Origin of the sequence: Microbispora siamensis, assembly GCF_016863095.1 — a bacterium.
GTDB classification, from domain to species: domain Bacteria; phylum Actinomycetota; class Actinomycetes; order Streptosporangiales; family Streptosporangiaceae; genus Microbispora; species Microbispora siamensis.
Genome location: NZ_BOOF01000012.1, coordinates 55,975 through 112,267 on the forward strand (window position 1 = coordinate 55,975; position 56,293 = coordinate 112,267).

General features: G+C 71.9%; 53 protein-coding genes (2 of these 53 running past the window's edge). 22 read left to right on the forward strand and 31 right to left on the reverse strand.

From position 1 onward, the window contains the following. From shc to Msi02_RS12700, 5 genes are all read right to left on the reverse strand, one after another. Positions 1-74: the 5' portion of a squalene--hopene cyclase gene (gene shc, locus Msi02_RS12680; protein ID WP_239108362.1), read on the reverse strand. 1,798 nt of this gene lie to the left of the window's left edge; 74 of the gene's 1,872 nt are visible here — the first part of the coding sequence; its start codon is at positions 72-74; the stop codon falls past the left edge of the window. Continuing rightward, a complete protein-coding gene (hpnE, locus tag Msi02_RS12685) occupies positions 71-1,480 on the reverse strand; it encodes a hydroxysqualene dehydroxylase HpnE (protein ID WP_204048531.1) in 1,410 nt (469 codons plus the stop codon). Before hpnE ends, shc begins: the two co-directional genes overlap by 4 nt. Then, entirely contained in the window at positions 1,477-2,499 is a 1,023-nt protein-coding gene (locus Msi02_RS12690) for a phytoene/squalene synthase family protein (RefSeq protein ID WP_239108363.1), read from the reverse strand. Before Msi02_RS12690 ends, hpnE begins: the two co-directional genes overlap by 4 nt. Beyond that, positions 2,474-3,325 (reverse strand): squalene synthase HpnC, encoded by an 852-nt coding sequence (hpnC, locus tag Msi02_RS12695; RefSeq protein WP_204048532.1) that lies wholly within the window; start codon positions 3,323-3,325, stop codon positions 2,474-2,476. The genes Msi02_RS12690 and hpnC overlap by 26 nt, the downstream gene beginning before the upstream one ends. Before the next feature lie 172 nt (positions 3,326-3,497). Continuing rightward, positions 3,498-4,280, reverse strand: a complete 783-nt coding sequence (locus Msi02_RS12700; RefSeq protein WP_204048533.1) for a polysaccharide deacetylase family protein — start codon at positions 4,278-4,280, stop codon at positions 3,498-3,500. Positions 4,281-4,327: 47 nt separating this feature from the next. Here Msi02_RS12700 and Msi02_RS12705 point away from each other — a divergent pair, with 47 nt between their 5' ends. Further along, on the forward strand, positions 4,328-5,467 hold the full coding sequence (locus Msi02_RS12705) for an MGDG synthase family glycosyltransferase (RefSeq protein ID WP_204048534.1): 1,140 nt from the start codon (positions 4,328-4,330) through the stop codon (positions 5,465-5,467). Here the strand turns inward: Msi02_RS12705 and Msi02_RS12710 are convergent. Continuing rightward, entirely contained in the window at positions 5,379-6,296 is a 918-nt protein-coding gene (locus Msi02_RS12710; protein ID WP_204048535.1) for a DMT family transporter, read from the reverse strand. The genes Msi02_RS12705 and Msi02_RS12710 overlap by 89 nt on opposite strands. Before the next feature lie 227 nt (positions 6,297-6,523). Between Msi02_RS12710 and Msi02_RS12715 the strand changes: the two genes are divergently transcribed. Beyond that, a complete protein-coding gene (locus Msi02_RS12715; protein WP_204048536.1) occupies positions 6,524-6,991 on the forward strand; it encodes an SPW repeat protein in 468 nt (155 codons plus the stop codon). Between the two features lie 45 nt (positions 6,992-7,036). Here Msi02_RS12715 and Msi02_RS12720 read toward each other — a convergent pair whose 3' ends face one another. Together Msi02_RS12720 and Msi02_RS12725 are read right to left on the reverse strand one after the other, a co-directional pair. Next, positions 7,037-8,239, reverse strand: a complete 1,203-nt coding sequence (locus Msi02_RS12720; protein WP_204048537.1) for an NAD(P)/FAD-dependent oxidoreductase — start codon at positions 8,237-8,239, stop codon at positions 7,037-7,039. Positions 8,240-8,353: 114 nt separating this feature from the next. Further along, positions 8,354-9,265, reverse strand: coding sequence for a LysR family transcriptional regulator (locus Msi02_RS12725; RefSeq protein WP_204048538.1), 912 nt, complete (start codon positions 9,263-9,265; stop codon positions 8,354-8,356). A 174-nt stretch (positions 9,266-9,439) separates the two neighbouring features. Here Msi02_RS12725 and Msi02_RS12730 point away from each other — a divergent pair, with 174 nt between their 5' ends. Continuing rightward, positions 9,440-10,987, forward strand: a complete 1,548-nt coding sequence (locus tag Msi02_RS12730; protein WP_204048539.1) for an amino acid permease — start codon at positions 9,440-9,442, stop codon at positions 10,985-10,987. Here Msi02_RS12730 and Msi02_RS12735 read toward each other — a convergent pair. Further along, a complete protein-coding gene (locus Msi02_RS12735; protein ID WP_204048540.1) occupies positions 10,919-11,581 on the reverse strand; it encodes a TetR/AcrR family transcriptional regulator in 663 nt (220 codons plus the stop codon). The genes Msi02_RS12730 and Msi02_RS12735 overlap by 69 nt on opposite strands. Positions 11,582-11,780: 199 nt before the next feature. Between Msi02_RS12735 and Msi02_RS12740 the strand changes: the two genes are divergently transcribed. The 4 genes from Msi02_RS12740 to atzF are packed head-to-tail and all read left to right on the forward strand — an operon-like array spanning position 11,781 to position 18,364. Further along, the gene (locus Msi02_RS12740) at positions 11,781-12,596 is read left to right on the forward strand and encodes an urea amidolyase associated protein UAAP1 (RefSeq protein ID WP_204048541.1); all 816 of its coding nucleotides are present in this window, start codon (positions 11,781-11,783) and stop codon (positions 12,594-12,596) included. After that, a complete protein-coding gene (locus Msi02_RS12745; RefSeq protein ID WP_204048542.1) occupies positions 12,593-13,189 on the forward strand; it encodes an urea amidolyase associated protein UAAP2 in 597 nt (198 codons plus the stop codon). Before Msi02_RS12740 ends, Msi02_RS12745 begins: the two co-directional genes overlap by 4 nt. Then, positions 13,186-16,704, forward strand: coding sequence for a 5-oxoprolinase/urea amidolyase family protein (locus tag Msi02_RS12750; protein ID WP_204048543.1), 3,519 nt, complete (start codon positions 13,186-13,188; stop codon positions 16,702-16,704). The genes Msi02_RS12745 and Msi02_RS12750 overlap by 4 nt, the downstream gene beginning before the upstream one ends. Beyond that, complete coding sequence (atzF, locus tag Msi02_RS12755) at positions 16,697-18,364, forward strand: allophanate hydrolase (protein ID WP_239108364.1); 1,668 nt, start codon at positions 16,697-16,699, stop codon at positions 18,362-18,364. Before Msi02_RS12750 ends, atzF begins: the two co-directional genes overlap by 8 nt. On the opposite strand, the gene Msi02_RS12760 is transcribed toward atzF, so the two are convergent. The 6 genes from Msi02_RS12760 to Msi02_RS12785 all read right to left on the reverse strand — a co-directional run bounded on the left by Msi02_RS12760 (position 18,334) and on the right by Msi02_RS12785 (position 25,132). Then, a complete protein-coding gene (locus Msi02_RS12760; protein ID WP_204048545.1) occupies positions 18,334-19,182 on the reverse strand; it encodes a serine hydrolase in 849 nt (282 codons plus the stop codon). The genes atzF and Msi02_RS12760 overlap by 31 nt on opposite strands. A 49-nt stretch (positions 19,183-19,231) precedes the next feature. Then, positions 19,232-20,839 (reverse strand): N-acyl-D-amino-acid deacylase family protein, encoded by a 1,608-nt coding sequence (locus Msi02_RS12765; RefSeq protein WP_204048546.1) that lies wholly within the window; start codon positions 20,837-20,839, stop codon positions 19,232-19,234. Then, positions 20,836-21,588 (reverse strand): amino acid ABC transporter ATP-binding protein, encoded by a 753-nt coding sequence (locus Msi02_RS12770; protein ID WP_204048704.1) that lies wholly within the window; start codon positions 21,586-21,588, stop codon positions 20,836-20,838. Before Msi02_RS12770 ends, Msi02_RS12765 begins: the two co-directional genes overlap by 4 nt. Before the next feature lie 14 nt (positions 21,589-21,602). Next, positions 21,603-22,556, reverse strand: a complete 954-nt coding sequence (locus Msi02_RS12775) for an amino acid ABC transporter permease (protein ID WP_239108365.1) — start codon at positions 22,554-22,556, stop codon at positions 21,603-21,605. Next, a complete protein-coding gene (locus Msi02_RS12780; RefSeq protein ID WP_204048547.1) occupies positions 22,547-23,431 on the reverse strand; it encodes an ABC transporter substrate-binding protein in 885 nt (294 codons plus the stop codon). The genes Msi02_RS12775 and Msi02_RS12780 overlap by 10 nt, the downstream gene beginning before the upstream one ends. A 156-nt stretch (positions 23,432-23,587) precedes the next feature. Further along, on the reverse strand, positions 23,588-25,132 hold the full coding sequence (locus Msi02_RS12785) for a pentapeptide repeat-containing protein (protein ID WP_204048548.1): 1,545 nt from the start codon (positions 25,130-25,132) through the stop codon (positions 23,588-23,590). Between the two features lie 135 nt (positions 25,133-25,267). Here Msi02_RS12785 and Msi02_RS12790 point away from each other — a divergent pair, with 135 nt between their 5' ends. Beyond that, positions 25,268-26,131, forward strand: a complete 864-nt coding sequence (locus Msi02_RS12790; RefSeq protein WP_204048549.1) for an SDR family oxidoreductase — start codon at positions 25,268-25,270, stop codon at positions 26,129-26,131. Between the two features lie 116 nt (positions 26,132-26,247). On the opposite strand, the gene Msi02_RS12795 is transcribed toward Msi02_RS12790, so the two are convergent. Then, positions 26,248-26,448 carry a DUF3072 domain-containing protein gene (locus tag Msi02_RS12795; protein ID WP_079318106.1) on the reverse strand — a complete coding sequence of 67 codons (201 nt, stop codon included), beginning with the start codon at positions 26,446-26,448 and terminating at the stop codon, positions 26,248-26,250. A 60-nt stretch (positions 26,449-26,508) separates the two neighbouring features. Next, positions 26,509-27,048, reverse strand: a complete 540-nt coding sequence (locus tag Msi02_RS12800; RefSeq protein ID WP_204048550.1) for a hypothetical protein — start codon at positions 27,046-27,048, stop codon at positions 26,509-26,511. A gap of 459 nt (positions 27,049-27,507) precedes the next feature. Between Msi02_RS12800 and Msi02_RS12805 the strand changes: the two genes are divergently transcribed. From Msi02_RS12805 to Msi02_RS12815, 3 genes are read left to right on the forward strand one after another with little or no spacing between them, the layout of a single operon-like run. Next, on the forward strand, positions 27,508-28,149 hold the full coding sequence (locus Msi02_RS12805) for a GOLPH3/VPS74 family protein (protein WP_204048551.1): 642 nt from the start codon (positions 27,508-27,510) through the stop codon (positions 28,147-28,149). Between the two features lie 29 nt (positions 28,150-28,178). After that, positions 28,179-29,651, forward strand: a complete 1,473-nt coding sequence (locus Msi02_RS12810; protein ID WP_143737621.1) for an APC family permease — start codon at positions 28,179-28,181, stop codon at positions 29,649-29,651. Next, positions 29,648-30,247, forward strand: coding sequence for a GNAT family N-acetyltransferase (locus tag Msi02_RS12815; RefSeq protein WP_079318110.1), 600 nt, complete (start codon positions 29,648-29,650; stop codon positions 30,245-30,247). Before Msi02_RS12810 ends, Msi02_RS12815 begins: the two co-directional genes overlap by 4 nt. Before the next feature lie 36 nt (positions 30,248-30,283). Here the strand turns inward: Msi02_RS12815 and Msi02_RS12820 are convergent, their stop codons facing one another. The 3 genes from Msi02_RS12820 to Msi02_RS12830 form a co-directional block, all read right to left on the reverse strand. Further along, positions 30,284-30,544 carry a winged helix-turn-helix domain-containing protein gene (locus tag Msi02_RS12820; protein WP_204048552.1) on the reverse strand — a complete coding sequence of 87 codons (261 nt, stop codon included), beginning with the start codon at positions 30,542-30,544 and terminating at the stop codon, positions 30,284-30,286. A 50-nt stretch (positions 30,545-30,594) separates the two neighbouring features. Then, positions 30,595-31,815 (reverse strand): MFS transporter, encoded by a 1,221-nt coding sequence (locus Msi02_RS12825; protein WP_204048553.1) that lies wholly within the window; start codon positions 31,813-31,815, stop codon positions 30,595-30,597. A 377-nt stretch (positions 31,816-32,192) separates the two neighbouring features. Then, the gene (locus Msi02_RS12830; RefSeq protein ID WP_193206215.1) at positions 32,193-32,972 is read right to left on the reverse strand and encodes a DeoR/GlpR family DNA-binding transcription regulator; all 780 of its coding nucleotides are present in this window, start codon (positions 32,970-32,972) and stop codon (positions 32,193-32,195) included. Positions 32,973-33,042: 70 nt separating this feature from the next. Here Msi02_RS12830 and Msi02_RS12835 point away from each other — a divergent pair, with 70 nt between their 5' ends. The 3 genes from Msi02_RS12835 to Msi02_RS12845 all read left to right on the forward strand — a co-directional run bounded on the left by Msi02_RS12835 (position 33,043) and on the right by Msi02_RS12845 (position 35,195). Continuing rightward, positions 33,043-34,041, forward strand: coding sequence for a helix-turn-helix transcriptional regulator (locus Msi02_RS12835; protein WP_204048554.1), 999 nt, complete (start codon positions 33,043-33,045; stop codon positions 34,039-34,041). A gap of 444 nt (positions 34,042-34,485) precedes the next feature. Next, positions 34,486-34,896, forward strand: coding sequence for a (R)-mandelonitrile lyase (locus Msi02_RS12840; RefSeq protein ID WP_204048555.1), 411 nt, complete (start codon positions 34,486-34,488; stop codon positions 34,894-34,896). Further along, positions 34,893-35,195, forward strand: a complete 303-nt coding sequence (locus Msi02_RS12845; protein ID WP_204048556.1) for a cyclophilin-like fold protein — start codon at positions 34,893-34,895, stop codon at positions 35,193-35,195. Before Msi02_RS12840 ends, Msi02_RS12845 begins: the two co-directional genes overlap by 4 nt. A gap of 141 nt (positions 35,196-35,336) precedes the next feature. Here the strand turns inward: Msi02_RS12845 and Msi02_RS12850 are convergent, their stop codons facing one another. Continuing rightward, entirely contained in the window at positions 35,337-36,278 is a 942-nt protein-coding gene (locus tag Msi02_RS12850; RefSeq protein WP_373308266.1) for an RNA polymerase sigma-70 factor, read from the reverse strand. A gap of 196 nt (positions 36,279-36,474) precedes the next feature. Here Msi02_RS12850 and Msi02_RS12855 point away from each other — a divergent pair, with 196 nt between their 5' ends. Beyond that, complete coding sequence (locus tag Msi02_RS12855) at positions 36,475-37,218, forward strand: SDR family oxidoreductase (protein WP_239108366.1); 744 nt, start codon at positions 36,475-36,477, stop codon at positions 37,216-37,218. Between the two features lie 33 nt (positions 37,219-37,251). Here the strand turns inward: Msi02_RS12855 and helR are convergent, their stop codons facing one another. Continuing rightward, complete coding sequence (gene helR / locus Msi02_RS12860; RefSeq protein WP_204048557.1) at positions 37,252-39,399, reverse strand: RNA polymerase recycling motor ATPase HelR; 2,148 nt, start codon at positions 39,397-39,399, stop codon at positions 37,252-37,254. A gap of 532 nt (positions 39,400-39,931) precedes the next feature. Between helR and Msi02_RS12865 the strand changes: the two genes are divergently transcribed. Together Msi02_RS12865 and Msi02_RS12870 are read left to right on the forward strand one after the other, a co-directional pair. Continuing rightward, complete coding sequence (locus Msi02_RS12865) at positions 39,932-40,519, forward strand: hypothetical protein (protein ID WP_204048558.1); 588 nt, start codon at positions 39,932-39,934, stop codon at positions 40,517-40,519. A 69-nt stretch (positions 40,520-40,588) separates the two neighbouring features. Then, positions 40,589-41,416: a MarR family winged helix-turn-helix transcriptional regulator gene (locus tag Msi02_RS12870; protein WP_204048559.1), complete on the forward strand. Its 828-nt coding sequence runs from the start codon at positions 40,589-40,591 to the stop codon at positions 41,414-41,416. A 475-nt stretch (positions 41,417-41,891) separates the two neighbouring features. On the opposite strand, the gene Msi02_RS43180 is transcribed toward Msi02_RS12870, so the two are convergent. Next, a complete protein-coding gene (locus tag Msi02_RS43180) occupies positions 41,892-43,151 on the reverse strand; it encodes a poly(ethylene terephthalate) hydrolase family protein (RefSeq protein ID WP_239108367.1) in 1,260 nt (419 codons plus the stop codon). Between the two features lie 1,277 nt (positions 43,152-44,428). Here Msi02_RS43180 and Msi02_RS12880 point away from each other — a divergent pair. The 5 genes from Msi02_RS12880 to Msi02_RS12900 all read left to right on the forward strand — a co-directional run bounded on the left by Msi02_RS12880 (position 44,429) and on the right by Msi02_RS12900 (position 48,760). Next, positions 44,429-44,671, forward strand: a complete 243-nt coding sequence (locus tag Msi02_RS12880; protein WP_204048560.1) for a hypothetical protein — start codon at positions 44,429-44,431, stop codon at positions 44,669-44,671. A 644-nt stretch (positions 44,672-45,315) separates the two neighbouring features. Further along, entirely contained in the window at positions 45,316-45,744 is a 429-nt protein-coding gene (locus Msi02_RS12885; RefSeq protein ID WP_204048561.1) for a MarR family winged helix-turn-helix transcriptional regulator, read from the forward strand. 94 nt (positions 45,745-45,838) lie between these two features. After that, positions 45,839-46,924, forward strand: a complete 1,086-nt coding sequence (locus Msi02_RS12890; protein ID WP_204048562.1) for an FAD-dependent oxidoreductase — start codon at positions 45,839-45,841, stop codon at positions 46,922-46,924. A 499-nt stretch (positions 46,925-47,423) separates the two neighbouring features. After that, positions 47,424-48,020, forward strand: a complete 597-nt coding sequence (locus Msi02_RS12895) for a LysE family translocator (RefSeq protein ID WP_204048563.1) — start codon at positions 47,424-47,426, stop codon at positions 48,018-48,020. Continuing rightward, on the forward strand, positions 48,017-48,760 hold the full coding sequence (locus tag Msi02_RS12900; RefSeq protein ID WP_204048564.1) for an alpha/beta fold hydrolase: 744 nt from the start codon (positions 48,017-48,019) through the stop codon (positions 48,758-48,760). Before Msi02_RS12895 ends, Msi02_RS12900 begins: the two co-directional genes overlap by 4 nt. Before the next feature lie 109 nt (positions 48,761-48,869). On the opposite strand, the gene Msi02_RS12905 is transcribed toward Msi02_RS12900, so the two are convergent. The 8 genes from Msi02_RS12905 to Msi02_RS12940 all read right to left on the reverse strand — a co-directional run. Further along, positions 48,870-49,850 carry an aldo/keto reductase gene (locus Msi02_RS12905; RefSeq protein ID WP_204048565.1) on the reverse strand — a complete coding sequence of 327 codons (981 nt, stop codon included), beginning with the start codon at positions 49,848-49,850 and terminating at the stop codon, positions 48,870-48,872. Then, a complete protein-coding gene (locus Msi02_RS12910) occupies positions 49,847-50,224 on the reverse strand; it encodes a MerR family transcriptional regulator (protein ID WP_204048566.1) in 378 nt (125 codons plus the stop codon). The genes Msi02_RS12905 and Msi02_RS12910 overlap by 4 nt, the downstream gene beginning before the upstream one ends. Before the next feature lie 60 nt (positions 50,225-50,284). After that, a complete protein-coding gene (locus Msi02_RS43930; RefSeq protein WP_275414125.1) occupies positions 50,285-52,345 on the reverse strand; it encodes a cellulose binding domain-containing protein in 2,061 nt (686 codons plus the stop codon). A gap of 229 nt (positions 52,346-52,574) precedes the next feature. Next, positions 52,575-53,333, reverse strand: coding sequence for a MerR family transcriptional regulator (locus Msi02_RS12920; protein ID WP_204048567.1), 759 nt, complete (start codon positions 53,331-53,333; stop codon positions 52,575-52,577). A 10-nt stretch (positions 53,334-53,343) separates the two neighbouring features. After that, positions 53,344-54,228: a DUF2268 domain-containing putative Zn-dependent protease gene (locus Msi02_RS12925; protein WP_204048568.1), complete on the reverse strand. Its 885-nt coding sequence runs from the start codon at positions 54,226-54,228 to the stop codon at positions 53,344-53,346. A gap of 190 nt (positions 54,229-54,418) precedes the next feature. Then, complete coding sequence (locus Msi02_RS12930) at positions 54,419-54,850, reverse strand: hypothetical protein (protein WP_204048569.1); 432 nt, start codon at positions 54,848-54,850, stop codon at positions 54,419-54,421. 172 nt (positions 54,851-55,022) lie between these two features. Beyond that, positions 55,023-55,796, reverse strand: coding sequence for an SDR family NAD(P)-dependent oxidoreductase (locus Msi02_RS12935; protein ID WP_204048570.1), 774 nt, complete (start codon positions 55,794-55,796; stop codon positions 55,023-55,025). Positions 55,797-55,841: 45 nt separating this feature from the next. Further along, positions 55,842-56,293, reverse strand: partial view of a MarR family winged helix-turn-helix transcriptional regulator gene (locus Msi02_RS12940; RefSeq protein WP_239108368.1) — the 3' portion only. 106 nt of this gene lie beyond the right edge of the window; only the last 452 of its 558 coding nucleotides appear in the window; the start codon falls outside the window, past its right edge; it ends in the stop codon at positions 55,842-55,844.

Consider the following 56,293-nt stretch of genomic DNA (forward strand, 5'->3'; position numbering starts at 1 on the left):
AGGCCGAGCAGGTGGTCGCGGGCCGCCTTCAGGGCGGTCGCGGCGCGGGCGGCGCTGGTCGCGACGGCGGTCACCGCGCCCGCTCCGTCATCCGAGTAGCCCATTGGCGTTCGAGATGCCGCCTGACGAGGCGGGCCGCCTGGAGTCCGCTGCGCACGGCTCCCTCCATCGTGTCGGGCCAGCCCGTGTCGGTCCACGCGCCGGCGAGGAACAGCCCGGGCCACCGGGTGGCCGCGCCGGGGCGCAGCCCCCCGCTCCCCGGGACCTGCCGGAAGGTCGCCCGCCGCTCCCTGGTGATGAACAGGTCCACGACCCGCGCCGCCCGCGCGGCCGGGAGCAGCCGCTCAAGCTCGGGCAGGAACACCTCCCGCATCACGGCCGTGGGCACGTCGATCCAGTGCCGCGCCGCCGACACCGAAACCGTCAGGTACTGGCCCCGGGTGAGACCGCCCGAGGTGGTCCTGTCGAAGATCCACTGCACCGGCGAGCCCACGACGGCGGCGAACGGCAGCCGGGTGACCGGCCGGTCGTAGACGACGTGCACGTTGACGATCGGGCTCGCCCCGAGGCCCGCCCAGGCGTCCCGGTCCGGCGCGGCCTCCGCCGGCACGAGCCGCGCGGCCTGGCCGTGCGGGGTGGCGACGACGACGGCCGACGCGCCGACCCGCGCGCCGCCCACGAGGATCGAAGGTCCGCTCAGGCCCGGCAGCCCCGGCAGCACGCGGGAGACCTTCGCCGCCAGCCGCACCTCGCCGCCCAGCCGGGTGATCGCCGACAGCGCGGCGCCGCCGTGCAGGTCGCCGAGCGGGACGGACGGCACGCCGATGTCGGCCGCGTCGGCGCGGCCGAGCAGGGCCGTCCTGAAGACCATCGCCGCCGGCCCCAGCGCCGCCTCGTCGGACGGGATGTTGAGCGCGGCCACCGCGAACACGTCCCACAGCGCCCGCCGTACGGTCTCCCGCTGGCCGTTGTCGGCCAGCCAGCCGCCGAGCGCGGCCCGGTCGAGGGCGGGCTCCGCCGGATCGAGCCCGCGCAGCGCGAGCGCGCCGCGCACCGCGCGCAGCCGGTCGGCGGGGGACAGCAGGCGGTAGCCCGCGAGCGCGGGCAGCAGGTGGAACGGCCCGGGCAGCGCGGCCCGGCGCAGCCGTCCCCGCCCGCCGTCCGGGGTCAGCACGCACACGTCGAAGCGCTCCTGCAGGCGCACCCGCCCGGTGCCGCCGAGCCGGTCCAGCAGCCCGCGGTACGCCGTGCAGCAGCGCAGGAAGACATGCTGCCCGTTGTCGGCCGTCAGGCCGCCCCGGGCGAAGGAGTGGGTGGCCCCGCCGAGCCGGGGTCTCGCCTCGTACAGGGTCACCGGCCACCCGGCCTCCGCGAGCGCGAGGGCCGTGGTGATGCCGGCGAGGCCGCCGCCCACCACCGCCACGGGCGGGACCGTCGCACCCTCCCCGCTGCTCCCCGGGCCGTTCACCGGGCCGTTCATCGGGGCGCTCCCGTGATCGCCCGCGCCGCGACCATCGCCTTCGCCCACGGCGTGAGCGACACGCGCCCGGCCAGCGCCCGGCCCGGGTCTGCGGCGATGCGGGCGAGCAGGCGCCGGTAGATGCCCGCCATCGCCGCGGTGCAGGCCGCGCTGCGCCGGTCGAGCAGCGGGATCAGCCGCATCCCCTCGGCGTACCAGCCGAGCGCCCGCCCTGCCTCGTACCGGATGAGCCGCGCCAGCCGCTCGGGCGGGTCGGTGAACGCCCCCGCCGCGTCCAGGTCGAGCGTGCAGCCGAACCTGCGCAGGTCGTCGGCGGGCAGGTACACCCGGCCCGAGCACCGGTCCTCGCGCAGGTCCCTGAGCACGTTGGTGAGCTGGAGCGCCACCCCCAGGGAGTCCGCGAGCCGCGCCGCCCGCCGCAGCGCCCCGTCCCCGGCCGCCGCCCCGCCGGCGAGGCCGAACACGCCGAGGGACAGCCGCCCGATCGACCCGGCGACCTCCCGGCAGTAGCCGACCAGGTCCTCGTAGGACTCGTAACGCGCGCCCGCGACGTCGGCCGCGCATCCGTCGATCAGTTCCTCGAACGCCTCCAGCGGCACGGGGAAGCGCCCGGCGGCGTCGCGCAGGGCCACCAGCACGGGGTCGGCGGGATCCGGCCGCGGGGTCCGCAGTCCCGCCCGCGCCTCCTCCAGTGCCGACAGTCGCGCGTCCACCGGCCCGGCCGCGTCGCCGATGTCGTCGATCCGCCGGGCGAAGGCGTAGAGCGCGCTGAGCGCACGGCGCTTGGGCGGGGCGAGCAGGCGGATGCCGTAGGCGAAGTTGCGCGCCCGGGTGCGGACGACGCGCTCGCAGTACCGGTAGGCGATCGGCACGGACACGGGCACGGACACGGGCGCCGGCACGGATATGGGCGTGACGGGGCGCAGGGCGGGACCGGACGGGTCGTCGCCCACGCGACGCGGGGCGGGGCCGGGCGGGCGATCGGGAACGGGATCAGGAATCGCGCCGGGAACCGTCACCGTTCACCTCCCTCAGCACGTGCACCCACTCGCTCAGCACCGCGCGGCGGCGCGCGCGGACCGCCCCGCCGAGGACGTCGTGCCGGCCGCGTTCCAGCGCCGCGAGCGTCGCCCGGCCGCCCGCGACGTACCCGGCGACCGCGGTACGCGCGAACCCGCTCAGCGTCTCCAGCAGCGGCATGCCCTCGTCCAGCAGGGTGGCGGCGCGGCGGGCCTGCAGCGCGACCGCCCGGCGCAGCCGCGGGGAGGTGCGCGGGGCGTCCAGGTCGGCCTCGCGGCAGCCGAACCTGCGCAGGTCCTCGCCGGGGAGGTAGACCCGGCCGCGGGCGTGGTCCTCGCCCACGTCCTGGCAGTGCTCGATCACCTGCAGGGCGGAGCAGATGCGGTCCGACAGCCGCGCCCGCTCCGGGGTGGCCACGCCGAAGACGTGCAGGACGATCCGGCCGACCGGGTTGGCGGACAGCTCGCAGTAGGCCAGTAGTTGCGCGAAGGTGTCGTAGCGCCGCACCACCTGGTCGCGCCGGTTGGCCTCCACCAGGTTGAGGAAGGGCGTCCGCGGCACGCCCCGCCCGGTGACCAGCGGCGCCAGCGCCCGTACGGCGGGCAGCCGCGGGCTCCCCCCGGCGTACAGGCGGCCGAGGTCGGCCTCGACGGCGTCGAGCAGCGCGGGCCGCTCGGCGGGGGCCGCCTCGTCGCCGACGTCGTCCACGTAGCGGGCGAAGCCGTACACCGCCATCAGGTCGCGGCGGTACGCGCGCGGAAGCAGGCGGGAGGCCACCGGGAAGTTCTCCCGGCGCGCGGCGTCGCGTACGTCCGCTGCGGACATGCCTGAAGAATCTCCACCGCAAATCACCACAAAACCCGACAGACCGGGCGGGCGCTTTTACGTGGGCAATCGGGCGGAAAAAGCGAAGTCCCCTGTCGGGTGACGTCCGGAAAAATCGGCAAAACCGTGGTCGAGAAGCACGCAGAGAGTGAGCCGCCCTTTTCCCCCCTTTTTATGCTTCCGGTCGCAGGTAAAAGCTTGCCGGGACCGGGAGCCGATGGGGCCGCGCGCCACCGGGTACACCAACGCCGTGGGCGCCGAGCGGTCCGACACGCAGCCCTGCGGCGCGGCAGCGGCCGACCACGCCGGCGAGCGCGCCCAGCGCCGAGCGCCAGGAACCCGGGGCGGAGGTGTGGTCGCAGTCGTGCAGCAGCAGCGTCGCCCCGCCGCGCAGGCCGGGCTCCAGGGTGCTCAGCACCGAGCCGGGCGTGGCCCGCTCCGTCCAGTCCTCGCCCCAGGCCGTCCAGAGCACCGGCCGCAGGCCGTGCCACCGGGCCGCGAGCAGCGCCTCGGCGCTCAGCACGCCGTACGGCGGGCGATACCAGGAGGGGCGTGCGCCGGTGACGGCGGCGACGAGGCGCGCGGCCCTGCCCATCTCCGCCGCGACCCTGCCCGGCCGGGTGACCAGGGCGTTGTCGTGCCGCCAGCCGTGCACGGCCACCTCGTGACCGGCCCGCGCGATGCTCCGCCCGACCTCGGGATGGCGGTCGAGCATCTCGCCGAGAAGGAAGAAGGTCGCCAGGCACCCGAGCCGGTCCAATTCGTCGAGGAACAGCGGGGTCGACCGCGGGTCGGGCCCGTCGTCGAAGGTCAGCGCCACGTGCCCGGGATCGCCCTCGCCCGCGAGGGACGGCAGCAGGCGGCGGACCGGAGGCAGCCAGGCGGCCCCCGGCCCGGCATGCAGCAGGGCGGCCAGCAGGGCCGGCCCGGCGACGACGAGCGCGTGAGGTCTCATCGCCTTCCAGTGTCCGCCACGCCGCCCCCCATCCGGGAAGGAGGGTCATGAGGGACAGGGCATTGATCGTCAGCGCCTCGATGGGCGCGGGCCACGACGCCGTGGCCGCCGAACTGGCCCGCCGCCTGGCCGCCGCCGGCGCGCGCGTGGAGGTGGTGGACGTGCTCGCCCTGCTGCCGCTGCGGCTGGGCGTGCTCCTGCGGTGGTGGTACCGCGGGGTGATGCTGCGGGCGCCGTGGCTGTACGCGCTGGTCTACCGCGTCTTCTTCGTCTCCCGCCGGGCCCCCTCCACCTCGCCGCTGACGGTCGTGGCCGCGGCCGGGCTGGCCCGGGTGGTGCGCCGCGTACGGCCCTCCCTGGTGGTGCCGGTCTTCCACGTGGCCGCGCAGGCCGCCGGGCACCTGCGGGCCCGGGGGCGGCTGGCCGTGCCGAGCGTGGTCGTGCTGACCGACTTCGCCGTCCATCGCCTCTGGCTGCACCCCGGCAACGACCGCTACCTGTGCCCCGACACGGCCACGGCCCTCGCCGTGACGGCCGCCGTCGGCCGCCCGGCCTTCCGCTGCGCCCCGATCGTCCGTCCCGGGTTCGCGGCTGCGGCAACCGGCGCTGGTACGGCGGATGTACGGGCCCGGATCGGCCTGCGGGAGGGCGACCGGATCGTGCTCGTCTGCGCGGGGTCCTGGGGGGTCGGGAGGGTCGCGGCGACCGCCAAGCTCCTGGCCCGTTCGGGCCGGTACGCGCCCGTCGTGCTGTGCGGGCGCAACGAGCGGCTGCGCCGCCGCCTGGGGCGCATGCTCGGCCGGGCCGGAGCGGGGGCCGCACTCGGCTGGCGGGACGACCTGGCGGACCTGCTCGCCTCCGCCTACGCGCTGGTCGACAACGCGGGCGGGCTGACCTGCAGGGAGGCGTTCGCGGCGGGAGTGCCGGTCGTCACCCACCGGCCCATCGCGGGCCATGGCAGGGACGGCGTGCTCGCGATGGCGCGCGCCGGGGTGAGCGTGCACGCGCGCCGCCCGGGGGACCTGCTGCGGGCGCTCGACCGGCTCGAACCCGGCCTGCCCGGGCGGGCCGCGCTCACCGCCCGGACGGCCGCCCTGTTCACCTCGGCGCAGGCCGAGTCCCTTCTCCTCCCGGACCTCCTGCTCCCCGGCCATGCCATGCTCCGGCCATGCGAGCCTGCTCCCTGAGCGGCGCGTGCCTCGACAGCAGCACGCTGCCGTACAGGATGAGGGCCATGCCCGTCAGCTCGGGCAGCACCCACGGGCCGGTGCGGATGTCCTCGCCGAACATCGCCACGCCGTACGCCGTGCTCGCCACCGGGTCGGTCACGGTGAGCGCGGGCTGCACGGCGACGAGCGGACCGCTGTGCAGGGCGTTCTGCAGCAGGAACAGGCTGCACAGACCGGCGGCCACCATGGCCCACAGCGACCACGAGCCGGCGAGCGTCCGCGCGCCCCCGGGCAGCTCCTCCACCGTGCGCTTCATGAGGACGGCGGTGTAGGCGAAGCCGAGGCCGGCGGCGACCCCGAGCAGCACCGCGCGGGCGGGCCCGCCGCTGGCGATCGCGGCGGCCACACAGCAGGCGAGGAGCCCGGCGGTCACGCCCGCCGAGACCACCCAGGTCAGCACGCCGGGAAGCCGGTGACCGGGGGTGGGTGAGGCCGCCGCGAGGAATCCGGCCAGGCCTGCCGTCAGCGCGCCGACGGCCAGCCACGTCTGCGGGGTGACGCGAACCCGGAACATCCGGCCGGCCACGAGCATCGTTATCGGCAGCTCCGCGACGAGCAGGGGCTGGACGAGCGCGAGCCCTCCCGACGTCAGGGCGGCCGCCTGCAACAGGAAGCCCGCGATGAGCGCGCCGATCCCGCCCAGCCAGGCGGGCCGCCGTACGAGGTCCCAGATCAGGCCGGCCCGGAACGCCTCGTCGGCCGGGGCGCTGCGGGCGGCCCGGCGCTGCAGTACGGACGCGACGGCGTTGGCCGCCGCGGCGAGCAACGCCAGGACAACAGCGATCATGACCCCAGCGCCCCGTCTCCGGCCTCTCGTTGCGGCCATCCCTTGCAGGCCCTTACCGGTACCCTCCCCGGCCGTGCCCGCCGCATGTCGCCTTGGACGCTCCGAAACGTATTTATCAAGTAATTGGTGAATAAATACACGAATATTAAGCAAAATCGAGAATGTCGAGATTTTTGGGGGTATGGCCGTCGGCACAAACGCACGCAGCAGGAAAGGCGGAACCAGACATGGTTGGACCGACCGGCCTCGAGCGTCATCCCGACGTCAGTGAACTGCGCCAGACGTACGATCGGGCGGGCTCGACGGCCCCCGCCCAGGTATTGGAGGGGCTGGCCTTCCTGGCCGGCCTGTATCTGGCCCTCTCGCCGTGGATCATCGGGTTCTTCGGATTCCGGGGCATGACCGTCAACAACCTGATCACCGGCCTCGTGGTAAGCGCCCTCGCTCTCGGGCTCGCGTCCGCCTTCGGGCGCACCTACGGCACGGGGTGGCTTCTCCCGCTGCTCGGCGTGTGGGCGATCGTCTCGCCGTTTGTGCTGCGCGGGGGAGCTGAGGCCACGGCGACGACCGTTTGGAACAACGTCGCGATCGGCATCGTGATCTTCGCGCTGGGGGCCGCCGCGCTGGCGATGGCGCAGGCGTTCCGCCGGCACGAGCGGGGCGAGCGGAGCGCGCGCAGGCTCGGCAACTGGTGACGAACGGACGCCCGGCCCACCTTCCAGGTGGGCCGGGCGCGGCTTCTAGGGCTCCCAGGCGGACGTCCGCCCGAGGGCGGTCGGCGCCCTTCCGGGATCGTCCGGAATCACGGCCAGGCGCGTGAGGGAGAGGGCCGCGATGTCGTCGTCCGGCTGCCGGCCCTCCGCGAGGTCGGCGAGCACGTCGCCGACGAGCGCGGCGTACTTGAAGCCCTCGCCGCTGTCGCCGCAGGCCAGCACCGCCGCGCGGGCGACCTTGTCGATGACGAAGCGGCCGTCCGGCGAGTCGGTCCAGCTGCACACCTGCTCGTCCACGACCCGCGGCGTGACGCCGGGGAACATGGCCGCTATGCGGCGGGTCAGTTCGGCCGTCCGCGCCGGATCCGGAGTGCGGTCGTCGTCGCCCGGCGCGAGCGGCCGCAGCGGCGCGTCCAGCCCGGCCTTGTAGCCGACGCCCGGGGTGGGCATGGCGTACACGGCCGGGCCGTCGTGGACGGGCCCGTCGATCAGGCCGGGCGCGGGTGTGGTCGACTCGATGCCCGCGTAGTGGACCACCTGCTCGAGGTACGGCCTGAGCGGCACCGTGACGCCCAGAGAGGGGAGCAGCGGGGGAGTGCCGGGGCCCGCGGCGACCACGACCGCGTCACCGGTCAGCGTGGTGCCGTCGGCCAGGCGAACCTCCGGCTGCCGGGCGGCGGCGTCCACCGCGACCACCTCACCCGTAAGCAGGCGCCCGCCGCCGGCCCGGAACCGCTCCGCCTGAGCCGCCAGGTACGTCTCGGCGAGCACCACACCGGCGTCCGCCTGGAACACCGCGCCGCGGCCGTCGCCCGCCAGCCCCGGGAAGAACCGGCCGACGTCGGCGGCCTCCACCGCGGTGAAAGGCACGCCCGCGACGCGCAGCGCGGCCGTGAGAGGCACCAGCGACTCCGTGTCCCGCCATAGCAGCCCCCGGCGCAGGTGCACCGTCGTCGCCGTCAGGCGCTCCAGCCGCCGCATGGCGTCCCGGGCACGCAGCGACAGCCGGATCTTCAGCGGGTCGGGGTCGGCCAGCCGCCACAACCGCGTCGGTCCGCGCGAGGAGGACAGCGCGTTGCCTATCCCGTGGCGCTCGACCAGCGTGACCCGGTGGCCCCGCGCGGACAGCTCGGCCGCGGCGGACAGACCCCAGGCGCCGGCCCCGACCACCGTGCACCGCACGTCCCTCGACCCCCGTTCGTCCGGATGTTCCCCGTCGCTGACGAGCATGTCCGCGGGGGCGGCAGCCCGCCAGCCTCACTCATGGCCACAAAAAGCGGACAATCGTGACACTGTGTCAACGGCCGGGCATGGGCGGGCATGGACGACGTCAGGGATCCCGGCTCACCTGAGGGTGACGCTGAGGCGGGCCGAGGCGTCCCTGAGGTAGTCGACGAACGCGCGCAGCGCGGGATTGGGATTGGTCGGGCGGAGGGCGGCGCCGACCCGCCGGTAGAGCCTGGGCCCCTCCACCTGGCACACCTGGATGCCCGCCGCGCCCTGCACCCCGAGGCTCGGCACGAGGGCCACGCCGAGCCCGGCCCGCACCAGGCCGAGCGTCACCTCGTAGTGGTCGCTGCGGCAGCGGATGGTGGGCGTGATCCCTTCCAGCGCGCTGGCCCGCTCCAGCACCGACACCGGGGTCTCGGTGCCGAACGTGGTGATCCACGGCTCGTCGGCCAGGTCGGTCAGCCGTACGCGGGGCCGGTGTCCCGCGGGGTGGCCGAGCGGCATGACGAGGAGCTGCGGCTCGTCGAACAGGTGGACGACCTCGACGCCCTTCGGGGCCTTCCAGGGATCCAGCGCGTGCTCGAACACGACCAGCACGTCCAGCTCGCCGCGTTCCACGTCGGGCAGCAGCTCGTGCGGCTGCCCGAGCACCAGGTCGAGCTCGACGCCCGGGTGGCGCGCGGTGAAGGACGACAACGCCATCGGCAGCAGGCGGTAGCCCGCCGAGGCGAAGAACCCGATGCGCAGCTGCCCGGCGTCCGCCCGCGCCTGGGCGAGCAGGTCCTTCTCGGCGGATTCGATGAGGTCGAGCACCTCCTGGGCCCGTCCCGCCAGGCGGTGGCCCGCCGCGGTCAGCCGCAGGCTGTGCGCGGCCCGCTCCACCAGCCCGACCCCCGCCTCCTCCTCCAGCCGGGCGAGCTGGTGGGAGACGGCGGAGGGCGACAGCCGCAGGGACTTGGCGGCTCCGGCGATGCTCCCGGTCCTGAAGACCTCCAGGAGCACCTTGAGGCGGTGGCTGCTGAGCATCCCCCCAGTATCGGTGAACCCGGTATCGGACCTGCTCATATGCCGGCCGATGCCGCTCTGCGCGGGCGGTGAGGGATGCGTTACGGCGGATGAACGTGCCCGTGACGACGCGGAAACGACCGCCCCGTACATAACTGTCAACCGACAGAAATCCCCCCAGCGCCCGGAGCTCCGATGGCCGTCACCGTCCCTCCCTCGCCCCCCACCGACGAGAGCGCCCTGCAGACGTTCGGCTACCGCCAGGAGCTGCACCGCAGCATGGGCAGGTACGCCTCCTTCGCCGCCGGCTTCTCCTTCATCTCCGTGCTGACCACGGTCTTCCAGTTCTTCGCCTTCGGGTATGCCTTCGGCGGTCCGGCATTCTTCTGGACCTGGCCCGTCGTGCTGGCCGGGCAGATCCTGGTCGCCCTCTGCTTCGCAGAACTGGCCGCCCGATACCCGATCTCCGGCGCCATCTATCAGTGGTCCACCCGCCTCAGCACGGCGGCGTTCGGCTGGTTCGCCGGGTGGATCATGATTCTCGGGCAGATCGTCGTGATCGCCGCCGCGGCGCTCGCCCTGCAGGTGGTGCTGCCCGCGATCTGGCCGGGCTTCCAGCTCGTCGGCGGCGACCCCGCGCCCACCACCGCCACGGGAGCGGCCAACGCCGCGGTCCTCGGCCTTGTCCTGCTCGCGCTCACCACGACCGTGAACATCGTCGACAACCGCGTCCTGGCACGGATCAACAGCATCGGCGTCACCGCCGAGATCGTCGGCGCGGTGCTCATCGTCGTGCTGCTGCTCACCCATGCCGAGCACGGTCCCGGCGTCACCTTCAGCACCGGCGGGCAGGGCGGAGCCATCGGCGCGCTGCTGGTCGGCTCGTTCACCGCCGCCTACGTCCTCATCGGGTTCGACAGCGCGGGCGAGCTGAGCGAGGAGACCCGCAGCCCTCGGCGAGTCGCCCCGCGCACCATCCTGACCGCGCTCACGGCGGCCGGGGTGCTCGGGGGGCTCATCCTGTTCGCCGGTCTGCTCGCCGCTCCCAGCCTGACCGACGGGAGGCTGGCCGCCGAGGGCCTGTCCTACGTGCTGACCAGCAGCCTGGGCGACTGGGTGGGAAAGCTGCTGCTGGCCGACGTGGTGCTGGCGATCACCGTGGCGACCATGGCGATCCAGACCGCCGCCACCAGGATGCTGTTCTCCATGGCGCGTGACGGGATGATGCCCTTGTCGGGCCCGCTGTCCAGGGTCTCGCCCCGCACCGGGATGCCGACCGGGCCCGCGCTGGTCACCGGAGTGGCCGCGGCGGGCATCCTGCTGCTTGACTTCGCCTCTCCCGAGGCGTTCCTGGCCATCGGCACCACCTGCATCGTGCTGCTCTACCTGGCGTACGCGATGGTGACGGGCCCGCTGCTGCTCCAGCGCCTGCGCGGCGGCTGGCGGGGCGGAGCGCCGGCCGGGTTCGCCGAGGACGGCGGCCGGCTGTTCAGCATGGGCCGCTGGGGCCTGCCGGTCAACGCAATGGCCTTCTGCTACGGCCTGGCGATGATGATCAACCTGGCCTGGCCGAGGGCCGAGGTGTACGCCCCGATCACCGGCCACTGGTTCTTCCAGTGGTTCACCCTGCTCTTCCTGGCGGCGGTCGTGGCTCTGGGCGCGCTCTACCGGCGGCTACGCCGGCCCGCGGCCCGTCGTGCGCGGGCCGGGCAGATCCCGGTCGGCAATCCCGGCCAGGCGTAGCGCCGCGTCGGCGGTGGCGGCCGCCAGCGTCTCCAGGACGTCGGCGGCCATCTCGCCCGGGGCGTCCCTGCGGATCAGGATGACGCCCTCGATCAGCGCGAACAGCAGATCGGTGCGCAGCGCCCGGTCGGCGGGCGTCAGCGCCGCACCGGCGGAGGTGGCCGCAAGCAGCCGCGCGTAGGCGTCCTTGAGCTCGCCGCGCATGCGCCGGAAGGCGGCGAACCGCTCGGTGCGCACCTCGGGCAGGAGGTAGAGCGCGCCCAGGTTGTGCGGGCCCGAGCACAGCAGCCTGGCGTCGCAGTGGCACAGCTCCCACAGCCGCTCTTCCGGCGTGCCGCCGGTCAGGGCGCCGGCGGTCTCCAGCGAGGGCCGCACCGTGCTTTCCAGCAGTTCGGCGAGGATGTCCTCCTTGCCGCCGAAGTAGTGGTAGATCGACGCCTGCCTGATCCCGGCCCGTTCGGCCATCGCCCTCGTCGTGGTGGCGGCGTAGCCGTGCGTCGTGAACAACTCGGCCGCCGCCGTCAGGATCTCCTCCCGCGGGCTCAGCCCGCTTCGCGGCCGCGCGACGGCGCGCGGCCTGCCGACCCTTCGCACGCTGGAACCTGCCACGTCGGATCTGGGCACGTTGGAACGGGCACTCACCGCACGATCGTCGCACACCTCCGACCGGTCGCCGCGGCTGTGCGCTTCCGGTAACAGGCGGGAAACCCGGGGGCGCGTGAGAGGAAACACACGCCGCCTAATTTCTGTCGTGCGACAGAAATTCACCCCCCCTCCCCGAGGAGAACGCGTCATGGCGACCAGCACGACGTACGGCGCGCGCGAGCACGCCCGAGCCCAGGAGGGCACCAGAAGCGACACCATGCCGGTGCTCCCGGCCTCGGACTGGCCCACCCCGCCCGGCGGCGTCGACCCCGACGACCTCGTGTGGGCGGAAACCGTCGCCGGGGGCGGCTACACCCACAAGGTGCTGGCCCGGGGGACCGAGCTGCGCCTGACCGACCTGGCCGGCGACGCCTGCGCGCACCTGCTGCTCTACGTGGAGGGCCGCCCCTGGGAACGGCTCAACGTGGCCGACACCGTGAAGGTGCTGTGGAACGCCTACCTCGGCGAAGGCCACCTGCTGCTGTCGGACCAGGGCCGCGTGCTGGCCTCCGTGATCGCCGACACCTCCGGCCGCCACGACACCATGTGCGGGACCTCCACCCTTCGGCGCAACACCGAGCGCTACGGCGACGGCTCTCCGCACGGCCCCGCCCCCGCCGGGCGCGAGCTGTTCAAGCTGGCCGCCGCCAAGCACGGGCTCCAGCCCCGGGACCTGCCCCCGTCGATCTCCTTCTTCCAGGGGGTCAGGGTCGGCCCCGACGGCGGCCTGACCTTCACCGGCTCCGCCGGGCCCGGCGCGTCCGTCACCCTGCGCGCCGAGATGCCGCTGACCGTGCTCGTCGCCAACACCGCCCACCCCGTCGACCCCCGCCCCGCCTATACCTGCACCCCGCTGGAGGTCCTGGCCTGGCGCGCCCGGCCCACCGGGCCCGGCGACCCCCTCTGGCAGGCCGGCCCAGAAGGCCGCCGCGCCTTCCTCAACACCGCCGAGGTGACCCGATGACCGTGGTGGACGTGACCGTGCCGGCTCGCGCCCCCTGGTCGGCGATCATCCGCGCCGGGCAGGAGCTGACCATCACCGACCTCGGCGGCAACCAGGCCGTCGACTGCCTGCTGTACGACGCGCACGACACGGCCGTCCGCTACAGCGCCGCCGACACGATCCACGCGCAGGGCTCCATCTTCCTCACCACCGGCAGCGTGCTGCTGTCCAACGAGCACACCCCGCTGATGACCGTCGTCGCCGACACCTGCGGCCGCCACGACACCGTCGGCGGCGCCTGCTCCAAGGAGTCCAACACGCTGCGGTACGGCCACCACACCTACTCCCAGCACGCCTGCGTGGAGAACTTCCTCATCGAGGGCGGCCGCCACGGGCTCGGCAAACGCGACCTGGTCAGCAACATCAACTGGTTCATGAACGTCCCGGTCGAGCCCGACGGCACGCTCGGCATCGTGGACGGCATCTCCGCCCCCGGCCTCGCCGTCACCCTGCGCGCCGAGACCGACGTGCTGGTCCTGGTCTCCAACTGCCCGCAGATCAACAACCCGTGCAACGGCTTCGACCCCACGCCCATACGGATGACGGTCCGATGAACACCCTTCTCATCGCCAACCGGGGCGAGATCGCCGTGCGCGTCATCGCCACCGCCCGCCGCCTGGGCCTGCGCACGGTCGCCGTCTACTCCGACGCCGACCGGGGCGCCGCCCACGTCCGCCTGGCCGACCACGCCGTGCGGCTCGGCCCCGCCCCCGCCCGGGAGAGCTACCTGGACGCCGACCGGGTGCTCCAGGCCGCCCTGGACAGCGGCGCGGACGCCGTCCACCCCGGCTACGGCTTCCTGTCAGAAGACGCCGCCTTCGCGCGCCGGGTCGAGGCCGCCGGCCTGGCCTTCGTCGGTCCCACCCCCGGGCAGCTCGACCTCTTCGGCGCCAAGCACACCGCCCGCGCCGCCGCCGAGCGGGCCGGCGTACCCCTGCTCCCCGGCACGGGCCTGCTCCCCGACCTGGACGCGGCCCTGATCGCCGCGCGGGACATCGGCTACCCGGTCATGCTCAAGGCCACCGGCGGAGGCGGCGGCATCGGCATGCGCGCCTGCCGCGACGACGACGACCTGGCCCGGGCGTGGCAGAGCGTCCAGCGCACCGCCGCCGCCGGCTTCGCCACGGCCGGGCTGTTCCTGGAACGCCTGGTCGAGGGCGGCCGGCACGTCGAGGTCCAGGTCTTCGGCGACGGCACCGGCAACGTCGTCACGTTCGGCGACCGCGACTGCTCCCTGCAGCGGCGTCACCAGAAGGTGCTGGAGGAGGCCCCCGCCCCCGGCCTGCCGCCGCTGGTGCGCGCCAGGCTCGCCGACAGCGCCGCCGGCCTGTGCGCCTCGGTGCGCTACCGGTCGGCGGGAACCGTCGAGTTCATCTACGACCCGGCGCGTGCCGAGCCGTACTTCCTGGAGGTGAACACCCGCCTGCAGGTGGAGCACCCGGTCACCGAGGCGATCTACGGGGTCGACCTGGTCGAATGGATGCTGCGCCTGGCCCAGGGCGACGTCAGCCAGGTGCGCGCCGCCCTGGAGAACCCACCCGCGGCCACCGGCCACGCCGTCGAGGCCCGGGTCTACGCCGAGGACCCGAGCCGCGACCACCGGCCCAGCGCGGGCCTGCTCACCCGCGTCGCGTTCCCCGAGGGCGTGCGAGTCGACGGCTGGGTGGAGACGGGCACCCAGGTGAGCAGCGCCTACGACCCGCTGCTCGCCAAGGTCGTCGCGCACGGCGCCGACCGCGAACAGGCCCTCGACCGGCTGGCCGCGGCGCTGGCCGAGACCAGGATCGACGGCGTCGAGACCAACCTCGGGCTGCTGCGCGCCGCCGTGGACGACCCCTCCGTACGGGCGGCCACGCACGGCACGGCCACCCTGGCCGGGCTCACCGACGGCTCCCGCCGCATCGAGGTGGTGCGTGCCGGCACCCTCACCACCGTCCAGGACTGGCCGGGACGGACCGGCTACTGGCAGGTGGGCGTGCCGCCGTCGGGACCGATGGACGACCGCTCCTTCCGGTACGGCAACGCCGCCCTGGGCAACGACCCCGGCGCGCCCGGCCTGGAGTGCACGTTGCGCGGCCCGGCGCTGCGCTTCAGCCACGCCACCACCGTCTGCGTCACCGGCGCGCCCGCCCCCGTCACCGTGGACGGCGCGCCCGTCCCCCAGTGGGAGCCGGTCACCGTGCCCGCCGGCGGCGTGCTGGACATCGGCGCCGCCGAAGGGCCCGGACTGCGCGTCTACCTGCTGATCGCGGGCGGGTTCGACGTTCCCGCCTACCTGGGCAGCGCCGCGACGTTCACCCTCGGCGGGTTCGGCGGACACGGCGGCCGGGCCCTGCGCGCCGGGGACGTCCTGCACGGCGGACGCCTCGCGGAGGGCAGCGCCGATCCCGGTGAGCGGCCCGAGTTCGGGCACGCCTGGCGGATCGGCGTGGTCGAGGGCCCGCACGCCGACTCCGAGTTCTTCACCGACGACGACATCCACGACTTCTACGCCGCCCGGTGGAAGGTCCACCACAACTCCGCCCGCACCGGCGTACGCCTGATCGGCCCCAAACCGCGCTGGGCACGCCTCGACGGCGGCGAGGCGGGACTGCACCCCTCCAACATCCACGACACCCCCTACTCGGTGGGCGCCGTGGACTACACCGGCGACATGCCGGTCGTGCTCGGCCCCGACGGCCCCTCGCTCGGCGGGTTCGTCTGCCCGGCCACCGTCGTCACCTCCGAACGCTGGAAACTCGGTCAGCTCCGGCCCGGAGACACCGTCACCTTCGTCCCCGTGCCCCCTGCGATCGGCGTCCCCGGCGACGGCGGCGTGCTCCACCGCCTCCCCGAGACCGGCGAGCGGCCCAGCGTCACCTACCGGCGCAGCGGGAACGACAACATCCTCGTCGAGTACGGGCCGATGGAACTCGACCTGGGCCTGCGCATGCGCGTGCACGCGCTGGCGGAGGCACTGGCCGCCCGGGACCTGCCCGGCGTGATCGACCTCACCCCCGGCATCCGCTCGCTCCAGATCCATCTCGACCCGGACGCGCTCTCGCAGCGCGACCTGCTGGCCGAACTGCTCCGCATCGAGGCCGGTCTGCCGCCCACCGGAGAGCTTGAGGTGCCCAGCCGCGTCGTCCACCTTCCCCTGTCCTGGGACGACCCCGCCACCCGGGAGGCCATCGCCCGCTACATGGCGGGAGTGCGCGACGACGCGCCCTGGTGCCCGTCGAACATCGAGTTCATCCGCCGGGTCAACGGCCTGGACGACGTGGCCGAGGTCCACCGCATCGTCTTCGACGCCGAATACCTCGTGCTCGGGCTCGGCGACGTGTATCTCGGCGCTCCCGTGGCCACCCCGCTCGACCCCCGGCACCGTCTGGTCACCACCAAGTACAACCCCGCCCGCACCTGGACCGCCGAGAACTCCGTCGGCATCGGCGGCGCCTACCTGTGCGTCTACGGGATGGAGGGACCGGGCGGCTACCAGTTCGTGGGCCGCACCACACAGGTGTGGTCGAGCTGGCAGCAACGCGGCGGGTTCCAGCCCGGCTTCCCCTGGCTGCTGCGTTTCTTCGACCGCATCCGCTGGTATCCGGTCACGGCGGAAGAACTGCTCGAACTACGCGCCGACCTGGCGGCGGGGCGGTTCGAACCCAAGATCGAAGAAGGCGTGTTCCGGCTCGCCGACCACCACCGCTTCCTGGCCGAGCACGCCGGCTCCATCGCGGCCTTCCGCGAACGGCAGGCCGCCGCTTTCGCCGCCGAACGCGCGGCCTGGCAGGCGTCGGGCGAGTTCGATCGGGCGGAGCAGCCCCAAGGGCCGGCCGAAACCGAGCTGGAGCTGCCACCGGGCTGCGAAGTGGTGGAAGCGGAGTTCACCGCGAGTGTGTGGCAGATCGGCGTCACGCCCGGCCGGCGGATCGCCGCCGGGCAGCCGCTGATCGTGCTGGAGGCGATGAAGATGGAGTCCGCCGTCCCGGCCCCCGCCGACGGCGTGGTCGAACGAGTCCTGGTCGGCCCCGGTGACCAGGTGGAGGCGGGCACCCCGCTGGTGGTGCTGAGGAGTGATCGTGGCTGAGACGGCGCTGCAACGAGTCCGCAGGGCCTACGCCCGGATCACCGAGACGGACCGTCCGGAGATCTGGATCGACCTGCGGCCACAGGCCGACGTGGAGGCCGAAGCCGCAGCCGTGGACGCGCGGGTGACGGGCGGCGAACACCTCCCTCTCGCGGGGTCTCTGCTGGCCGTCAAGGGCAACATCGACGTGGCCGGCCTGCCGACCACCGCCGGCTGCCCCTCCTACGCCTACCTTCCGGACGCCGACGCCCCCGCTGTGGCCCGGCTCCGCGCGGCCGGCGCGGTCGTGCTCGGCACCACCAACATGGACCAGTTCGCCACCGGGCTGGTCGGCACCCGCAGCCCCTACGGCGCGGTGCGCGCCGCCACCGACCCGGCCCGGATCTCCGGAGGGTCCAGCTCGGGCTCGGCGGTCGCCGTCGCGCTGGGCCTGGCCGACCTGGCGCTCGGCACCGACACCGCGGGCTCGGGCCGGGTGCCCGCCGCCTTCAACGGCATCGTCGGACTCAAGCCCACCCGCGGCCTGATCCCTGCCGAAGGCGTGGTCCCGGCCTGCCGGAGCCTGGACTGCGTCAGCGTCTTCGCCCGCACGCTCCCCGAGGCCCAGCGGGCCCTGGCCCTCATGACCGGCCCCTCCGCATCGCCCGTATCCCGTCCGGCCCGCCGCCCCGGGCCGTGGCGGGTGGCGGTGCCCGCCACCGCCGATCTCGGGTCGCTGGCGCCGGGCTGGGCCGAGGCGTTCGAGGCGACGGCCGGCGGGCTGGCCTCGGCGGGCGTGGAGATCCGCCCGATCGACCCCGCCCCCTTCCTGGAGGCCGCCGCGTTGCTCTACCAGGGGGCGTTCGTCGCCGAGCGTTACACCGCGGTCGGCGCGTTCGTCGACGCGTCTGCGGAAAGGGGCGGCCCGGACCTGGATCCCGTCGTCGCCTCCGTCATCACCGCGGCCCGTGACCTGCCCGCGCACCGTCTGTTCGCCGATCGGGAACGGCTCGCGGCGCTCCGCGAGCGGGCCCTGTCCCTGCTCGGCGACCGCGACGCCCTGCTCCTGCCGGTCGCTCCCCGTCATCCCACCCTGGCGCAGGTCGCGGCCGACCCCGTCGGCGTCAACAGCGAGCTCGGCCGCTTCACCAACTTCGTCAACCTCTTCGACATGTGCGCTCTCGCCGTACCCGCCGGATGGGTGGACGGACTGCCGTACGGGGTCATGCTGGTCGGCCGGGCCCACGCCGACGACGACCTGGCCGCCATCGCCCGGCTGCTCCGGCCGTCCGTCCGCCTGGCCGTGGCCGGCGCGCACCTGTCAGGACAGCCGCTCAACCACGAGCTCACCGCGTGCGGCGCCCGCCTGCTCGCCACCACCACGACCGCGGCGCGCTACCGGCTGCACGCCCTGACCACCGACCCGCCCAAACCCGGGCTCGTCCGGGTCCCGGAGAACGGCGCGGCCATCGAGTGCGAGGTGTGGGAACTTCCCGCCGAAGGGCTGGGCCGCCTGCTCGCGGCCCTTCCCCGCCCGATGACGCTGGGCCAGGTCGAACTCGCCGACGGCACGAACGTGCCCGGCTTCCTCTGCGCGCCGGAAGGGTTGCGGGACGCGGCCGACATCACCGCCCACGGGGGGTGGCGCGCCTACCTCCGATCCCCGGCGGTCCACGCCTGACCCGCTCCCGGACAGACGACGGCGGCGACGGCGAGACCCGCCTGCCGGATCGCCTCGACCAGGGCGTGCTCGCGGCCCGCCGGCCCGTGCGCGAGCACGGCGTAGCCCTCCCACCTCGCCCCGGCCATGACGCCCACGTCGGCCCGCGTCCCGGCGTCCGTGCCGGTCTTGTTCGCCACCCAGACCCCGGCGGCGTACGGCAGGGCCGCCGGCGGGTCGCGGTCCTCGGGCTCGTGCGGGAGCAGCGCGGGCACCAGCGCGCGGTCGGTGTTGTGCGCCATCCAGCCGAGCAGCAGCCGCTGCCACGGCTCGCGCCCGTACGCCAGCGACCGCATGAGCCCGGCCAGCTCACGCGCCGTCCCGGTGGCGAAGGACGGCGGATGCCCGGGAAGCCGGGGCTCGCGGATCCTGTCGTGGATCCGGGTCCTGGCCAGTCCGAGCGCGGCGGCGGCCGCGTCCACCCGGCCGAGCCCGAGCCGCCGCAGCAGCGCGTTCGTCGCGGTGTTGTCGCTGACGGCGGCGGTGAGCAGCGCGAGATCGCCGGCCGTCCAGTCGCGGGCCGACAGGCCGGTCAGCAGGCCCGACCCGCCCGCGTAGTCCTCGTCGAGCAGCGTCACGCGCTCGCCCGGATCCACGACCCCCGCCGCCACGTCCTGCGCGAGCGCCGCGAGCAGCAGCACCTTGCCGGTGCTCGCCAGCGGCAGCACCACGTCCTCGTTCAGGCCGAGCGCCCCGGGCACGCAGACGGCCAGCGTGCCCGGACAGGAGGCCGCGACCTCCTCCAGCCGCAGCGTCTCCGGCCCGCCGGGATTATTCACGTCCGTTCCTTTCCGCTCTCGCCGGACTTGCACGGGGTCCTCGCACGGGTCACAGCGCGAGCACCGTGCCCGGCCGGGCGCCGGTCTCCTCGCCGTCGCGCACCACGACCCGGCCGGCGGCGACGACCGCGTCGATCCCGGCGGGCGGCAGCAGCGGCTCGGTGAACGTCGCCCGGTCGGCCACCGTCGCGGGGTCGAAGACCACCAGGTCGGCGTGCGCGCCGTCGCGGATCACGCCGCGCCCGGTCAGCCCGAAGCGCGCCGCGGCCATCCCGGTCATCTTGTGCACCGCCTCCTCCAGCCGCAGCAGCCCCAGCTCCCGGACGTACCGGCCGAGCACCCGCGGGAACGTCCCGGCCCAGCGCGGGTGCGGACGCCCGCCCGGCTTCGGCACGCCGTCCGAACCGATCATCGCGTACGGCGCGGCGAGCACCCGCCGCACGTCCTCCTCGACCATCGAGTGACTGATGATCGTCACCTCGCCGGCCTCGGCCACCAGCAGATCGGCGGCCACGTCGAGGGGGTCGGCGTCCGCCGAGGCCGCGAGGTCGGCGATGGTCCAGCCCTCCGCCTGCGGGTGGCGGGGCGCGCACGCCACGGAGATGCGGTCCCAGCCGCCGTTGCCGACCGTGTTCTCCCAGCCGGGCACGCCCTCCGCGATGGCGCGGCGCATCCGGTCGCGCTGGGCGGGATCGCCGAGCCGGGCCGTCAGCGCCCCCAGGCCGCCGTCGTTCGCCCAGGGGGGCAGCATGGCGGCCAGCGCCGTGCTGCCCGCCGTGTAGGGGTAGACGTCGCAGGTGACGTCCATGCCCTCGGCGCGCAGCGCGGCGATGCGCGGCAGCGTGCGCTCGGTGCGGCCCCAGGCGTACCGGCCCGCGGTCTTGTGGTGCGAGACGTGCAGCGCCGCGCCGCTGCGCCGGGAGATCTCGACCGCCTCCTCCAGCGCCTCCTCGACGCGTGACATCTCGTCACGCAGGTGGGTGACGTACGGCTTGCCGTGCCGGGCGGCCACCGCCGCCAGCGCCACCACCTCGTCGGTGCCGGCGTACGAGCCGGGGGTGTAGATCAGCCCGGTGGACAGCCCGGCCGCGCCCTGCGCCAGGGAGGCGTCGAGCAGCGCGCACATCGTGCGCAGCTCGCCGGGCCGGGCGGGCCGGTCCACGGGGCCGAGCACGCCCGCCCGGAGCGTGCCGTGGCCGACGAGCGAGGCCAGGTGGTTGGCCCGGGGCACCCGCGCGTGCGCGGCGGCGAAGCCCGCGAAGTCGGCGTACGCGCCGACGTCGCCGCCGAAGGTGATCCGCGTCTCGGCCCGCATGGCGGACAGCCGCTCCGGCAGGGCCGGGAAGAGGCTGGACCCGCAGTTGCCGCAGATCTCGGTGGTCACGCCCTGCAGCACCGACGCCCGCACCAGCGTGGAGCCGCCGCCGGACGGGCCGAGCAGCGTGACGCCGTCGGAGTGCGTGTGGACGTCGATGAAACCGGGGGAGACCACGCGTCCGCGCGCGTCGATCACCTCGGCCGCGCTCGTACGGGGGGCCTCGCCCGGGGCCAGCACGGTCAGCCGCCCGGCGGCGATCCCGACGTCGGCGGGCCTGCCGGGGCGGCCGGTGCCGTCGACCAGCAGGCCGCCCCGGATCAGCAGCTCGAAGCCGCTCACTGGACCTGCCCGAGGAAGGTGCGCAGCCGCTCGTGCCGCGGCGCCGCGAGCACCTCGCGCGGGTCGCCGCGCTCGACGATGACGCCGTCGTCCATGAACACGAGCTGGTCGCCGACCTCGCGGGCGAAGTTCATCTCGTGGGTGACGACCATCATGGTCATGCCGGTCGCCGCGAGGTCCCGCATGACGGCCAGCACCTCCTGCACGAGCTCGGGGTCGAGCGCGCTGGTCGGCTCGTCGAAGAGCATCAGGCTGGGCCGCATGGCGAGGCTGCGGGCGATGGCCACCCGCTGCTGCTGGCCGCCGGACAACTGGGCCGGGTAGTGGTGGGCCCGGTCGGCCAGGCCGACCCGGTCGAGCAGTTCCTCCGCCTGCCGCCTGGCCTGCGCGGCGGGCGTGCCCAGCACGGTGACCGGCCCCTCCATCACGTTCTCGATCGCGGTGCGGTGCGGGAACAGGTGGAAGCGCTGGAACACCATGCCGATGCCGCGCCGCTGCCGGGACAGCTCGTGGGGGCGCAGGGAGTGCAGCCGGCCGCCGCGCTCGGCGTAGCCCATCAGCTCGCCGTTCACCCAGATCCGGCCGGAGTCGATGGTCTCCAGCCGGTTGACGCAGCGCAGCAGGGTCGACTTGCCCGACCCCGACGGGCCCACCACGCACACCACCTCGCCGGCGGGGACGTCGAGGTCGATGCCCTTGAGCACCTCGAGCGACCCGAAGCGCTTGCGGACGGCGCGGATGCGCACCATCGGCTGATCGGCGTTCACGAGGGCTCCTTCGACGGCAGGGGCTCCTTGGACGGCAGCGGCTCCCTGGACGGCAGCGGCGACAGGTTGCGGCGGACCCGGGAGGACAGCCGCACGTGGCCGCGCTCGAACCGCTTCTCGATGAAGTGCTGGCCGACGCTCGCGATCGTGGTGAGCACGAGGTACCAGATCGAGGCGACCACGAGCATCGCGATGACCTCGAAGTTGCCGAGGTAGATGCGCTGCGCCACGGTCAGCAGCTCGGCCCCGGCGATCACGGAGACCATCGAGGTGGTCTTCAGCATCGAGATGAACTGGTTGCCGGTCGGCGGGATGATCACCCGCATGGCCTGCGGGAGCACCACGCGGCGCAGCACCTGCCGGTGCGACATGCCGAGCGACTCGGCCGCCTCCCGCTGGCCCGGGTCGACCGAGCGGATGCCCGCGCGGACGATCTCCGCCATGTACGCGCCCTCGTTGATCGCCAGGCCGAGCAGCGCGGCGGTGAACGGCGTGATGACCGCGTTCGCCTGCCACTCGATCAGCTTGGGCCCGCCGAACGGCACGCCGATCGCGAAGGTGGGGAAGACCAGCCCGATGTTGAACCAGAAGATGAGCTGCACCAGCAGCGGCGTGCCGCGGAAGAACCACGTGTAGAGGGCGGAGGTGCCGCGCAGCACGGGGTTGTCCGACAGCTGCATGACGGCGGCCAGTACGCCCAGCGCCAGGCCGATGGCCATGGACAGCACGGTGAGCTGGATCGTGACCCACAGACCGCCGAGGATCCTGCCGTCGGCCAGGTAGGCGACGATGACGTCCCAGTGCAGGTTCTCGTTGACAATGATCGTGTAGGCCAGCCAGACGAGGAAGAGGAGGGCGACGGCCGCCCCCAGCCACCGGCCGGGCCGTACGGGGCGCACGGCCTCGATCGGCAGCTCGGCGTCGGCCGCCTTCTCCCGGGTCACTTCCACGGCTGGGTGTTGACCAGCACGCCGTTGACGGCGTTGGCCGTCACGCCGTACTTGTCCAGCACGGACGTGTAGCCGCCGTCGGCCTGGAGCTCCTCCATCGCCTTGGCGACCGCGTCCCGCAGCGCCGTCTTGCGCTTGTCGACGGCGATGCCCCACGGGCCGGCCTCGTACTGCTCGGGCAGCACGTCGTACTTGCCGGTGTCCTTGGCGTACATGACGGCGACGGGGTAGTCCACGATCGTGGCCACCGCGCGCCCGGAGTCGATCGAGAGCAGGCCGGTGGGCGCGTCCTCGCTCTGCATGATCTTCATCTTCGTGGCGCACTTCTCGTTCTGCTTCTCGCCGATGGCGAGGTTCGAGCTGCCCTTGGCCAGCACCACCGTGCGGCCGCACAGGTCGTCGAGGGTCTTGATGCCCTCCGGGTTGCCCTTCTTCACCATGATCGCGCCGCCGGCGTTGAAGTAGTCGATGAAGTCGACCGCCGCGCGCCGCTCCTGGGTGTCGCTCATCGAGGACATCACGATGTCCCAGCGCCCGCCCTGGAGGCCGGGGATGAGGCCGTCGAAGGCCGCGTTGGTGATCGAGAACTTCAGCCCGAGCTTGGCCGCGATGGCGGCGCCGAGGTCGGGGTCGACACCGGTGAGCTCCTGGGTGCCCTTCTTGTACATCTCCATCGGGGGGTAGCCCTCCGACGTGGCGACCCGCAGCGTGCCCGACTTTCGCACGTCCTCGGGAACCAGGTCCTTCGCTGTCTTGCCCGTCGTCGCCGCCGCGTTCTCGCCCGCGGCGGTCCCCGACGACGAACGCCCGCAGCCGCCGGCGAGCGCCGACACGACCAGCGCGCCGACTATGGCCACATATAGGCGCTTTGTCATGGAACCTCCTGTTTTGCGAACGATTGAGCTTATGCTGGCGACAGGAGGTAACGGGCGTAACAATCGTGAACGCTTGTGGTCCTCAGCATCGAAGACTTCGATGCTCCTCGACGGGATGCGGCGCAGCCGTTTCAAGCCACGCGAGCGGGTCCCGTCTCAGCCCCCGAGCCCGTGCGCCGGGCGGGAGACCGAGACCGCGGGCCGTACGACCGCGACCCGGGCACGGTGGACGGCGGGCTTGCCCGCCGGGCGCGTCCCGGCGGCCCAGCACACCGCGCCCGCGGCCACGGCCGCCACCAGCGCGAGCCATCCGAGGGCCCGCCCCGCGCGCAGGCCGTAGCCGCAGGCGAGCCAGTACAGCGACAGCAGCAGCCTCATCCGGCCGCGCGGGCTGCCCAGCCGCCGCATCTCCATGGCCCCGAACGCGAAGTCGGCCGCCACGCGCGCGTCGTCGACGCCCGGCCGCAGGCGCTCGTACAGAACCGCCAGGCGCGCCGGGTCGGGCTCCCGCTCCCCGGCCGGACCGGCCTGCTCGTCGGCGCCCTGCGCCGGCCACCCCCGCCACAGGTGCTCGTCGGCGATGACCCGGCGGCGGCTCCACCACCGTACGGGCGGCCAGCCCAGGCGCAGCCCCAGCCCGCCCGGGGGCGCGGCGAACACGCACTCCCGCAGGCGCAGGCCCTCGGGACGGCGCAGCCCGCCGAGGCCGCACGCCCGCAGGTCCGCCCCGGTCAGCGTGAGCGCGCCCGCGTCGAGGCCGTCGAGCGAGGTCACGCGCAGCCGGCCGGAGCGCCGGGTGACGGCGGACAGCCCGGCGAGCGTCGCGTCCCGCAGGTCGACCTCGGCGTCGGACAGCCGTGCGGCGAGCCGCCCGAGGACGGCCGTAGCGCGAAGCACCACACGGCATCCGCCGGTGTCGATGTGCAACGGCGCGCAGGCCCGTACGCCCGCGAGCGACAGGCGCCGCACGATCCGCATCGGGCCGAGGTAGGCCGCCCCCTCGAAGCGGGCGCCCTGGAACTCGGCGCTCGCCCCGCAGTCCGAACCGCGAAAGGAGACGGCCCGGTGGAAGCGGGCGCCGCGAAAGCAGGCGTCCCCGTGGAAGGTGGCCGCGTCGAACGTGGCGAACCCGTGGAATTGCGCCCTTTGGAACGACGCCTTCTGGAACGACGCGTTGGCCGTGCCTCCGGGTGGCGGGGTGCCGAACCGCGCGGCGCCGAACAGGGCGTCGCCGCGCACCGTGACGTGGTCGAACGCGGCATGACCGCACACCCGCGCGTCGTGCAGGGAGAACTCGCGCAGGAACCGGGCCTCGCGGAAGGAGACGTTGCCGAGGAACCGGGCGCCGTAGAACGAGGCGAGCCGGTCGAACCTGGCGTGGTCGAAGGTCGCGTCACCGGCGAAGACGACCTCGCCGAAGCGGGCCGGGCCGGTGAAGACGGCGCGGTCGAACCTCGCCCTGCCGACACGGCGCTCCACGCCGTCGAGGACCCGCGTGAGCAGGTCCTCCGACAGTACGGTGCCGCGCAGGTCGAGGGCCTGACCGGGAGTCGGGCTCCGCAGCAGCTCGGCCGCCTCGACCGGCGTGAGGTGCGCCAGGCATCTGCCGTACGGCTCGTGGGCGACGCCGAGGCACTCGGGCACGGCGTCACACGTTCTCCAGACCACGTCGAGCGGAGTGATCCGCGACCGGGGTGTCATGGCAACGTCATACCCGATGTCCCGTCTCGGGACGTTAAAGCGTGATGGATAGGTAACAGTGTGTATCCATCGGGCGATCGCCTCGGGGCTCCTCGCCGGTCGTTTGCCCTGGACAGGCAGGGGTACCCGACGTGCATGTCTGAGCAGTCGAACTCCACACCGCCACCGCAGACGCAGCCGTACCCCGGCCGGACGGGCGAGATGACGCCCGAGCCCAGGGACGAGATGCGCGACTACACCGGACGCGACCTGCTCGCGGGCAAGCGTGCCCTCGTCACCGGCGGCGACTCCGGCATCGGGCGGGCCGTCGCCGTGGCGTTCGCCAAGGAGGGGGCGGACGTCGCGATCGCGTACCTGACCGAGCACGAGGACGCCGAGCACACCAGGAAGCTGGTGGAGCAGGAGGGCCGCCGCTGCTTGATCATCCCGGGGGACCTCGCCGATCCCCGCCACTGCGAGGAGGTCGTGGAACGCACGGTCCGCGAGCTCGGCGGGATCGACGTGCTCGTGAACAACGTGGCCACGCAGTCACCGGTGCAGTCACTGGAAGAGCTGTCCAATGATCAGTGGGAGCGCACCTTCGCGGTGAACATCCACAGCTACTTCTGGGTCACGAAGGCCGCGCTGCGGCACATGCCTGAGGGCGGCTCGATCGTCAACACCTCGTCGATCAACGGGCTGCGCGGCAACAAGACCCTGATCGACTACTCCGCGACCAAGGGCGCGATCAACGCGTTCACCTACTCCCTGGCCCAGGTGCTGGTCGAACGGGGGATCAGGATCAACGCCGTGGCCCCCGGCCCGGTCTGGACGCCGCTCATCCCGTCCACGTTCCCCGAGGAGAAGGTGGGCAAGTTCGGCCAGCAGGTGCCGATGGGCCGGCCGGCCGACCCCGACGAGATCGCTCCCTCGTACGTGTTCTTCGCCGCCAACCGGCTGTCGTCGTACTACACCGGTGAGGTCCTCGCCCCGATCGGCGGCGAGACGCTGCCCGGATGAGGTCGCGGCGCCGGCGGCACGGGTCGACGTCACAGGGCCGCCCGGGATCGTCCCGGGCGGCCCTGTGCATGCTTCCCTTGTGCTCGCTTCCCTGGGCTTGCTTCCCTGGGCTTGCTTCAGCCGTTCTCGTTCAGACGGCGACTCTGGTCCTGCAGCTCGTCGATCAGCTTGGAGGCCTCGGCCTTGCTGAGCCCTTCCGGCACGTCCCGCCCGGCCTCCCTGGCCAGTGTGCGCAGGTAGGACTCCTGCGGCGCGGTCATCGGCTCGTCCCCGGTCGCCCACTCCTCGGGGTCCTTCTCCACAGGTCCTCGGTCCATGACTCCTCCATTGTCGAACTGCCGTTCGCTCTACCCGTCGTCGTGGTCCGTAACCTGCGATCAACGCGCCGCGGGGTGGCGTATGTACCGGGCCCGGGTGAGCTCCGAATCGCCCGGCTCCGCCCGTCGCCGCCGCAGCATCCGCGCGGCCAGCACACCGCCCGTGGCGCATCCGGCGGCCAGCGCCGCCGCCGCGGCGAACATCGAGCCGGCGCGCGTGGACGGAGGCTCCGGCCGTACGGCGCGGGCCCGCCAGGCGCGCAGCCACATCGCCTCGGCCGCCGCGTCGAGCAGATAGGTGGGCCGGACGCGGCCCATGGGCACGTAGACCAGGTCGACGGCGAGCAGCGTCGCCGCCGTGGCCATGCCGAGCCGGCGCGCGTGGTCGGCGCCGCCGGGAGTGGAGGCGGCGCGGATCTGCGTCCATCCGATCCCGACGAGCAGCCCGGCGACGGTGCGCTCCAGCCACCGGTCGGTCTTCGCGCCGAACACCTTCTCGAAGCTCGGCAGGTGCAGCAGCGGCCACAGTCCGCCGGCGATGTTGAAAAGCCCGTGGGCGCGGGCCAGGGCCGCCGCGCCCCTGTCGTCCTGGGTGGTCATAGGCCGACGATGCCCGGCCGTAAAACGGACAAACCGCACTAGGTTCGCCAGGAGGGCCGGGGGTAGGCGCACATCGAGCAGCCACGGGGGAGGACGCCATGCCCGGAAATTTCAAGATTCGGCCACTCGGGGGAGCGGCGGGCTGTCTCCTGATGATCGTCATCTCGGTCGTCGCGTCGATCCTGCTCACGATCCTGGCCAACGTCCTGATCCGATGAGAGGGCCGGCGTGCTTCTCGCGGACGGTGCGCTGCCCTTGTTCTCCCGAACCCGCTCGCCGGCAATCACGACCGCTGGCCGATTTCCGTCGCCCGTTGTGACCGTCCGCGGGACGGGCCGTAATTGCATTAGCCGAAAAGTATGTTCCGGTTGGCACAATTCTCGCATTCCGCGTGGAGAACGCCCGGTGGTGAATTTGTGCGATGACAGGCGGAACATTTCGCCTATATCATCGCCGACCGTGGCTGAAAGCGATCTTTCGAGCCCGTCCCTTGTCGATGACCTGTACTTTGTCCTGCACGACAATGTGACGGGCCATCCGTTGCTTCATTCCCGGCTCACGGGGCTGGCGCTGGCCGGCGGGGTCCTCGGCGAACTGATGCTCGCCGAGCGCGTGGCGCTCGACTTCGGGTCGAACCCGGAACGCCTCTACCCGACGTCCCCGGACGCCACCGGTGACCCGCTCACCACGGCGGTGCTCGGGCACGTCATCGCCGAACCGCACCACCCGGTCGGCACGTGGCTCCTTTTCTTCGCCCGTACGATCTACGCCGACGTCACCGCCAGGATGATCGCCGCGAACCTGCTGAAGCCGCCGGTCAGGCATCTGCTGAAGCAGCAGCCCCCGGCTCCCGCGGACATGAACACGGCCGCGTGGCCGCTCGCCCGCCTGAACCTCGCCGTGCAGCGACGCAAGCCGCCGGTGACCAAGGACTGCGTCCTCCTGGGGCTCCTGGACGCGGCCGGTTGCGCCCAGCGGGTGCTGTCCGAGCACGATCCCCGGTTCGTGGCCGCCGTGACCGCCATGCTCCCCGTACCCCTGCGGAGACTCATCGCCCAGACCAAGGTCGCCGTCGGCCAGGCCGTCATCAGCCGCCGGTGACCAGCAACCCCCCTCACACGGAGTTCCAGGTGTCCCTCACACAGCAACGGCCCAGCGCCGTCACCGCCGCACTGGCCGAGGACCGGCTCGGCGTGCCGTCCATCGTTTTCTTCGTCATCTCCGCGGCGGCGCCGCTGATGGTCGTCGCGGGTTCGGTCCCTACGGCGTACACGGTGACGGGCGTCATCGGTGTCCCGTTCGCATTCCTGATGCTGGGCGCCATTTTCGCGCTATTCGCCGTCGGATACGTGACGATGGCCAGGCACGTGGTGAACGCGGGCGCTTTTTATGCCTATGCCGCCCAGGGGCTCGGCCGGACCCAGGGAGTCGCGACCGCCTGGGTGGCGCTGCTGGCCTACAACGCGCTGCAACTCGGCCTCTACGGAATCATCGGATCGGCGGCCGAGCCGCTGCTCGTCGACTGGTTCGGCGGCTCGCCCCCGTGGTGGGTGATCGCGCTCGTGGCCTGGGTGGTGACCGGCGTGCTCGGCCTGCTGCGGGTGGACGTCAACGGAAAGATCCTGTCCATCCTGCTGGTCAGTGAGATCGCCATCGTGCTGCTGTTCGACCTCGGCGATGTGACCCACGCGGCCCCGGGCGGTCTCAGCCTCGAGGGCTTCACTCCCGGCGCGCTGTTCGTGCCCGGCGTGGGTGCCGCGCTCGCCACCGTCGTCGCGGGGTTCGCCGGCATCGAGTCGTCGGTGGTCTTCGCCGAGGAGTCCAAGGACCGCCACAGGACCGTGCCCATCGCCACCTACCTGGGCATCGCGATCATCGCCGTGCTGTACGCGTTCTCCGCGTGGGCGCAGACGGTGCCGACCGGGCCGGACGGTATCGTCAAGGCCGCCTCGGAGCAGGGGACCGAGCTGATCTTCAACCAGGCCGCCGCCCACCTGGGCTCCGCCGTCTCGACGATCGGCTCGGTGCTGTTCGTGACCAGCAGCATCGCCTGCATGATCGCCTTCCACAACACCACGGCCCGCTACATCTTCGCCCTGGGCCGGGAGAACGTCCTGCCCTCGATCTTCGGCCGCACCTCGGCCCGGACCGCCGCGCCGATCGCCGGGTCCCTGCTGCAGACGGTGCTCGGGCTGATCGTGATCATCGTTTACGCGATCTCCGGCCTCGACCCGGTCACCAAGATGTTCTTCATCTTCGGCACCTTCGGCGGTCTCGGGCTGCTGACCCTGCTCACCGTCACCTCGATCTCGGTGATCGTGTTCTTCGCCCGCGATCCGCGGGGGGAGACGACCTGGCGCACCCGCGTGGCCCCGGCCCTGGCGATCCTGGCGCTCTGCGTGATCATCTGCCTCACCCTGGTCAACTTCGACACGGTCCTCGGGGTCGAGCCCGACTCGGTCCTCCGCTGGATCCTGCCCGGTATCTTCGTTGTTGCGATCGTCTTCGGCCTGGTCTGGGGCCGGGTGCTGAAGTCGATCCGGCCCGAGGTGTACGCCAACATCGGCCTGGGCGCCCAGGCCCTCAACGGGGGCGTCAAGTGACGATCGAGATCACCCGGATGACGGACGCGGCCGCGGCCGGCGGGCTCATCGCCGAAACCTTCCACACCGACGAGATCACCAGGTGGCTCATCCCGCGGGCGGAAGACCGGCTGCCGATGCAGCGGCGGTTCTTCACGATGTGGGCCGGGCACGCGCTGGAGCACGGCGACGTCTACGGCATCCACGAGTCGGGCGAGCTGGCCGGTGTGGCGGTCTGGTTCGCCGCGCCGTTCCCCGAGATCCCCGGAGAGCAGGAGGCGATCGCGTCCTTCGCGGGGGACAACGCCGAACGCTACGGGCTCTTCGGGCAGCTGACGGAGAAGCTCCACCCCCGGGAGCCCCACCACTACCTGGCGTTCCTCGCGCTGGAGCGGGGGAGGACCGGCCGCGGCCTGGGCACCCTGCTGCTGGAGGAGCATCACCGCAAACTCGACGCCGAGGGGATCCCGGCCTATCTGGAGGCGAGCAGCGAGGCGAGCCGGCGGCTCTATCTCCGCCACGGCTACGTCGACATGCCCGAGCTGCTCCGGCTTCCCGGCGGCCCGGTCATGTACCCCATGTGGCGCGAGCCCCGCTCGTCCGGGCAGGCCGGATAGCCGTACCGGTGGGGGACGGGACGGCCGGCTGACCGCTCAGCCGCCGCCCGTCTCCTCGGCCCGGGTGGACACGTACGCCCCCTGTCCCTCGATCGTGTACACGAGGCCCTCGCCGCTGAGCACCTCGACGGCGCGGCGTACGTCTTCGGGGGCGAACCCGTGCTCACGCACGAGACGCTCCTCGGACGGCAGGGGACGGTCGGGCTCGATCCGGCCGCGCACTATCTCCTCGCGAAGCATCGCCGCGAGCCGCCGGTGCGCGGGGACCGGTTCCTCGGGATCGTTGGTGACGGCCACGCCCCACCACTGCCCGGCCCCGCCCGATCCAACCCTTGCCCTCCGCCGTCTCAGTCCCGGACGGGCTGGGCGTGGCGATCGGCCGCGGGCTCCGGACGGGGCGAGCGCAGCGCCGGAGCGGTGAGGGCAACGAACAACGCCAGCACGGCGGGCACCAGCAGCGCGCGCGGAAGGGTGACCGCCTCGGCCAGGCCGCCGATCAGAACGGGACCCGCGAGGAAGCCGGTGTAGCCGAGGCTCGCCACGGCGGCGAGCGCGCGGCCCGACTGGGCCGGGTCGCGGTGCCCGGCGGCCGAGAACACCTGCGGGATGATGCACGACAGGCCCGCGCCGAACAGACCGAATCCGACGACCCCGGCAACGGGTTCGCCGACGAGGATCCCGGCCGCGAGACCTGCCCCGGCGAGCCCTCCGCAGCAGCGCACCAGCGTGACCTGCCCCAGCCAGGCGGCGAGGCGGTCCCCGGCGAACCGGCCCGCCGTCATCATGATCGAGAACGCGGCGTACGCGGCAGCGGCGAAGCCGGGGGAGGAGCCCAGGTTGTCACGCAGGTAGACCGAGCCCCAGTCGGCCGCGGCGCCTTCGCCGATCATGCAGCAGAACGCGAGGACGCCGAGGAGCAGCACGGTGCCGCCGACGCGCCGGCGTGCGGGTCGCGCCTCGGGGGAGCCCGCCTGCGCCGCCTCCCGCGCCGGCTCGTCGCGCGTCGCCCAGCGGGCGCTCAGCAGGGCGATGAGCAGGATCACCGCACCCATCGCCGCGAAGGTGACACCGGGGCTCATCCCGGCGTGGGCGAACATGCCGCCGGCGGATGCTCCCACGAATCCTCCGACGCTGAACACCGCGTGGAAGGACGACATGATCGACTTTCCGGACGCCCGCTCCACCACCACGGCGTTGGCGTTCATCGCGACGTCGAGCGTGCCGCAGACCGCGCCGAACACGAACAGGGAGAGCGCGAGCGCCGGCAGGTTCGGCATGTAGGCGGGAAGCACGAGGACGAGGCCCTGGGCGATGGCCACCGGCAGCATGGTCCGGTAGCTGCCGTAGCGGTCCACCAACCGGCCGACGACCTGCATGCCGGTGATGGCGCCGGCCGCGATGCCGAGCAGTCCCAGGCTGAGCGCGCCGTCGCTCAGCCGCAGGCCCGCCTTGATGGCGGGGATGCGGCTGGTCCACGTGCCCATGGCCATGCCGGACAGCAGGAACAGTCCGTAGACGGCCACGCGGGCGCGCAGAAGCGCCGGACGGGCGGGGACGGACAGAGCCATGTGGTGCTCCTCGGGGCGCTGGGAGGTTCGTACCGGAAGATTCGTCGGTGTTGTCGCGGGTGTTGTCGCGGGTGTCGTCGCGGGAGTGGCCCGGTGACGGGTGGCGGGGCCTCGGGCCGGTGTGCTGCTGCGGAGGTCCGCTCGTGTGCCATGCAGCCGTACGGACGGGCTGGGTGAACCTGTCGGCGCCGGCGAGGTGTGCGAACGATCAAGGGAGGTGTTCGCCTCCCGCGCGGGAAACCGCCCGGCTTGGCGACCTCCCGGACGGCGTCTGAGGGCGGAACCCGGGGTCGGAGGAGGACTGCCGTCTCGCGTATCCGCCCGGTCCAGGTCCGACGCGGGGGCGGTCCCAGGACGACGGCACCTCTGCGGGGTGCTCAGGTGACGGGAACGGAGGCGGGAACGGTGCGCACGGCGACGCCGGCGGCGGTGAGAGCGTCGTGCTGGTCCCGGGGGATGTTCTCGTCGGTGACGACCACGTCGAGCCGGTCGAGCCCGCAGACCGCGCCGAACGCCGTACGGGTGAACTTCCCCGAGTCGCACGCGACGACGACGCGGCGGGCCGAGGCGATCGCGGCCTGTTTGATGGCAACCTCCGGCAGGTCGTGCGCGGTCAGGCCGTGTTCGGCCGACAGGCCGCAGCAGCCGATCACCGCGGTGTCGAACCGGAGGGCCTTGATCGACGTCTCGGTGAGCGGTCCCACGAAGTTCATCTCCCCGTGCCGCACCTCCCCGCCGGGCAGGACGAGGCGGACGCGGGGTGCGCCCGCCAGTTCCTGCGCCGCCTGGAGCGCCAGCGGCAGGATGGTCAGGCGGCGCTCGCGTACGGCTCGGGCGACTTCGAGCGCGGTCGTGCCGCCGTCGAGCAGCACGGCCTCGCCGTCGGCCAGCAGGCCGGCGACCTCGGCGCCGATGCGGCGCTTGGCATCGATCGCCTCCCGCTCGCGCACGCCGAACGGCGGCTCCTCGCCCCGCAGCAGCAGGCTCAGGGCGCCGCCGCGAACGCGCCGCACCACCCCTTGCTGGGCGAGTTCGTCCAGGTCGCGGCGGATGGTCATCTCGGAGACGCCGTATGCCAGCGCCAGTTCGGACACGGAGACGCTGTCGGACGTACGCAGCGCGTTCATGATGGCCCGGATCCGTTCGGCACTTTCCATGCGTGCATTTGAACACAGCACATGTGCGAAAGCAAATAAATCTACATTGTAAAGGTGGCAGACTGGTTGCATGCGCGCGAGCCGGTTGCTGTCCCTGCTGCTCCTGCTACAGACACGCGGCAGGATGACCGCCACCGAGATCGCCGAAGAGCTGGAGGTTTCGGTCCGCACCGTCTACAGGGATGTCGAGGCCCTGTCGGCCGCCGGTGTGCCCGTCTACGCCGACCGTGGGCCGCTCGGCGGATATCGGCTGCTCGACGGCTACCGTACCCGCCTGAACGGGCTCACGGTCGAGGAGGCGTCCTCCCTGTTCCTCGCCGGCCTCCCGGGGCCGGCCGCCGAACTCGGGCTCGCCGACTTCGCCGCCGCGGCGGAGCTGAAGCTGCTGGCCGCGCTGCCGCCCGAGCCGCGTTCCCACGCGGCCAAGATGCGGGAGAGATTCCACCTCGACGTGCCGGGCTGGTATCGCGGTGCCGACGAGGCGCCGTTCCTCATGGAGGTCGCCGAGGCGGTGTGGGAGGAGCGGATGCTCCGGCTCCGCTACCGCCGATGGGGACCGACCGAGGTGGAGCGGCTGGTGCATCCCTACGGGCTGGTTCTCAAGGGTGGTTCGTGGTATCTCGCCGCCGCCTGCTCGGGCACGGTGCGGACCTACCGGGTGAGCAGGATCATCGAGGCCGAGGTGCTGTCTGAGCGCTTCGAACGGCCGCAGGACTTCGATCTCGCCGATTTCTGGCGCGGTTTCGCCGCGGAGTTCGCCTCACGCATGTACACGGCCGAGGCGGTGATACGGCTCGCGCCCGGCGCGGAGGACCTGCTCCGATACACCCTGGGGGGAGACGTCGTCGACAAGGCGCTGGCCGACGGACAGCCGGAGCCCGGCGGGTGGACCCGGCTGACACTGCCGATCGAGTCCCTCACGCACGCCCGGTGGCTGTTCCTGCGCATGGGCGTCCTCGTGGAGGTGCTGGAGCCGGCCGACCTCCGCGCGCTGATGGCCGAGGCCGTCGCGGACCTGGCCCGCATGTACGGCACGGCGCCGGAGGACGAGCCCGGCGCCGGACGCTGAAGCGGACGGCACCGGGTCCCGGCGCGGACTGCCGGGTCGTTCCGGTCTCGGCCCGCGAGGAAGCTGAGTGCGGAAATCAGTCTTGCTGCGGCGCAGTCCCGGCACCAGGCGCCGGTAACTCGACGGCAGCCCGGCCTGCTCGGAGGATCTTCGCGCGCCGCGAGGTCAGGAACTCGCGGACCTCTTCACGGTTGTCCACCCCTCGACGGGTACGTCCCGCCCGCGGCCGGTAAGGATGTACTGCTGGTACACCCCATGACGGTGACTCGCTGCGCGCGCCAAGAGACGGTTACCTGGCAGGCGTGGGGAGCAGGGCGTGGCCCAGATCAAGGCGCTGACCGGCGCCATCGACCCGGGCAAGATCTCCGACCTCACCCTTCCCCTTGTCCGCCCGCGCCGGGAGGACCGGCCGCTAACCATCACGCTCACAGACAAGGAACGACCATGCAGATCACGCGAAGCTCGATCGACACCGTCAAAGGCCCGGCAGACTGGTTCACCGGCGAGGTCTACATCGACGCCGTCGCCGCCGCTCCCGCCCCGTCCCGCGTCACCGCCAATCTGGTGCACTTCATGCCCGGGGCGCGGACCCACTGGCACCGCCACCCGCTGGGCCAGACCGTCTTCGTCACCGAAGGGATCGGCCTGTGCCAGCGTCGGGGCGGGCCGGTCGAGGTCATCCGGCCCGGTGACCGCGTGCTGTTCGAGGCCGATGAGGAGCACTGGCACGGCGCCGCACCGAACCGGCTGATGGTCCACCTGGCCATCAACGAGAGCGACGCCGACCACGACGTCGTGCACTGGCTGACGCCCGTCACCGACGAGCAGTACGCCGCCGCCCCGGCCACCGGATGACCCCGCTCTGCCAGACGACACCGAGCCGTCAACAGGATGGACCAGAGACCGCCCATGCCCCGTTCCACGGCACCGAGCGGATCGGCTACCCGCCCCGCAAGCTGACCACCGACGGCGCCCCCGAACCGGCTGCGGCCAAGGCCGGGGACATCGCCTACTTCGCGCCGTGGGGCAACCTCGCGCTCTTCTACCGCGACGGTCCCTCAGCCTCCGCCGACCTGCTGATCCTGGGCCACATCGACGCCGACACCGACCAGCTCGCCAAGGCCCGGCGCATCACCATCCAGACCTCGCCCTGACCGAGCCGGCACCAGACCCGCACCGGGCCCGTACCGCACACCTTCGAACCGGTAGCCGCAGATCGACGCGGAACACGATGTCGGAGTAGGAGGCGGTGTCGGTCACCACGGCCTCGGGGCGCGGGCCGCCGTCGCTGCCTCTCAACGGCTCAGCGCGGTCTCCCGTTCCACCCGCGACAGCTTGCCCGGATTGCGGACGAAGTAGATCCCGGCGACGAGGCCGTTCTCGATCCGCATCGTCACGACGCCGTCGATCTCCCCGTTGATCCTCATGATGAGCCCCGGGTAACCGTTGACCTGCACCGGCTCGACCGACACCTCGGCGCCGAACCTGCTCAGGCCCGCGGTAAGCAGGCGGGCCACCTTGCCGGCCCCCACGACCGGCCGCGCCACGGCCCTCTTGATTCCGCCGCCGTCGCTCAGGACGACGACGTCGGGGGCGAGGATGTCGAGCAGGCGTTGCAGGTCGCCGGTCTCGACCGCCTGCTGGAAGGCCTGAAGGGCGTCGCGGGTTTCGCTCGGGGAGACGACGTCGCGCGGGCGCCGGGCGGCGACGTGTGAGCGGGCGCGGTGGGCGATCTGGCGTACGGCGGCCTGGCTCTTGCCGACGGCTTCGGCGATCTCGTCGTAGTCCAGGTCGAACACCTCGCGCAGGACGAACACCGCCCGCTCGGTGGGCGTGAGTGTCTCCAGCACCAGCAGCATCGCCGTCGAGACGCTGTCGGCCAGCTCGACGTCCTCGGCCACGTCCGGCGCGGTCAGCAACGGCTCGGGCAGCCACGGCCCGACGTACGACTCCCTGCGCCGACCGAGCGTACGCAGCCTGCTCAACGCCTGGCGGGTGACGATCCGCACCAGGTACGCACGCCGATCCTGCACGGTGCCGAGATCGACGGCCGCCCACCGCAGCCAGGTCTCCTGGAGGACGTCCTCGGCGTCGGCGGCCGAGCCGAGCATCTCGTAGGCGACGGTGAACAGCAGGTTGCGGTGGGCGACGAACGCCTCCGTGGCCGGATCCGTGACGGAATCCATCCGGCCGCCGCCGGCGAGCGGCTCGGCCGCGTCCATTCGTCCCTCGCTCATCAACGACTCCTGCCTCATCGCTCCCGACTGTGCCACACGCACGAGACGCCGGTTCCCGCAGGTCTGTGACACCCGCGGCCGGTGGCGTACGTCACACAGCCGCGCTGTCACAGGGGGCGGGTCGCCGGCGTCTCGTGTTCGCCAGGACGCCGCGCGGACGATCCGCGCGGCACGCGACTCAACGGAGTGAGGACGAATGACGAACTCGGAGCGGACCTCGGTGCTGATCACCGGCGGCAACAAGGGACTCGGTTTCGAGGCGGCCCGGCGGCTGGGGGAGGAAGGCTGGACGGTCTTTCTCGGCTCGCGCGACGAGGGCCGAGGCCGGGCGGCCGCCGACAAGCTGACCGCCGGCGGCGTCGACGTGATCATGGTCCCGCTCGACGTGACCTCGGACGAGTCGGTGGCCGGTGCCGTACGGCTCGTCCGCGAGCACACCGACCGCCTGGACGTACTGATCAACAACGCCGGCGCGCCGGGAAGGGTCGTCGCGCCCGCGGAGACGACGGTGGAGGAGATCCATTCCGTCTACGACACCAACGTCTACGGGCCGATCAGGGTCACGAACGCGTTCCTTCCCCTGCTGCAGGCGGCGGACCATCCGCGGGTGGTGATGGTCTCCAGCGGCGGCGGCTCCTTCGCGGTCGTGACCGATCCGGATCAGCCCGTCTCGAAAATGCACGAGCTCGCCTACAGCTCGTCGAAGGCGGCGCTGAACATGATCACCGTCCGGTACGCCCAGGCGCTCCCGAAGATCAAGTTCAACGTCGCCACTCCCGGAGAAGTCGCGAACCGCAAGTTCGCCGCCACCGACATGAACAACCACACCGGTCAGCTGACGGTCACCGAGGGCACCGATTCGATCGTCAGACTCGCGATGATCGACGCCGACGGGCCGACGGGGATCTTCATCGACCGCCTTGGCCCGATCGGGTGGTGACCGCCGCCTCCGGCGGGGGGCGGACGGCCGGCGTCAGGAGCCGGTGAGGATGACGAGTCGCTGGGTCGCCCGGGTCATGGCGACATAGCGGTCGACCGCTCCCTCGATGCCCTCGCCGAACTTCTCCGGGTCGATGAGGACGACCAGGTCGAACTCGAGCCCCTTCGACAGCTCGGGAGTCAGCGACCGGACGCGGGAGGTCTCCTCGAACGAGGAGTCGCCGATGACGCAGGCGGTCCCTTCGGCATGCTCGGCGAGCCAGGCGCCGAGAATCGCGCCGAGATCCGAGACGGATCCGTGGACGACGGGGACGCCACTGCTGCGGATGGAGGTCGGCACGTTGGCGTCCGGGAGAACTGCCCGGATGACCGGCTCGGCCTCCGCCATGACCTCTGCCGGCGTCCGGTAGTTGATGCTCAGGGAGGCCAGGGTGATCCGGTCGAGCCCGATCCGCTTCAGCCGTTCGTGCCACGACTCGGTGAACCCGTGCCTGGCCTGGGCGCGGTCCCCGACGATGGTGAAGCTCCGGGACGGGCAGCGCAGCAGCAGCATCTGCCACTCCGCGTCGGTGAGCTCCTGAGCCTCGTCCACGACGATGTGCGCGAACGGCCCGGCGAGCCGGTCCGGGTCTGCGGTGGGCAGCGCGGACTCGTCGACCAGGGCTTCCTGCAGGTCCTGTCCGCGCAGCATCGACATCACGAGCATCTCGGAGTCGTCGGCCTCGATCAGGTCGTCGACGACCCGCGCCATGCCCTCGCGCTGGGCCGCGACAGCGGCGTCCTGGCGGCGCCTGCGCCGTGAGGCCTCCGGGTCGCCGAGCCGCTGCCGCGCCGCGTCCAGGAGCGGCAGGTCGGACACCGTCCACGCCTGGGCGTCCGCGCGCTGCAGCTTCCGTACGTCGTCCACGCTGAGCCAGGGAGCACACATCCGCAGGTACGCGGGCACCGACCACAGGTCGCCGACGAGGTCGGTCGCTTCGATGAGCGGCCACGCGCGGTTGAAGGTCGTGAGCAGCTCCCTGTCGCGCAGCAGCGACCTGCGGACCAGCTCGGCCGGGGCGTCGCCGTCGTGCTTGTCCACCAGGATCGTGAGCAGCTCCTCCCAGATCTGGTCGCGCGCCTCGTTGTGCGGTGTGCCGGGTTCCGGTGCTTCGAACGCCTCGGCCCAATCGTCGGCGCTCAGCAGGATGTCGGACCAGGGGGTCGTGACCGTCATCTCCTTGGTGGGCGGGTTCTCGTAGAACCTGACGGCCGGCTCGATGGCCTTCACCAGATCCGCGGACGACTTCAGGCGGGCCACGTCCGGGTCGGTCTCGACTGCCGCCGCGGCCCCCTCGGGGACGAGGTCCCGCAGGGTGCAGGTCTGGACGCCCTCCTCTCCGAGGCTGGGCAGCACGTCGGCGACGTAGGCCAGGTAGGGCTGGTGCGGGCCGACGAACAGCACGCCGCCCCGGCGCTGACCGAGGCGAGGGTCGGAGTAGAGGAGGTAGGCGGATCGGTGCAGGGCGACGACGGTCTTCCCCGTGCCGGGACCACCGTCGACGACGAGAGCGCCCTCGGACCCCGCTCGGATGATGGCGTCCTGGTCTGCCTGGATGGTGCCGAGCACGTCGCGCATCCGCGGCGACCGGCTGCTGCCCAGGCTGGCGATGAAGGCGGACTGGTCGTCGAGCGCGGCGTGCCCTTCGAACCCGTCCGGGGTGAACACCTCGTCCCAGTAGTCGCTGATCCGGCCGCGGGTCCAGCGATACCTGCGGCGGCTGGTCAGCCCCATCGGGTTGGCGTGGGTGGCTCCGAAGAACGGCTCGGCCGCGGGGGAGCGCCAGTCGAGCAGCAGCCGGCGGCCCGCGCTGTCGGTGAGGCCGAGCCGTCCGATGTACACGGGTTCGGAGTCGTCCTCGCCGACCATGTGTCCGAGGCACAGGTCCAGGCCGAAGCGGCGCAGCACGCGCAGGCGAGCGGTCAGCCGGTGGACCTCCAGGTCCCGGTCCAGCGCCTGCCGGCCTGTGCCGCCGGGTGCCCTGAGTTCGGCGTCGAGGCGGCCGGACAGCTCGGCGATCGACTGTTCGAGGCTTTCGGCGATGGCCGCGAAGTACCGCTCATCGGCGGCGATCAGCTTCGGATCGGCCTTGTGGGCGAGGTGGTCGGGAAGGTCGAACGCGCTGGTGGGCAGCGGGTTCACGTCATCAGCTCCGATCTGGGTCGCTTGCGACCATTACGCGCACCAAGGCGCCCGAACCAGCGCGACGAACCCGGTGACCATGACGAGCAGGCGTGGACACCTATGGCTGTTGCCGGTTCGGGTCGCCAGGCTGCGCAGGTTCTCGTGTTCGTGGGTTCTGGCGCGACGATCCCGCGTGGTTCAGGCGAGCACCGGCGGCCTTTCCCGGCCGGCCGCGTCGAGCCCCGTCACGGGCTCGACGCCCCCGCGGGACCCGTACGTCGACAACGACACACGCACGTCGCCTCCCCCGTTTTCCGCAGGCGCTGCTTCCGGGCGACGATTTTGCGGCACGACCGGGGTCTTGCCGCAAGCCCCCCTGTCCGCTATACGTTGAAAATGGAAAGGAGCGGGAGTCCTCGCTCTCTCCATCGCCTGAGCGCGCGCCGGACCCGCGTGTCCGCTAGAGCCGAGCCGCTGCCTCCGTCACCACGAAGCCGGCCACAGTTCGAGCGACGCCTTCTTGACGGCCCCAACTCCTACAGCGAACATCGTGTTCATCTGCTCTGGCGTCGAGAATCCGGAGCGGAAGCCCGCGGTCGTCGCCGGCTTCCGCGGCGGGCGCTACATCTCGGCTGAAGCCGGCTTGCGCGGCGAATGGCGGCCCGGCGGCTCGTCCAAAGCCGGCTTCGACGCCTACGCCACCTCGAAGCAGTGCAACCTCGCCACCGTGCTCGCGTTCGCGCGTGAGACTCCGCGGCTGCGCTTCAACGCGGTCGAACCGGGCTTCAATCCGGGCACCGGCCTCGGGCCGCGACGCGAACGCCGCCGCCCGGTTTCTGGCGAAGTACGTCGCCGGGCCGCTCGCGCCCCTCATCAAGTACTGGAGCACCCCGAAACGTGCCGCCCGGATGATCACGGGGTACTGACCCGTACGTCCAAACCTGCGGACGTGGGCTCTCTGCGCAGACGGATGGCCGACATGACCAGTGGCGAGCATGGACCGACCCTGGCCCAGCCGGCAACCAGACCACGGCAACCGAGCGGTGACCGAGTCCGGGTGACACCCCGACGCTGCCCGGCAGAATCGACCGGAAAATTATCGACCGGAGTTGTCGTATCTGGGCCGCGTCGTTCGTAGCCAGGGTGAACGGTCGCCCACGAGGGTGCTGTCACGACCAGCCGTCACGACCAAGGGAGATGCCGACCGATGGAGCAGCACTCACAGGCCAAGATCCACCGCATGTTCGAGCTCGTCGAGCCGATCGCCACCGTCACCTTCTCCGAGGTGGCGAATGAGGCGTTCCTGGCCGTCGGCATGCGCAATTACTGGGACGGATACTTCGCGGGCCGGGCCGCACCGCTGGGGCTGGCACCGGCCGAGGTGGTACACGCGGTCTTCTACAACTTCGCCGACGGCGAGGTAGCACGCCACATCCCCTGGGTGTGGGGAAAGATCACCCCGCAGGAGGCGATCGCCGTGCGCGAACGAGGCAGCACCGCCGCCCTGCGGCAAATGATCGGAGAGCTTGCCGACTCGCCCGGTCTGGTGCGGGCCGCCGACCTCGCCACCCGAGCAGCGGTCAGCGCGCCGACCGAGGGCCGACCACTGTACGCCGGGCTGCGGGCGCTCGACGTGCCCGAGGAGCCGGTGGCCAGGCTCTGGCACGCGGCGACGCTGCTGCGGGAGCACCGCGGGGACGGCCACAACGCCGCCCTTCTCGCTCACGGCATCGGCGGCACCGAGGCCCACGTCCTCATGGCTGTTTCCCTCGGAATGAGGGCGGAGGAGTTCGGCCGGATCCACCACCTGCCCAAGGCACGGCTCGCCGCCGTGGTCGACGGGCTGCGCGGCCGCGGCCTCGTGGACGCCGCCGGCGGGTTCACCGACGCCGGCCGGGAGACCAGGCAGCGGATCGAGGCGCTCACCGACGAGCTGGCCGCGCCGGCGTACGACGTGCTCAGTGCGGACGAGCTCGACGAACTGGCCGCAGGGCTCGAGCCGATCGCCGCCGCCGTATGGGCCTTCGACAACTGAGCAGGCGCATCACGCTGCTGGGACGGCCACGACCCCAGCCCGGCCACCGAGGTGAGCAGGTCGTTGCGCGGGATCACCCGGCTGGCGTAATCGAAGGCGCCGCCGCAAAGCGGCTCGCGAGGAGACCGGTTGCCGGATCTGCCCGAATGCTCCCGCCAGCGCGGCTCCGGCCCCGGCCACCCGAACCGCAGCACCTGCCTTCGGGTGAAATCAGACAATTCAGTTCTCCAGGTCCACGGCGGGTACAGACACTCGGAATCGTTTCGACCGGGAGCTCCGCTCCGGCGAGACGAGCGGGTGTCCGGGGGATGACCTGCGACCCGAAGGCCCTGAGCGAGGTGGCGGTAAGGGCAGGTGTTTCCCGGCAGGGTCTCCCACCGCCACAAAAAGGCCCTGCCGGAGCCCGGAGAGGGTCGTGTGGGCGGCCCTCTCCGGTGTCAACGGGACATCGTTCGGCACAACGTGCCGCGATCGGTCACGGGCTGGTGCAGGTGAACGAGGGGGTCGACGGCGTGCCGGTAGCGAGGAACCCGAAGGTGGCCGAGCCGCCCGCCGGGAGTGAGCCGTTGAAGGAGGCGTTCTTCACCGTCACCGCGGAACCGCTCGTGCTCAGCGTGCCGTTCCACAGCTGGGTGATCGTCTGGCCGCTGCCGAGCGTCCAGCTGACGGTCCAGCCGTTGACCGCCGAGCCGCCCGTCGTCACCGTGACCTCTCCCTGGTAGCCGCCGGGCCACGAGTTCACCGTGTGGTACGCGGCCACGCAGGCGCCCGGCGGCGGGGGCGACGGACTGGTGGACGGCGACTGCGACGGCGAGGGCGAGGGCGACGGAGAGCGCGACGGGCTGGACGAGGGGGAGGCGCTCGGCGACGGCGACGACCCGCCCGGCGGCACGTACGGGCATTTGTTGCGGTACATCGAGATGTTGCTGGAGTCCGCCAGCGGGCACAGGAACTGGGTGTATCGGGTGTCGTTGTCCACCCAGATCTTCAGCCACGGGATCAGCACCCGCATCTCGGTCGTGTTGGCCCGCGTCGCGAACAGGTGGTCCACCCCGGTGATCTCCACCCACGCGCTCGGCGTCGTGGCCGGCAGCGTGCTGTACAGCCCGTTGAGATACGACTGCGTGACCGTCGTGTCCCGCTGCCCCGAGATGAACATCGTCGGCACCCGGTCGTTGTACAGGTCGTAGTTGCCCACCGGAGAGCCGGGCGCCAGCCCGACCCCGGCCTTGAGGGAGGGTCGCCGGAGCAGCGCGCTGAGGACTCCCGCGCCGCCCGCGGAGTGGCCGACGACCGACAACCGGTTCGGGTCGACCCGGTCGCGTACCGAACTGCGCTGGGTGAGGTAGTCCAGCGCGGCGAGCAGCTGGGTCCCTCGAGCGTCCGCGCTGTCGGTGCGGCTGTTGGTCTCGATGCCGATCACCACGAAGCCGAACGAGGCGAGCCAGGGACCCATCCAGGCCTCTTCGTTGGCGAACAGGGCGGAGTAGCCCGGCACGATCGCGACCCCGCCGAACGTCCCCTGGCTGGTGTCGGTCGGGTAGTAGATGACTCCGCCGCCGAAGCCGTTGCCGGCCGGCACGCTGGTCTGGGCGGTCGCGAAGGTCCCCCTGGTGGCCGCGACGCTCGCCACGGTCGGGTTCGGCCCGCGCTGGAAGGGGTTGTCCGCGGCCGACGCCGGCCGGGCCGCGATGGCCGCCGAGAACAGCCCGAGGACGGCCACCGCCGCCGCCATCAACCGGCCCATCGCACGCCGGAGCGACCGGCTCCGCGAGCCGGGCCCGGACGCGGACGAATCCGTGGGGGGTCGCCGGGTTCCCGGCGGCGGAACGGCGTGTGCGCGCATGCCTGAGCCTCCATGACTGCAACCAGGAAAAGGAGAAACGCGGGGCATTCAGCGCTGGACGCCGTGCTCCGTGCAAGGGAGCGCACTCCACTAGGGCGTCGCGAACGGTGGACCTCCGCCCCGCGCACCACCACCGGACAGCGGGAGACCACCTCGGGGCTCAGTGTGGAAACCTCACCGAAGTGTGTCAAGAGTGGGGTATCGCTGCGAAAGTTTCGTGCCGCGTAAATCACCTCGTGATCCCGGAACCGCCGCGGTCGGTGCGCGATCCGGGAGCGCATACGCCCGGATGAATGTTTCATCCGTCGTCGCCGCCGGTGACCCCGGAGAGTCCCTCAATAGGGCAGTTGAGCCATGTTCGCCCTCTCCCGCGTTCGCGTCCGGACGTACCGCGTCACTTGACACCGTGCCCCCGCCGGGGCTTTGCTCCGCTCTACCACCACCGGTTGATCTCTCGAAGTGGAGGAGGACGAAGACGGGTCGAATTGTTAGCGTTAACATCAATTCGAGGGTATGCCTGCGGCCAACGTGTATCCTGCAGGCCCAATGTGGATATGGGATCCCATGGGTCCCTACCTGCGACCAGATCGACTCGGTCCAGAAGAGGGGATCAGAGTAGATCGTTCTGTGTTGACGCCGCAAAACATGACCCTTGCCGAATGGCTGACCGAATGCTTGAGAGGATCCTTCGCAGAAGACTTCAGGCCTTCGAATCTTCGTGCTCTGGCGAAGAGACGAACGGGCAGGGCGACTTCAATGCGAGCTACGTGATGTAGTGATGGCTGGCACGCCGAAAGTGCAGCCGTCGGAAATCACACCCCGAGCCCGCGCATGGGGTTGTCGCGCCACATGTCGGCTGCCCGGACGTACCCGTGGACGAGGGGTGAGGTCTCGACCCAGCGGCCATGCCGGGCGATGGCCAGCATGGAACGGCCGGCGGCGGCTGCGGCCGACGTGCCGCCGGCGCGGAGTGAGTGGGCGGAGTAGCTGCCTGGGTTGTCCAGGTCTGCGGCCTCGGCGGCCGCCTTGACGCGCAGAACAGGCCCGGGGCACGGATGCGGCGAATCGGTTTCTCGCCCGCTAGGCCTTATCGGTGCTGAAGTGGCTTCCCTCTGTGGGTCTTCCTGGCCACGCTCCTTAAGCGGAGCGCCGCCTTCGCGCGGTAGTTGGACGCTGAGCTGGCCAGCACCGCGCTGCTTGCGGTGACCGAGGACCATCCGAGGCACTACCGCCACGACAGGGCGATGCGCAGGTCGACCTGGGTCACCTCGCGCGCGTCGGGTTGGTGGCGAGTGGAGATCACCCGGAAGAAGGGCGAGCGATGGATCAGCGTGCCGTCGCTGGACAAGCAGGAGGAGCCGGCCGGGCTGAAGGCGCTGAAGGCGGAGATCTCCCGCCGGTGGGCGTGATCGACCTTTTGGACGTGCTCTAGGACGTCGCCCACGTCACCGGCTACCGCCGCGTTAACCTCGGTGGCCTCGCGCACCGTAATCGAGGAGGCGGTGCTGCAGCGGCGGTTGCTGCTCTGCCTGTACGGGCTGGGCACGAACGTCGGGATCAGATGGCGTTGCGCGATCCTGCTTGGGAGAAGCAGCTGAGCGCGGCTGACCGCCCTGTTCTGGTCGCATCTGAACCTGTACGGCCGCTTCGAGCTCGACATGAACCGCCATCTGGAGTTGGACACCGCGGTCGCCGGTCCATCCCAGTGACCAGCGTGACGGGCGTACGCCACCGGCCGACCCTGCCCGCACACCGGCCGCGCCCGCCTCGGCTACGACCGTGCCCGCGTCCTCCTGGACACCTACGCCGGCCTCGACTTGCACCAGCTGCGCCACAGCGCCGTCACCCACCTCGGCGACGCCGAAATCCCCTACAGCTCATCAGGGGCGAAACCCAGCACAAGAACCCCCCGCACCGCTGTGCGCTACGTCAAGCCCGGTGCCGAAGCCATCGCCAAGGTCGCCGAGGTCCTCGCGCCCACGGAGAGGCCGGACATCAGTGTGGGAGGTATCCCGATTTGATTGTTAACTATGCAACAGTTATCGTGTTAACTATGACGGAGAGCACGTTGGAGCTGATGCGGTGGGTTGTGTGGGGGCAGCGGCGCATCGCCGATGACTGGATACGGGAACGCGGCCTCACCCACGAGCAGAGCGCCGTGTTGGCGTACCTGTCGAAGAACCCGGATGCCATCCAGCGTGACGTCGCCCGGGCCACGCGTACCAGTGCGCCGGGCGTCTCGCGGCTCCTGGCTGGGCTGGAGCGGCGCGGACTCGTGGAACGCCGGACGCAGGAGGGTGACACGCGCAGCCGCCGGGTGCATGTCACCCCAGCGGGCTCCGAGCTGATCCAGGGTTTTGAAGAGGCCATGGACCGCGTCGAGGAGTCGATCCTCGCGCCGCTGGGCGCCGAAGGGCGGGCGCTGCTCCACGACCTCTTGGAGCAGCTCGCATCCCGGATCGAGCCGCCCAGCTTCCCCTGACCCGGCCCCTGTTACTCCGCTTGTTCCGCGCGGTGGCCGGGAGCCCTTGCAGGCAGGACCGCCGGTTCATCCAAGAGCAGTAAGGAACGCATGCATGACTCAGATCACGATCATCGGCGCCGGTCTTGCGGGACTGACGCTGGCCCGAACCCTGGCGGTTCACGGAATCCCGTCCACGGTGTACGAGGCGGAGGCGTCTGCGCAGGCTCGCGGCCAAGGCGGCATGCTCGACATCCACGACTACAACGGACAGCACGGAATCCGTGCCGCCGGCCTGATGGACGGCTTCCGATCCCTCATCCTCGAAGGTCGCCAGGCATCCCGCGACGTGGCACCTGACGGCACTATCCTGGCGGACCAGCCCGACGACCCCGCCGCAGGCCGCCCCGAGGTGCAGCGTGGCGAGCTCCGACAGTTGCTGCTGGAATCCCTCCCTGCGGATGCGGTCGTCTGGGGCCACAAGACTCAGAATGTCCGGACCCTCCAGGACGGTCGTCACGAAGTGACCTTCGCCAACGGATCGACGATTGTCACCGACATCCTCGTCGGTGCCGACGGTGCCTGGTCGAAGGTCCGGCCGCTGCTGTCTGATGCCACGCCCGCCTACGCCGGACGCTCGATGGTCGAGACGTACCTGTATGAGAGCGACACCCGGCACCCTGCCACCCTGGCGCTGGTCGGCGGCGGGTCGATGACCGCCTACGACGAAATCACCCGCATCGGTCTCGGCGTGCAACGCGAGCGCGCGGACACCCTGCACTCCTACGCCATGTTCGACCAGCCGCTCGACTGGTTCGATGGGATCGATTTCAACGACGGCCCTGCGGCCGCCCGTACGATCGCGGCGATGTTCGAGGGGTGGGCGCCGGAGCTCGTCGCGCTGGTCGCGGACAGCGATATCCCGCCGGTTTTCCGCCCCTTGTACGGGCTGCCGATCGGGCACCGCTGGGAGCATGTACCCGGGGTCACGCTCATCGGAGACGCCGCCCACCTGGCACCGCCGGACGGCGAAGGAGCGAACTGGGCGCTGTTCGACGCCGGCCAGCTCGGCAACGCCATCGCCGAACAGCCCGAGGACATCGACGCGGCCATCCGCGCCTACGAAGCCGCGCTGTTCCCGAGGAACATCGACACCGCCACCGCAGCCGCGGCTTACTACCCCGACTTCAAACCGTACTGACACAGCTACCCCAGGCAAGCGGCGTCGCCGCGGAGTGCTGGCCGGGCCTGGCCGTAGGAGAGGCAGGCCAGGCCGGTGTCGGGGCTTGAGCAGCAAGCGAACGACCAGTGGCGGTAGTGAGCCGAAGCTGACGAAGTTGCCGCCGTTCAGCGGTGCGATGCGGGCGGAGCCGCTGCCCAGTAGGCGCCGAGCTGAACCGCGATGCCCATTCACGCCTACCTGGCCGAGCTCGCCGACCTGTCGCCGGCCAGCCGCAAGCGCGCCGCCGTCGCCTCCTTCACCAAGTGGGGGTGAGGCTGCTCGCCGGCTGGTCCGCCCCGACCCGGCAGGAGCAGGACTTCGCATCCACGGGCCAACGGCCGGCCCGGCAGCCCTGACGGCGGCACCGCCCGGTCGCCTGCGGAGCGGGGCGGGAATTGCATTGCGGCGCTCGGGCACCGGCCGGGACGATGAGCGCGTGATCTGGCTTGCTTTTCTCGGTTCCTGTCTCTTGCTCGCGATGATCCCGGGTGTCAGCACCGCGGTGATCCTGCGGCAGACGCTCAGAGCTGGGCGTTCGTCCGGAGTGGCCGCTCTGCTCGGCAACGAAACCGGCATCTTCCTGTGGGCGATGGCCGCCGTGTTCGGTCTGTCCGCGCTGGTCCTGGCCTCGGAGGTCGCGTACGGCGCGATGAAGGCGGTGGGCGCGGCGCTCTTGATCGTGATAGGCGTCCAGTCGCTGTGGAAGGCCAGGCGCGCCCCGGCGGCCCTCGACGCGTCCGCTCCGTACGACGGGGGCGAGGCGCGGAGTGCGGGCGGCTGGCGCCGCTCGTACGGCCTGGGGCTCGCGACGTGCGGCGCCAACCCCAAGGCCGCCGTGTTCGCGATGTCGTTCCTGCCGCAGTTCGTGCCGCAGGGCGCGCACGTGCCGCTGACGCTGACCCTGCTCGCGGTGACCTGGGTGGTCGTGGACGTGATCTGGTACGTCGGGGTGATCTGGCTGGTCGGCCGGGCCGGTGCCGTGCTCGGCAGGCCCGCGGTCCGCCGCCGTCTGGAACAGGTGTCGGGGACGGTCCTGGTCGCCCTCGGCGTCCGCGTCGCATTGGAGGCCCGATGACGGTCTGGTACGAGGAACGGGGCTCCGGTGAGCCCGTCGTCCTGCTGCACTCCAGCGTCGCCGACTCGGGCATGTGGGATCCCCAGTGGGAGCCGCTGGGGGAGCGGTTCCGCGTCATCCGGCTCGACTTCCGGGGGCACGGGCGCACGCCGTGCGTCGCGGACGGGCCGTACTCGGACGCCGGCGACGTCGCGGACCTGCTCGCGGCGCTCGGGCTGCGCCGGGTCGGGCTCGTCGGATCGTCGTACGGCGGGCGGGTCGCGCTGGAGCTCGCGACCGGGCATCCCGATCTCGTCTCTCGGCTCGTGCTGCTGAACGCGGGCTGCGGCCTGCCGCCGACTCCCGATCTTGAGGCTTTCGGGGCGGAGGAGGACCGGCTGATCGAGGCGGGCGACGTCGGGGGAGCGGTGGACCTCAACGTCCGCACGTGGCTGGGGCCCGAGGCGGACGAGCCGGTCAGGGCGCGGCTGGCGGCGATGCAGCGGCACGCGTTCGAGGTGCAACTGGCCGCCGACCCCGAGCCTGAGAGGCGCAGGGAACCGATCGACCTGACGGTGGTCACCGCGCCCACGCTGGTGGTCACCGGCGGCCACGACCTGCCGTACTTCCGGGAGAGCGGACGGCACATGGCGGAGGCGCTGCCGGACGCGACGCTGCTCGAACTCGACTGGGCGGGTCACCTGCCGAGCATGGAGCGCCCCGCCGAGATCACCCGCCTACTGACCGGGTTCCTTTCCTGATCTACTTTGTAAAGGCGCCCAGTTGGTGTAAAAACCAAGATCAACTTCAAAAACCACTCCGCGAACAGGAAAGCCCGGCACGACGTTCGTGCCGGGCTTGCTGATCTCGTCAGTGGTTGACGGTGCTCATTCCGGCCGGGTTGTACCGGTCGCCGGCGACCTGACCGGCGAGGGAGTCGAGCGCGTCGAGGTGGTCCGCCTCGAACTTGATCTCCAGAGCCGCGACGTTCTCCTCCAGCCGGGTGACCCGCTTGGTGCCGGGGATCGGCACGACGTCGTCCCCGCCCCTGGTCAGCACCCAGGCGAGGGCCACCTGGGCCGGGGTCGCGCCGAGCGTGGCGGCGATCTCGCCGACCTTGGCCACCAGGGCCTGGTTGGCGGCGAAGTTGTCGCCCTGCCAGCGGGGGTTGTGGTGGCGGAAGTCGTCGTCGGACAGTTCCCCGGTGTTCGTGATCGCGCCGGTGAGGAGGCCGCGTCCGAGGGGGCTGTAGGCGACCAGGCCGATGCCGAGTTCGCGGAGCGTGGGCAGCAGTTCGTTCTCGATGTCCCGGGTGAACAGGGAGTACTCGTACTGCCCGGCGGTGACGGGGTGGACGGCGTGGGCGCGGCGGACGGTGGCGGGGGCGGCCTCGGAGATGCCGAGGTGGCGGACCTTGCCGGCCTCGACCAGTTCCTTCATGGCGCCCCAGGTCTCCTCGACGGGGACGGCGGGGTCGATGCGGTGCTGGTAGTACAGGTCGATGTGGTCGACCCCGAGCCGTTCGAGCGAGGCGTCGCAGCAGCGGCGTACGTAGTCGGGGCGGCCGTTGACGCCCACGCGGGTGCCGTCGGGCAGGCGCTCGATGCCGAACTTGGTCGCCAGCACCACCTGGTCGCGCCGGTCGGCGACGGCCTTGCCGACGAGCCTCTCGTTGGTGAACGGCCCGTACGCGTCGGAGGTGTCGAGGAGGGTGATGCCCAGGTCGAGCGCGCGGTGCAGTGTCCTGATCGATTCGGCCTCGTCGCCCGGACCGTAGAAGTCGCTCATTCCCATGCAGCCCAGGCCGAGCGCCGAGGTGCGGAGGCCCTGGCCGAGCGTGTGCTGCTTCATTCTTCTCCCATGATTCTGCGGCTGTAGAGATCGATCTTGTAGTCGACGATCTCGAGATCGCTTCGGAGCTGCTCGATTTTGGCGATCATGTCGGCCCTGTGGGCCTCGAGCAGCTCCTTGCGGGCCACGTAGGTGTTCTGGCCCCTGCGGACGAGTTCGGCGTACCTGCGCATCGCGGCGATGGGCATGCCGCTCGCCCGCAGACGGGTGAGCAGCGCGATCCAGTCGGCGTCCCGCTCGGTGTAGCGCCGGTGGCCGTTGTCGCCGCGGGGCGGCGGCTCCAGCATGAGGCCGGCGCGTTCGTAGTAGCGCAGCGTGTGGGCGGAGAGGCCGGTACGCTGCGCTACCTGCGCGATGGTCATCCCCTCGTCCATGGGGACCAGTCTGGGAGTTAGAGCGCGCTCTAAGTCAAGCCCATGATCGCTGGAGGCGGATCATTGGGCCGTGCAGAGGGCGCCGTTCAGGGTGAAGGCGGTCGGCAGCACGTTGGGACCGCTGTAGGCGCCGACGAAGCCGATCGAGGTGCTCGCGCCGGGGGCGAGCTTACCGTTGTCCGGGGTGCTGGTGACGGTCACCGAGGTCCCGTTCTGCGTCCAGTTGGCGCTCCATCCGCTGCTGACGGTCTGCCACCCGGTGGGCCAGGTGTAGTGGAGGGTCCAGCCGTCGACGGCGGCCGTGCCGGTGTTGGTGATGTCCACCGTGGCGACGAACCCGTTGCCCCAGTCGTTGGTGTCCCTCAGGCGGACCGAGCAGGAGCTCTTGTCGGGGGTGCCGGTGGTGAAGGTGAGCGGCGCGGAGGCCCAGGAGACGCGGCCGGCGGTGTCACGGGCGAGGACGTTGACGGTGTAACGGGTGCCGGGGACGAGGTTGCGGACCGTGAAGGAGGTGCCGGAGGTCTCGCCGAGCTGTTCGGTGATCGCGCCGTTCTGGCGGTGGATCTCGTACTTGGCGACGGGGCTCGCGCCGGGCGCGGCGGCGGGCCAGGAGATGGTGGCGGTCTTGTCGGTGACGCCGCTCGCGGTGGGCTGCCCGGGGGCCGCGGGGGCACCCGTGGTGGCGGTTGCCGGGTGCAGCACCAGCGTGGTCAGCGAGTACGGCGGGAGGGTCTGGGTGGTGGCGGTCCCGCTGTGGCCGGTGCTGACCGAGGTGGCGCCGTTGGTGAGGGTCTGCACCGTGGGCGCTTCGCCGGCGGGGGAGAACCCCTCGTAGTCGATCTTCACCTGGTGTTCGCCGTCCGGGTCGCGGTTGATCAGCAGGACGGCGAGATCGCCGTTGGGGCGCCGTGCGGCGTGCGCGGCGACCAGCGGCTCGTCGGTCGCCGCGCGGACGAACCGGTCGCCGGGGCGGGCGAACGAGCTGATCATGGAGAGCGCGTGGTACGGAGCGAAGGGCGTGTTCAGCGGGGGTTCGCAGGTGTCGCCGGAGCAAGCGCCGCTGGACAGCATGCCGAAGTCGCCGTAGTCGGTCTGGCCGGCGACGGTGCTGACGGTGCCGATGCCGTTGTGGACGTTCCACCAGTCGACGGTGAAGACGCCCTGTTCCATGAGGCCGGCGTAGGCGTCGGCGGCGAACAGCGCGCCGGGCTGGGTGTTCGGCGCGATCCCGCTGTTGATCTCGGTCACCGCGATGCCGATGTCGCCGGCGCGGGCGCCCGCGTGCTTGGCGATCTGCTTGCGGACGAGGTAGATCATGTCGGGGATGTGGGCGGTCTTGGTGAGGACGTCGGCCGCGTTGTTGTACGGCGGGTACCAGTGCAGGATGACGAAGTCGATCTTCGAGGCGGCGATCGACAGGACGGTGTCGTTCCAGGTGGCCTGGTCGCCGCTGGCGACGATGCCGTCGGGCCAGTTGGCGGGGGTGGTCAGCACCGCGCCGATCTTGATGGTCGGGTCGACGGCCTTCATCGCGTCCGCGTACTGCACGAGGTTCCTGGCGTACTCGGCCGGGCTCTTGTCGGCGTGGTCGTCGGCTTCCCAGTCGGCGCCGTAGTGGCCGTTGCCGTAGTTCTCGTTGCCGATCTCCCAGTACTTCACGCCGTACTTCTTGGTGACGTTGGCGTACTCGACCCAGTCGGCGGCTTCCTGGGCGGTGCCGGTGCCGTAGTTGGCGATGATGATCGGTTGGGCGCCGGTGCGCTTGGCCCCGCTGATGAAGGTGTCGAAGTCGGTGCCGGGGGCGACGTAGCCGCCCGGCGCTGTGTGGGTCTTCCAGTGGTAGATGTCGCCGTACGACCCGCCGGGGTAGCGCAGCATCTTCACGCCGGCGGCCTTGAGGAGGTCGGCGGTCTCGTTCGTGCCGAGATTGCTGTCCCAGATCGCATGGTTGGTGCCGACGGCGGTGTCGGACGCGACGGCCAGGCCCGCGCGGGTGTTGACGGTGACGTTGACGGGCGCGGTGTCGGCGGTCGCGGCCGGTACGCCGGTGAGGAATTGGGCGGCCACCGCTGCGCCCATGAGGAGTGCGATGGCCGGCCTGGCGATGCGCAGGGTGCTCATTACGTCCCTTTTCTGGAGGATCTTGCCGTGTGATCGTGATCAGGACGTGTGGAGCGGTCAAGCGGGCACCCTCGGGTGCGGCCGTGAGCTGCGGCAGAGTTAGGCGGGTCGTGCAACTTTCATGCGGAATGGCCTTCGAGAACGGCAACGCTCGGCCGCCTCGTGCGGCGGACACGACCCAGGCACTTGGCTGCCGGTTGGCAGAGCTCGTTTCTGCCGGCCATACGAGCTACATCCGGGTCCGCGCGTACGCCTGCAGCGCGTCGCGGACGAACGTCGCCCCTGCGGCGTCGTCGTACATGCCGGCGAAGCGGGGGTCGTCGACGTACATGTCCCCCAGGCATTTCACCATCTCGATCGAGCGTTCCCGGTCGCCCTCGGCCGTGGGGGTGCCCGGGATCTGGCTCAGCCACCGAACGTGCCGGGCAGCCAGTGACTGAGCGTGTTCCGATGTCGGGGAAACACCGGCCTTCACTGCGGCTACCCATGCGGCGACGAGGTCTTCGGCGGCCTGCTTCCAGGCCCGCTGCTGGTCAAGGGTCTTGCCGTGCCACCAGTCGTTGCTCGCCTGGAACGCGCGCTCGCCCCAGCGTGAGACCACCTCGTCCTTGTAGCGGTCGTTGAACCCCGCCAGCATGACGTCCATCCGCGGTTCCGCCCCCGCCTGCAGGGCCTCGATCGTGTGACGCACGGACCGGATCTGCCGTTCGATGCGGTCCCGTTCCTCTTCCAGTTCGGCGATGTGGGCGCGGAGCCCGTCGTACGTGTCCACCTCGTCGGCCAGGACCTCGGCGATGGCCGGCAATCCCATGCCGAGCCGGCGCATGAGCAGGATCCGCTGTAGCCGGGCGACCGCGGTGAGGTTGTAGTAGCGGTATCCGTTCGCGCCGACCCGGGACGGGGTCAAGAGCCCGATGTGGTCGTAGTGACGCAGGGTGCGACTGGTGATGCCGGCCCTCGTCGCGAGTTCCTGGATCGTCCACTCCATCGTTCCAGTGTTACCCGCGGCGGAGCGTGGCGGCGATGATCTCCGAGCTGTCGGCGTGCAGGGCCTGCGCCGCAGTCTGCCCGGTCGCCGCCAGGTAGGTGTCGACCAGCCGGTTGCCCGCGGCGTACCCGGCGCCCATCGGCAGTCCGACCGGGGTGAGGCCGAAGCGCTCGGCGCTGGGGTCGCCGTGCACCCAGGCAGTGAAGTTCTGCATGCCTGTCACGTCGAGTCCGGTGAGCACCTTGCCGAAGATCTCGTCGTCGTGCAGGTGCGGCACGCCGATGCGGGTGGGGCCGAGCTCGTCGCCGTAGAGCTGGCGGGCGAAGGCGTCGGCCAGTCCCTCGGAGACGATGTGATCGCCGACCGTGACGGTCATCGGGTCCCACACAACCCCGCCCGGGCCGAACCGCAGGTTGTGGTGGAGTTCGTGCACGGCGGTGGCCTCCAGCCGCTCCACGTTCTCCGGGAAGGGCCAGAGCGTGATCACGATGTGGCCCGAGATGCCGCCGAACCCGGTCACTCCTTGGCAGGGACCCATGAAGTGCTCGTCACCCGGATCGCCGAGCACGAACAGCACGGTGATGTCCGGGGCCCCCAGCCCCGGCGTCGCCTCGAGCAGTACGGTGAGAGCCTCGTCGAGGGCGCGTTGCATCCGCTCCCAGGCTCCGGCCGCCGCCAGGGTTTCGAGCGCGTCGAGGCAACGCTCCTCGTCGCGGTCGATGGGGAACCCGGACGCAGCGAGGTGCATGGCCACCAGGTCGACCTCGCCGGGGTGGTAGCGGTACATGCCCCTGCTGGGCTCCAGCATCGAACGCAGCAGGTCGACGCGGTCCGCGACCGGGGCCAGCAGGATCCGCTTCATGGCGGAGTGGGTGTCAAGAACAGTGATCGACATGGCCGCGATGCTAGAAGTTGACGCAGCGTCAAGGTCAAGCCGACAGCACCGCGACCGCGGTGACCGGCGATCGCCATATGCCTTCATCCCGGCCGACGTCGCGTGGGGGGCAGCGCCCGCCATGCCGGCTTCCGAGACCGCTCACCGCACGGCTACCCGAGGGACGGCCGGACGGCGGACAGCGGGGGCGTCAGGATCCGTGACCGTGACGGACCGGCATGTTCTGCCCGAGCAGGCAGATGTCCGGCTGGGATCCGCAGAAGGCGGACTGCACCTCGAAACCGCCTTGGTCGGTGATGGCCTGCTGCGCCTGTCCCTTCACGAAGGTGGGGGCGATGACGCCGGTCAGGTTCTGGTTGAACCGGCCCGCACCGGACCGCCCCTGGCCACCGGCCGCGCGCCCTCCTTTGATCACCTGGCCGCCGCCACCGCCCGGGCCGGGGTCGCGGAGCGCCGCGTGCCCCGCACGCGCGTGATGCGGGGCGACGCGGGCGATCGCGGGCTGCGCGGCCGCGATCCCCACCGCCGTGATCATGAGCGCGGCCATGGCCAGCCGCCGGGGCGCGAGGACCATCGCGAGGACCTTGGTGTCGCGCGGGTCGTGCGCGCGGGAGCGGGACATCTCGGTACGTGCCTTCCTGTTCCTGACCCGGCGTTCGCTGTCGCTCGTCCGGTTCCGCCGGGACGTGAGGCTCATACCCGGCCTGGAACTCCGTAGCTGCGGCAGGGGGCCAAGTGGCGATCAGCTGTCCTCCACGGCCCGGGAAACCCGCAGGTAGACCGAGGGGCAGCGCCTAGTGGACGCTGAAGCCGCCGTCGACGCAGATGGCCTGGCCGGTGACGTACGACGAGGCGTCGGAGGCGAGGAAGACGGCCACGCCGCGGAAGTCGTCGGGGACGCCGTTGCGCCCGGACATGGACCGGGCGGCCAGTTGCTCCACCCGCCCGGGGACGGCCTGGGCGGGCGCGGTCAGCGGGGTCAGGACGAAACCGGGGATGATCGTGTTGCTGGTGACCCCGTGCGCCGACCATGCCTCGGCCTGGGAGCGGGTCAGCCCGCAGACGGCGGCCTTGGCCGCGCCGTAGACGCCGCTGTCGCCGAAGGCGCTGATCGACTGCTGGGAGCCGATGTTGATGATGCGTCCCCGCCCCCGGGCCGCCATGCGAGGGCCGAAGTGCTGCCCGAGCAGGAACGGCGCGGTGAGGTTGACGGCGATGGTCTGGTCGTAGTCGCCGACGGTCAGTTCGGCCATGGGCCTGCGGATGTTGTTGGCGGCGTCGTTGACGAGGATGTCGATCTCGCCGAAGAACCCGTCCGCCTCCTCGCACACGCGGGCGACGTCGGCGCGGTCCCCGAGGTCAGCGCTGATCGCGGCCGCGCGCACGCCGTGGCCTTCGAGTTCGCCGACGGCCTCGGCGAGTTCCTTGCGCCGCCGGGCGACCAGGACCACGGCCGCCCCGGCGCGTCCGAGCGCCTCCGCCATGGCGTATCCGATGCCGGAACTGCCTCCGGTGACGAGGGCGACCCGGCCGGTGAGTGAGAAGAGTTCCTCGATGTAGGTCGGCATATCGCCGGAAGGTAGCAGCAGGCCGGGGCGGGCCCGGCGGACGGGTCAGGCGGGGTCGGCGTCTTCGGCGTCTTCGGCGTGCATCTCGCGCATCGCGTCCTCGATTTTGCGCATCACCGTCTCCATGGTGCGCAGGGTCTCGGTGTCGAGGCGCCGCAGGAGGCGGATGTAGCCGCCGGTCCCGGCTTCGATGATCTCGCTGGTGAGCCGCCGCCCGGCCTCGGTGAGCTCGACGCGGCGTACGCGGCGGTCGTGGGGGTCCTCGTGACGGCCGGCCAGGCCCTGGGCGACCACGCGGTCGACGATGCCGGTGACGGTGGCCAGGCCGACGCCGAGGTGGCGGGCGAGTTCCTGCCCGGAGGCGGACCCGGCGAACGACAGGAACATGACGACCTTGAGCTGCTGCATCGTGAGGGTGGAGGCCAGCAGCGGCATCGAGCGGTCGCGGGCGAAGAACCGGCCCATGCTGCGCTGCAGCTCCGCGAGGCGGGCGATGA

Bases quoted from the DNA above. Each gene is read 5' to 3' on its own strand.
- Msi02_RS12835 (WP_204048554.1), top strand. From the start codon at position 33,043: ATGCGCGCGAGCCGGTTGCTGTCCCTGCTGCTCCTGCTACAGACACGC.
- Msi02_RS12850 (WP_373308266.1), bottom strand. From the start codon at position 36,278: ATGAGCGAGGGACGAATGGACGCGGCCGAGCCGCTCGCCGGCGGCGGC.
- Msi02_RS12890 (WP_204048562.1), top strand. From the start codon at position 45,839: ATGACTCAGATCACGATCATCGGCGCCGGTCTTGCGGGACTGACGCTG.
- Msi02_RS12855 (WP_239108366.1), top strand. From the start codon at position 36,475: ATGACGAACTCGGAGCGGACCTCGGTGCTGATCACCGGCGGCAACAAG.
- Msi02_RS12730 (WP_204048539.1), top strand. From the start codon at position 9,440: ATGGCCGTCACCGTCCCTCCCTCGCCCCCCACCGACGAGAGCGCCCTG.
- Msi02_RS12895 (WP_204048563.1), top strand. From the start codon at position 47,424: ATGATCCCGGGTGTCAGCACCGCGGTGATCCTGCGGCAGACGCTCAGA.
- Msi02_RS12715 (WP_204048536.1), top strand. From the start codon at position 6,524: ATGGTTGGACCGACCGGCCTCGAGCGTCATCCCGACGTCAGTGAACTG.
- Msi02_RS12935 (WP_204048570.1), bottom strand. From the start codon at position 55,796: ATGCCGACCTACATCGAGGAACTCTTCTCACTCACCGGCCGGGTCGCC.
- Msi02_RS12840 (WP_204048555.1), top strand. From the start codon at position 34,486: ATGCAGATCACGCGAAGCTCGATCGACACCGTCAAAGGCCCGGCAGAC.
- Msi02_RS12795 (WP_079318106.1), bottom strand. From the start codon at position 26,448: ATGGACCGAGGACCTGTGGAGAAGGACCCCGAGGAGTGGGCGACCGGG.
- Msi02_RS12720 (WP_204048537.1), bottom strand. From the start codon at position 8,239: ATGCTCGTCAGCGACGGGGAACATCCGGACGAACGGGGGTCGAGGGAC.
- hpnE (WP_204048531.1), bottom strand. From the start codon at position 1,480: ATGAACGGCCCGGTGAACGGCCCGGGGAGCAGCGGGGAGGGTGCGACG.
- Msi02_RS12725 (WP_204048538.1), bottom strand. From the start codon at position 9,265: ATGCTCAGCAGCCACCGCCTCAAGGTGCTCCTGGAGGTCTTCAGGACC.
- Msi02_RS12905 (WP_204048565.1), bottom strand. From the start codon at position 49,850: ATGAAGCAGCACACGCTCGGCCAGGGCCTCCGCACCTCGGCGCTCGGC.
- Msi02_RS12785 (WP_204048548.1), bottom strand. From the start codon at position 25,132: ATGACACCCCGGTCGCGGATCACTCCGCTCGACGTGGTCTGGAGAACG.
- Msi02_RS12750 (WP_204048543.1), top strand. From the start codon at position 13,186: ATGAACACCCTTCTCATCGCCAACCGGGGCGAGATCGCCGTGCGCGTC.
- Msi02_RS12885 (WP_204048561.1), top strand. From the start codon at position 45,316: ATGACGGAGAGCACGTTGGAGCTGATGCGGTGGGTTGTGTGGGGGCAG.
- Msi02_RS12770 (WP_204048704.1), bottom strand. From the start codon at position 21,588: ATGGTGCGCATCCGCGCCGTCCGCAAGCGCTTCGGGTCGCTCGAGGTG.
- hpnC (WP_204048532.1), bottom strand. From the start codon at position 3,325: ATGTCCGCAGCGGACGTACGCGACGCCGCGCGCCGGGAGAACTTCCCG.
- Msi02_RS12930 (WP_204048569.1), bottom strand. From the start codon at position 54,850: ATGTCCCGCTCCCGCGCGCACGACCCGCGCGACACCAAGGTCCTCGCG.
- Msi02_RS12830 (WP_193206215.1), bottom strand. From the start codon at position 32,972: ATGGAAAGTGCCGAACGGATCCGGGCCATCATGAACGCGCTGCGTACG.
- Msi02_RS12790 (WP_204048549.1), top strand. From the start codon at position 25,268: ATGTCTGAGCAGTCGAACTCCACACCGCCACCGCAGACGCAGCCGTAC.
- Msi02_RS12845 (WP_204048556.1), top strand. From the start codon at position 34,893: ATGACCCCGCTCTGCCAGACGACACCGAGCCGTCAACAGGATGGACCA.
- Msi02_RS12910 (WP_204048566.1), bottom strand. From the start codon at position 50,224: ATGGACGAGGGGATGACCATCGCGCAGGTAGCGCAGCGTACCGGCCTC.
- Msi02_RS12825 (WP_204048553.1), bottom strand. From the start codon at position 31,815: ATGGCTCTGTCCGTCCCCGCCCGTCCGGCGCTTCTGCGCGCCCGCGTG.
- Msi02_RS12780 (WP_204048547.1), bottom strand. From the start codon at position 23,431: ATGACAAAGCGCCTATATGTGGCCATAGTCGGCGCGCTGGTCGTGTCG.
- Msi02_RS12740 (WP_204048541.1), top strand. From the start codon at position 11,781: ATGGCGACCAGCACGACGTACGGCGCGCGCGAGCACGCCCGAGCCCAG.
- Msi02_RS12900 (WP_204048564.1), top strand. From the start codon at position 48,017: ATGACGGTCTGGTACGAGGAACGGGGCTCCGGTGAGCCCGTCGTCCTG.
- Msi02_RS43930 (WP_275414125.1), bottom strand. From the start codon at position 52,345: ATGAGCACCCTGCGCATCGCCAGGCCGGCCATCGCACTCCTCATGGGC.
- Msi02_RS12745 (WP_204048542.1), top strand. From the start codon at position 12,593: ATGACCGTGGTGGACGTGACCGTGCCGGCTCGCGCCCCCTGGTCGGCG.
- Msi02_RS12700 (WP_204048533.1), bottom strand. From the start codon at position 4,280: ATGAGACCTCACGCGCTCGTCGTCGCCGGGCCGGCCCTGCTGGCCGCC.
- Msi02_RS12800 (WP_204048550.1), bottom strand. From the start codon at position 27,048: ATGACCACCCAGGACGACAGGGGCGCGGCGGCCCTGGCCCGCGCCCAC.
- Msi02_RS43180 (WP_239108367.1), bottom strand. From the start codon at position 43,151: ATGGCGGCGGCGGTGGCCGTCCTCGGGCTGTTCTCGGCGGCCATCGCG.
- Msi02_RS12710 (WP_204048535.1), bottom strand. From the start codon at position 6,296: ATGATCGCTGTTGTCCTGGCGTTGCTCGCCGCGGCGGCCAACGCCGTC.
- Msi02_RS12705 (WP_204048534.1), top strand. From the start codon at position 4,328: ATGAGGGACAGGGCATTGATCGTCAGCGCCTCGATGGGCGCGGGCCAC.
- Msi02_RS12920 (WP_204048567.1), bottom strand. From the start codon at position 53,333: ATGGAGTGGACGATCCAGGAACTCGCGACGAGGGCCGGCATCACCAGT.
- Msi02_RS12870 (WP_204048559.1), top strand. From the start codon at position 40,589: ATGGAGCAGCACTCACAGGCCAAGATCCACCGCATGTTCGAGCTCGTC.
- Msi02_RS12925 (WP_204048568.1), bottom strand. From the start codon at position 54,228: ATGTCGATCACTGTTCTTGACACCCACTCCGCCATGAAGCGGATCCTG.